The following is a 48,955-nucleotide window of genomic DNA, read 5'->3' as shown; positions in this document are numbered from 1 at the left end:
GCTCTAGCCGCAGGGCCGCCGCGCGATCTCGTCCGCGAGCGCATCGATCCGCGCCATCAGCCGCGCGTGGCGCGTCCCGATCCGCCGCAAGGCCCCGCTTCAGAAGGGCTCGAAGCAGTCGTAGTTGCGCTGGCGGCGGATCTTGTCGCCCTCGAACTCGAAGAACGCCGCGAAGCGGGCGCGCATCTCATCGCCCGGCTTCAGCGACCGCAGTGCGACGCCCAGCACGCCGCGCCAGACGATCTCCACCGCCACGACGTCGTCGGCCTCGATCAGCGAGACGATCTCGTAGCTCTCCGATTTCATGACGTTGCGGCCGCGCGTCGCCGCCGCCTTCAGCTCGGTGATCTCACGACGGGCGCCGGCCGGGCTGAGCAGGTTGGGGAATTCCTCCTGCACCATGTCGGGCGCATAGAAGGCGGCGACGTCCTTCCGCTGCTCGATGGCCTTCAGGTAGTTGCGGACGATCTGGGCGCGGCTCACCCGTCGGGCTCCGCACTAGAGGGCGAAGGCCTGGTCGGTGGCCCGCACGAGGGCGTCGACGATGCCGGGCTCCGTGGAGGCGTGACCCGCGTCCCAGACCACCTCGAAACGCGATTCGGGCCAGGCCTTCCGCAGCCGCCAGGCGGCGTCCATCGGAGTCACCACGTCGAAGCGGCCCTGCACGATCCAGCCGGGAATGCCGCGAATCCGATGAGCGTTGTCGAGCACCCAGTTCGCCGGGAAGAAGCCGCGGTTGACGAAGAAGTGGCACTCGATGCGCGCGAACGCGATCGCGAAGTCGATCTCGTTGAACTTCGAGGGCCGGGCTTCCGGGCCGCGGATCGAGATGGTGTCGCCCTCCCACTGGCTCCAGGCGGCCGCCGCCTCGGCCTGCACCCGCCGGTCGGGATGGGTGAGCCGCTTGTGATAGGCGGCCATCATGTCGCCGCGCTCGGCCTCCGGGATCGGCGCGCAGAACCGCTCCCAGGCGTCGGGGAAGAGCATCGAGGCGCCGTCCTGGTAGAACCAGCTGAGCTCCTTCTCGGTCAGCAGGAAGACGCCGCGCAGCACCAGGCTGTCCACCCGCTCGGGATGGGTGATGGCGTAGGCGAGCGCCAGGGTCGAGCCCCACGAACCGCCGAACACGCACCACTTCTCGACGCCAAGGTGCACCCGCAGGCGCTCGATGTCCTCGATCAGCGTCCAGGTGGTGTTGTCCTGCAGGGAGGCGTTGGGTCGGCTCTTGCCGCAGCCCCGCTGATCGAACAGCGTCATGCGCCACTTCAGCGGATCGAAGAAGCGCCGCATCGTGGGGTTGATCGCCCCGCCCGGGCCGCCGTGCAGGATCACGCAGGGCTTGCCGTCGGGCCGGCCGCACTCCTCGTAGTAGATCTCGTGCGCCCCGCTGCTCGGAAGCCAGCCGGAGACGAAGGGCTCGTTGTCGGCGAACAGGCCGCGCCGGTGCGTCGTGGCGGAGACGGCGGGCGCGGGGGTGTTGCGTTCCATTTGGGCCAATCTACTTCGGGAACCGCCGGTCCAGCCAGTCCAGGATCAGCCTGTTCACCTCGGCCGGCTTCTCCTGCTGCGTCCAGTGACCGCTGCCCTGGATCATGTGCATCTCCAGGTCGCCGATCAGCATCGGCATCGGCTCGGCCATGGCCGGCGTCAGCACGGCGTCGTTCTCGGCGGTGATCATCAGGCAGGGGAGGTCGTCGATCCTTTGCGCAAGCCCCTCCGAGCACTCCCAGTTCCGCGTGAAGTTGCGGTACCAATTGATCCCGCCGGTGAAGCCGGTCCGCCGGAACGTGTCGACAAACACCGCGAGCTCGTCCTCCGAGAGGAACGCGTCGGGCTCGTAGGTCCCGTCCCACTGGCCGAGCAGATCCTTGAACGCGAATGTCGGGCCGCCCTCCGGGGGCGCCGCGGCGGCCTGCAGCACGCGCGGCCTGCGCATGAAGAAGCGCATCGTCCGGCCCACGTCGGCGCCCAGCGTCCGGTCCGCATCCCCGGGCGTCTGGAACCACACGATGTACATGTCGGGACCGAAGCGGTTGCGCATGATCGCGATCGGGTCGGCCGGGCTGCGCGGCAGGAATGGCGTGTTGAGGCCGATCACGCCGGCGGTGCGGTCGCGGTGCATGAGCGGCATCTGCCAGACCACGATCCCGCCCCAGTCGTGGCCGCAGAAGATCGCGGTCTCCGCGCCCAGGTGGTCGAGCAGACTCGCCAGATCGCCCGTCAGATGCGCCATGTCGTAGTCCGTCACCGGCTCGGGTCGCGACGAGCCGCCATAGCCGCGCTGGTCGGGGGCGATCACCCATCGGCCCGCATCGGCCAGCGCCCTGATCTGATGCCGCCACGAGAAGGCGAGCTCCGGGAAGCCATGGCAGAGGACGACGGGGACGCCCTGTCTCGGTCCCGCCTCGTAGTAGGCCAGCTCGATCCCGTTCACCTTCGCCCGCTGGACGGGCGGCATCTCGGTCGTAGGCATAGGCAAGCTCCGGCGCCTGGCCACAGAGCTTTGCCGGAAAACCGTCGCCGCCGAAACGCCGAAACCGCTATGAAGGCCCGATGAGCGCGACGCCGCAGACGAGCCGCACGCCCTGGGGCCTCGTGGTCCTGCTGGGCTCGATGACCGCGCTCGGTCCGCTTTCGATCGACATGTACCTGCCGAGCCTGCCGGCGATCGCGGCGGACCTGAAGGCCAGCTCGGGCCAGACCCAGGGCACGGTCGCGGCGTTCCTGGCGGGCATGGCCATGGGCCAGTTCCTCTACGGCCCGGCGTCGGACCGGCTGGGCCGCAAGCCGCCGATCCTGGTCGGCATCGGCGTGTTCATCGTCACATCGGCGCTTTGCGCGCTCGCCGCCTCGCCCGGCCTCTTGATCGGCGGCCGGTTCCTGCAGGCGCTGGGCGCCTGTTCCGGCGCGGTCGTCGCCCGCGCGGTGGTCCGCGACCGCTTCGACCATGTCGAGACCGCGCGGATGCTCTCGCTGCTGATGCTGATCATGGGCCTGGCCCCGATCCTCGCGCCGCTGTTGGGGGGCGCCCTGCTGGGTCTCGGCGGGTGGCGGCTGAACTTCTGGTTCATGGCGGCCTACGGCGTGCTGCTGGGGGTGGGCGTGATCTGGCGCATGCGGGAGAGCCGCTCCGACGAGACCGCGGCCCATGCCCGCTCGGAGCACCCCTTGCGGACCTATGTCGCCCTGCTGCGCGATCCGCGGCTGGTGGGCTACGCCCTGGCCGGCGCCCTGAACGGCGCCACCCTCTTCACGTACATCTCGAGCTCCCCGGAGCTGCTCATCCAGACCTACCGGATCTCGCCCCAGTCGTTCGGGTGGGTGTTCGGCTTCAACGCGGCGGGCATCATCGTCGCCAATCAGGTGAACCGCTGGCTGCTGCGCCGCGCCACGCCGGACGAGGTGCTGGCGCGGGCGAGCCTGATCACCCTCGGGGTCGCGGCGCTGCTGGCGATGGCGGCCATCACCGGTCTCGGTGAGCGGTTCAGCGTGCTGCCGCTGCTGTTCTGCGTGCTGGCGAGCTACGGCTTCCTGCAGGGCAACACCATGGCCGGCGCGCTCAACATCGATCCCCGCCGCGCGGGCGCCATCTCGGCGCTGTTGGGCGGCCTTTCCTTCGCCACCGGCGCGCTGTCGTCCAGCCTGGCCGGGGCGCTGCACGACGGCACGCCAGCGCCCATGGCGCTGATCATGCTCGTGGCGCTCGCCGGCTCGGCGCTCGCGCTGCACACTCTGGCGCTCAAGCAGCCGCGTCCGGCTCGGGTCTAGCGCGGCGCGAGCCCCCACGCGGCCCAGGCGAGGACAGCCCAGCCGGCCAGAAAGCTCAGGCCGCCGATTGGCGTGATCGCGCCCAACCAGCGCGGCGCGCCGAAGGCCAAGGCGTAGAGGGAGCCCGAGAACACGACGACGCCGGCCAGGAAGAACGGCGCCGCAAGGCCTGCCCGGGTCGCGCCCATCTGGACCAGCGCCGCGGCGGCGAACACCGCCAGGACGTGGACGAAGCCATAGATCGAACCGGTCCTGAGCAGCTCCTGCGAGCGCGCGTCGCTGATGCCGTGCGCGGCGAACGCGCCCGCCGCGACGCTGGCGAAGCCGCCGAGCGCCGCCAGCACCAGCCATAGGCGCATCAGCCCCAGACCTTCGGCCGCCGGTCCTTCCACGGCGCTTCCTTCTCGAGCTGCGCGGCCAGCCGGAACAGGGTCGCCTCGTCGGCGTACTTGGCCGTGAACATCAGCCCGATCGGCAGACCGCTGGCGTCCTGCTCCAGCGGCAGGGACATCGAGGGCTGGCCCGAGAAGTTGAACGGCGGCGTGAACGGGAAGGTGCGCCCCTGCCGCCGGTTCACTTCCCGGGGCTCCAGCCTCACCGGATCGATGAAGCCGATCTGCGGGACCGGCGCGCCCAGCACAGGCGACAGGTAGACGTCGATGTCCTCGAAGGCGGCCAGCGTCCTGCGGTTCAGCATGCGCGTCTCCTGCAGCGAGCGCATGACGTCCGCGCCGGTCTGCCGGCGACCCGCCTTGAGGCTCGCCCAGGTGAGCGGCTCGAGCTCATCGTCCTCCGGTTCGCGGCCCACCGTCTCGATCAGCCGCGCCATGCCCGCCGCGAAGTTGGCCGCGGCGGCCGGTCCGCGCGAGGCGTAGAGGCCGCGGTAGTCGATCCCCAGGCCGCGCTCGATCACCTCGTGGCCCAGACCCTTGAGCAGCGCCGCCGTGCGTTCCAGCGCCGCCTGGATCTCCGGCTCGATCGGCCGCCCCGAAGGCGTCTCGCACGACCAGGCGATGCGCAGCCTGCCCGGCGAGGCCCGCACCTCCTCGATGTAGGGGCGCGCCTTGGGCGGTGGCGGATAGGGCGAGCCCGGCTCCGGATAGCCCGTGGCGTCGAGCATGGCGGCGGAGTCGCGCACCGTGCGCGTGACCACGTGGTCGACCACGTTGCCGAGCGCATAGTCGTAACCGTCCGGCATGTTCGGGTTGCGGTCGCGGGTGACCTTCAGCCCCACCAGCCCGCAGCACGCGGCCGGGATGCGGATCGAGCCCAGGCCGTCCGAGGCGTGCGCCAGCGGCACGATGCCGGCCGCAACCGCCGACGCCGACCCTCCCGACGAGCCGCCGGCGATGTGGTCGGGGTTCCAAGGATTGCGGCAAGGACCCAGGAGGGCGCTCTCCGTCGTGCCGGTGATGCCGTACTCCGGGGTGTTGCTCTTGCCGATCGGGACCACGCCGGCCGCGCGGTAGCGGCGGGTCAGGCCGCCGTCGTCGGTGTCGACCACGTCGCGGGCGAACTTCGAGCCCGAGGTCCGCGGCCAGCCGGCGACCGGCATGCCGAGATCCTTGATCAGGAACGGCACGCCGCGGAACGGTCCGTCCGGCAGCTCGCCCCTGGCCCAACGCCGCGCGTCCTCGTAGCCCTTGTAGACGATGGCGTTGAGCGTCGGGTTCAGCCGCTCGGCGCGCTCGATCGCCGCCTCGACCAGCTCGGCGGGGGTGACCTGCTTCTCGGCGACCAGCTCGGCCAGTCCGAGGCCGTCGTACTCGGCGTAATCGTCCATCAGTGGGCTCCGGCCAGGAAGGCGAGCTTCTCCACCGGCCCCAGGCTGGCCGCCTCGCGCTTCAGCACGCCGAACGCGCCCTCGGCGGCGTCGAGGGCGGCGTCGATGTCCGCCTCGGTCATGGCGGCGCAGAAGAACATGTTGTGCCAGGGGTGCACATAGACGCCGCGATCGAGCATCGCCGAGGAGAAGCAGAACCCCTTGCGCAGGTCCGGATCGTCTTCGAACAGGAACAGCGGCATGGTCACGGGACCGGTCTGGCGCAGAGCGAAGCCCGCCGCCTTGGCGCGTTCCGCGAGGCCGTCGCGCAGCCGTTCGCCCAGCGCCGTGATCCGCTCCAGATAGTCGGTCTCGCGCACCAGCCGCAGCGTCTCCAGCCCCGCGGCCATCGGCGCGGCCTGATACCAGAAGGAGCCGGTGACGAAGATCGCGCTGGCGGCCTTGCGGGCCTTGTCCGAGCCCAGGAGCGCCGAGATGGGGTGGCCGTTGGCGATGCACTTGCCCCAGGTCGAGAGGTCCGGCTGCACGCCGATCCGGCTCCAGGAGCAGTCGCGGGCCAGCCGCAGGCCCGCGCGCACGTCGTCGACCACCAGGAGCGCCCCGGTGCGGTCGCATATCTCCCGCGCCTTCCTGGCGTAGGCCAGATCGGGCTCGGCCTGGTCGATGAAGGCGTCGTGCTTGAAGGGCGCTGCGAAGATGCAGGCGAGGTCCTCACCGGCCTGCGCGGCCGCGGACTCCAGCGAGCCCACGTCGTTGTAGTCGCAGAACAGCTGGTGCGCGCGATCGGTCTCGATGACCCCGGCCGGCCTCGGCGTGCACCAGGCCGCCGCGCCGTGGTAGGCGCCCTTGGCCCGGATGACGGTCTTCCTGCGCGTGTGCGCCCGGGCCACCGTCAGCGCCATGGAGGTCGCGTCGGTGCCGTTCTTGCAGAACATCGCCCAGTCGGCGTGGCTGACCATCGCGACCATCGCCTCGGCCATCTCGACCATCAGCGCGGTCGGGCCGGTCAGGGTGTCGCCGAGGCCCAGCTGGCGGACGTAGGCCGCGTCCACCTGCGGGTTGGCGTAGCCGAACAGGTTCGGCCCGTAGGCGCACATGAAGTCGAGATAGCGCGCACCGTCGACGTCCCAGATGTGCGCGCCTTCGCCCTTCTCGAAGAACTGCGGATAGTCTTCGGGCAGCAGAGCGGTCGCCTGGTGGCCGTACATCCCGCCGGGGATCACCGCATCGGCGCGGTCTCTGAGCTGCCGGTCGCGGCTGTTGGCTCGGGTCATGGGCCGTCTCCTGATCGCTGTGGGACATTAGCCCGATGCGCCGCACTGTATAGGGAGCGTCGCCGCGACGGTGGCTCGAACCCGGCGCATCGCGTTATGGCAAGGCAGCCCGCGCAAGGAGTCCTCTCTTGAGCACCACGGCGAGATCGACGGGGGCGGACGTGCTGAGCAAGGTGCCGGCGGTCACCCTTGGCTTCTGGGTGATCAAGATCCTCGCCACCACGCTCGGCGAGACGGGCGGCGACACCGTCACCATGACGCTGAACTGGGGCTACCTCGCCGGGACGGCCCTGTTCCTCACGCTGCTCGTCGGCTTGGTCGTGCTGCAAATCTCGGCCCGCAGGTTCCATCCGGCGCTCTACTGGGCGACGATCGTCGCCTCGACGACCGCCGGCACGACCATGGCGGACTTCGCCGACCGCTCGCTCGGCATCGGTTACGCCGGGGGCGCCTCGGTGTTGCTGGCCGCGGTCCTGGCGGCCCTCGGGCTCTGGTACTGGGCCGAGGGCACGGTCTCCGTGAACACGGTCAACACCCCGCGCGTGGAGGCCTTCTACTGGGCCACGATCACCCTTTCCCAGACCCTCGGCACCGCCCTCGGCGACTGGATGGCCGACGACACCGGCCTGGGCTTCCTGGGCGGCGCCCTGGTGTTCGGCGCCGCGCTGGTGGTGGTGGCGCTCGCCTACTTCTTCACGTCGATCTCGCGCGTGGCGCTGTTCTGGGCCGCGTTCATCCTGACCCGGCCGCTCGGCGCGACGGTCGGCGACTTCCTCGACAAGCCGCATGCCGAAGGCGGCCTGGCGCTCAGCCGCCCGATCGCCTCGCTGGTCATCGCGGTGCTCATCGTCGTCCTCATCCTCGTCATACCGCAACGCCCCGGCGTCCACCCCGCGACCTCCCAGGCCGAAGCCGCTGGCGGCGGCGACTAGAAGGCCGCCGGGCGGCCGCTTCGCCTCGGAATCCTGCTAAGCCGCCGCCATGAGGCTGCCGCTGCGCCTGGGCCTGTTCTACGGCGCGATCTTCATCGGGACCGGCGCGAGCTCGCCCTATCTGCCCGTGTGGTTCGCCCATCACGGGCTCTCCGGCGCGCGCATCGGGCTGATCCTTTCCCTGCCGATGATCGCCCGAGCCTTCACCGCGCCGCTGCTGGCGGTCTGGGCCGACAGCTTCCGGCTGCGGCGCACCGCGCTGGTGGTGATGGCGGCGGGTGTGACGGCCCTCTATGCGCTGATGGCGCTGCCGCTCGGGTTTGCGGGCTGGGCGGTGGTGTGGTTCGCCGCCTCCTCGATGTATTCGACACTGAGCCCGCTCGCCGACGTGATCACGTTGAAGCGCGCCGCGCAGGACGGCTTCAACTTCGGCGCCACGCGCGCGATTGGGTCGGCCGCCTTCATCGTCGGCAACCTCGCCGTGGGCTGGCTGATCACCAAGGGTTCGCCGGAGATCGTGCTGGTCTGGATGGTGGCCGCCGTGGCCCTCACTGCGCTATGCGCCCGCCTGCTGCTCCCGGCGGATCCTGTCCATGACGAGGGCCACGTCGCCGGCCTCCCCGAGCGCATGGCGGGAGTGGGCGAGCTGTTGCGCGATCCCGCCTTCTTGACGGCGACCCTGTCGGCCGGCCTGATCCAGTCGGCGCACGCCTTCTACTACGGCTTCTCGACGCTCGCCTGGAAGCAGCAGGGCATTCCGGAGAGCCTGACCGGCGTCCTGTGGGCTACCGGCGTGGTGGTCGAGATCGTCTTCATGTGGCGGCTGGAGCCGTGGCGCCGCCGCCTGGGCCCGCGCAGGCTGCTGGTGCTTGGCGCCGCCGCGGCCATCGTGCGCTGGACGGCCTACGCCTTCGCGCCGCCGCTGTGGCTGGTGTTCCCGCTGCAGGGGCTGCATGCGCTGTCCTATGCGGCGACGTTCCTGGCGTCGCTGGAGCTTGCCCAGCGGCTTTCCTCGCCGCGCAACGCCTCGGCCGCCCAGGCGGTCAACTCCGCGCTCTCCGGCGGCCTGATCTCGGGGCTGGCCACCATCGCCTCGGGCTGGCTGTTCGACCGCTACGGCGCCGAGGGCTATCTGCTGATGTCGGCCATGTCGGTCGCGGGCCTCATCGGCGCGCTGCGCCTCTACGGGATCCCGCGGCTGGATTGAGTTCGGTCCGCCTGCGGGGCTAGCGTGGCCAGAACCAGGGAGCGCTCCCATGACCTTGCGCCTGTTCGGCTGCGTCTGCGGCCAGTTCCACACCCCGCCCGCTGGCCTCGGGCTTTCGGGCGACGAGCCGATCGACGTGCCGGTGCCGTTCTACGTGCTGGAGCATCCCGATGGCGTGGCGCTCTTCGACACCGGTCTGCCGCTCGGGATGATGGACGAGAACGACGCCTATCGCGGCTTGCTGCGGGCGCAGGGCGCGGACGTGAAGCTCACGCCTGAGGAGACCCTCACCGCCCATCTCGAACGCCTCGACATCGACCCGGCGCGGGTGCGCTGGGTGGTCGCCTCGCACCTGCACTTCGATCACGCCGGCGGCCTGGCCCAGCTGCCGAACGCGACCCTCGTCGTGCAGAAGCGCGAATGGGAAGCGGGCATGGATGACGAGGTCGCCGGCCGTTACTTCCTGCCTCGGGCCTACTTCGACCTCGGCCATCAGCTCAAGCTCGTCGACGGCGAGCACGACCTGTTCGGCGACGGCTCGGCGGTTCTGGTCCCCAGTCACGGCCACACGCCCGGCCACCAGTCGCTCCGCGTCCGCAACGCGCAGGGCGACCACATCCTGGTGGGCGACGCCTGCTACGCCTGCGAGGTCGTCGAGACGCGCCGCTTCCCCGAATTCTCCGACCACGCCGCGATGAACCGCTCGCTCGACGCCCTGCTGGCGATGCGTGAGCCCGCGACCGTCATGGTGTTCGGCCACGATCCCGCCCAGTGGGGCGACCACGCGGTGCTGCCGTCGGCGCGAACCTGACCTGACGCCAGGACACACTTGCCGCGCCGCCCCGCCTGGCCGCTAGATGCGGCCGGAGGATCGGCATGCGCGCGCTGAACGTCTCGGAGCCCTGGGGCCTGGACCAGATCAAGATCGTCGAGCTGCCGGATCCGAAGCCCGGTCCGGGCGAGGTGCTGATCCGCATGCGGGCCGTCTCGCTCAACTACCGCGACCTGCTGATGGTCGGCGGGATCTACGGCCGCGGGCCGGCGACCTCCGGGCCGATCATCCCGTTCTCCGACGGCTGCGGCGTGGTGGAGGCGGTGGGGGACGGCGTGACGCGGTTCAAGGTCGGCGACCGCGCGGCCACCCTGTTCTTCCAGGGCTGGATCGCCGGGCCGCCCACGCAGGAGAAGCTCTCCACCGCGCTCGGCTATCCGATCCCGGGCGCCGGGCGCGAGCTCGGGGTCTTCTCCGAGCAGGGGCTGTCGAAGGTCCCGGAATTCCTCACCGACGACCAGGTCGCCTGCCTACCGTGCGCGGCGCTCACCGCCTGGCGCGGCCTGTTCGAGGATGCCCGGCTGAAGCCCGGCGACACGGTGGTGCTGCAGGGGACCGGCGGCGTCTCGATCTTCGGCCTGCAGTTCGCCCATGCCGCCGGTTGCCGCACGCTGATCACCTCGTCGTCCGACGAGAAGCTGGCGCGCGCCAAGGCGCTCGGCGCCGATCATCTGGTGAACTACCGCGCCGAGCCCGAGTGGGCGAAGGCCGTCCGAGGCGCGACAGGCGGGGTGGGCGCGGACCTGATCCTGGAGGTCGGCGGCGGCGGCACCATCGAGCAGTCCATGCGCGCCATAAGGATCGGCGGCCACATCGCGATCATCGGCGTGGTCGCGGGGCAGGGGAACCCATTCAACCCGGCCGCCCTGATCGGCAATTCGGCCAAGCTGCAGGGGCTGTCGGTGGGCTCGCGCGAGGCCTTCGAGGCCATGTGCAAGGCCATCGAGCAGCACCGCATCGGCCCGGTCGTCGACAAGGTGTTTCCCTGGACCGACGCCAAGGCCGCCTTCGAGGCGATGCGCGGCGGCGAGCACTTCGGCAAGATCGTACTCGAGTTCTGAATTCAACCGACCTCTGAAGGAGGCGTCGATGAGCACCGACAGGCTCAATTCCAAGGGCATCAACCACCTGGCGCTGGTCTGCCGGGACATGGCCGAGACGGTGAAGTTCTACACCGAGACCCTCGACATGCCGCTGGTGAAGACGGTGGCCCTCCCGGGCGGCGGCCAGCACTTCTTCTTCGACTGCGGCGGCAACACGCTGCTCGCCTTCTTCTGGTGGGCCGATGCGCCCCCGGCCGCGCCGGGGATCGCCTCGGTGGCCGACTTCCCCGCCAAGCCGATGTCGGCCGTGGGCTCCATGAACCACGTGGCTTTCCACATGGACGAGGATGAGCTGGAAGGCTCGATCGCCAAGCTCAAATCCCGCGGGGTGCACGTCTCCGCGCCGGTGGTGGTGAACCACGACGACAGCCCCGCGGGCGTCGCCCGCGAGATGCACGAGGGCGTGTGGATCCGCTCGGTCTACTTCCGCGACCCCAACGGCATCATGCTGGAGTTCGCCGCCACCCTGCGCGGCTTCCGGCCCGAGGACGTGGCCCACGCGCCGGCCCGGGCCGAGCAGCCCCTTGGGGAGCCCGTCGCCTGATGCCCCGGCTTCGCCAGGTCTCGCGCAAGGACGCCGACAGCGAGGTCGTGAAGCGCACCTATGACCTGCTGTTCGAGGAGCGTGATCCGGTCAGCCAGCCCGGCACCTCGACCGGCACGCGCGGAGACTGGTGGACGGTGTTCGCCCTGGTCCCGGATTGCCTCGACCACTGCAACCGCGGCTTCGCCTTCTACCGCTCCGACAAGCGCAAGATCGATCCGGTGCTGCGCGAGTTGGCCCAGACCCGCGCCGGCTGGGCCAAGGCCAGCCAGTTCGTCTTCTCGCAGCATTGCAAGTCGCTGCGCGGCCTGGGCGTGCCCGAGGCGAAGATCGCCGCCGTGCCGCACTGGCAGGTCGCGAGCTGCTTCGATGAGTGCGAGCGGGCCGTGCTGGCCTATGCCGACTGCCTGGTCCTGCAGGCCGGCCGCACGCCCGAGGCGGTGTTCGACAAGCTGAAGAGCTTTCTCTCCGACGAGGAGATCCTCGAGCTCACCTACATCACCTGCCTCTACGACATGCATGCGGTGATGACCAAGGCGCTGCGGCTTGAATGGGACGACCGCGACGATCCGATCTCCGAGGTGGACTCGCCCGAAGGCTTCAGCGCCCGCGACTTCCTGGACGTCGGACGGCGGTAAGGAATCCGCGGAACGCCCGCACAGGCGCGAAAAATGGCCCGGCGGCCGGAATGCGGGCCGCCGGGCTCTACTCGAGGGCTTCGCGGCTGCGCCTGCGCCAGCACGCCGCTCCGACCGCGTCGCGGACGACGGGTTCCGATCCGACGTCAGCTTCGCCGGTCGCCTGCGCCGTCCAGCCAGTGGACGATCGCCTCGGCGGCCGCGTCCGGCGCGAGCCGCGTCGTGTCGATGCGGATCTCCGCGTGCTCCGGCGGCTCGTAGGGCGAATCCACGCCGGTGAAGTTCTTCAGCTCGCCCGCGCGCGCCTTGGCGTAGAGGCCCTTGACGTCGCGGCGCTCGGCCTCCTCGAGCGGCGTGTCGACGAACACCTCGACGAACTCGCCCGGCTCGAGCAGCTCGCGCGCCATCCGCCGCTCGGCGCGGAACGGCGAAATGAACGAGACCAGCACGATCAGGCCCGCATCGACCATCAGCCGGGCGACCTCGGCGATCCGGCGGATGTTCTCGACCCGGTCCTCCTCGGTGAAGCCGAGGTCCTTGTTCAGCCCGTGGCGGACGTTGTCGCCATCCAGCAGATAGGTGTGCCGCCCCTCGGCGTGCAGCTTCTTCTCCACCAGATTGGCGATGGTCGACTTGCCGGCCCCGGAGAGGCCGGTGAACCAGATCACCTGTCCGGCCTGGCCTTTCTGGGCGGCGCGCGCGCGCTTGTCGACGTCCAGCGCCTGCCAGTGGATGTTCTGGCTGCGGCGCAGCGCGAAGTGCAGCAGGCCTGCGCCCACCGTGCGGTTGGAGATCCGGTCGATCAGGATGAAGCCGCCGAGGTCCTTGTTCTCCGCGTACGGGTCGAAGGCGATCGCGGCGTCGGTGGAGAGGTTCACCACCCCGATCTCGTTGAGCTCCAGCCGCTTGGCGGCGAGATGCTCCAGCGTGTTCACGTTGACCTTGTACTTGGGCTCGGTGACCTGGGCCGAGACGGTGCGCGTCCCGAGCTTCATCAGGTAGGGGCGGCCGGGCAGCATGTGCTCGTCATCGAACCAGACGAGCGTCGCCTCGAACTGGTCGGCCACTGCCGGCGGCGACTTGGCCTCGGCGATCACGTCGCCGCGCGAGACGTCGATCTCGTCCTGCAGCGTCAGGGTCACGGCCTGTCCCGCGGCCGCCTGCGGCAGGTCGCCCGCCAGGGTCACGATCCGCTCGACGATGCTCTCACGGCCGGAGGGCAGGACCTTCACCTTGTCGCCCGGCCGGATCGCACCGGAGGCGACGAGACCGGAGAAGCCGCGGAAGTCGAGGTTCGGCCGGTTCACCCACTGCACCGGCATGCGGAACGGCTTGGCCTGCAACTCGTCCTCGACCGGCAGATCCTCCAGCCAGCGCATCAGCGGCTGGCCATCGTACCAGGCCATGTTCGCCGAAGGCTCGGTGATGTTGTCGCCCTTCAGCGCCGACATCGGGATCGCCGTGAAGCCCTTGATCCCGATGCGGGCGGCGAAGTCGTGGTAGTCGGCGACGATCTGGTCGAACACCTGCTGGCTCCAGCCGACCAGGTCCATCTTGTTGATCGCCAGCGCCACGTGCCGGATGCCGAGCAGGCTCACCAGGTAAGAGTGCCGCTTGGTCTGGGTCAGCACGCCCTTGCGGGCATCGATCAGGATGACGGCGGCGTCGGCGGTCGAGGCGCCGGTCACCATGTTGCGCGTGTACTGCTCGTGGCCCGGCGTGTCGGCGACGATGAACTTGCGCTTGTCGGTGGAGAAGAACCGATAGGCGACATCGATGGTGATGCCCTGCTCGCGCTCGGCGGCGAGCCCGTCGACCAGCAGCGCGAAGTCGATCTCGCCCCCCTGGGTGCCGAGCCGCTTCGAATCCGCCTCCAGCGCCGCCAGCTGATCCTCGAAGATCATCTTCGAATCGTAGAGCAGCCGTCCGATCAGCGTCGACTTGCCGTCGTCCACGGAGCCGCAGGTCAGGAACCTGAGCAGGCTCTTGACCTCGTGCGCCTTCAGATAGGCCTCGATGTCCTCGGCGATCAGCGCGGATTGGTGGGCCATGATCTAGACGCGCTCGTTCCCGGAACCCAAGCGGGCTTTCCGCGCGCAAATGGCTGATTCAGCCTGGATCCCCGCCTTCGCGGGGATGAGCGGGGGGAGGGGCCGCATCAAAAGTATCCCTCCTGCTTCTTCTTCTCCATGGAGGCGGCCTGGTCGTGGTCGATGACGCGGCCCTGGCGCTCGGAGGTGGTGGTGAGGAGCATCTCCTGGATGATCTCGGGCAGGGTCGCCGCCGTGCTCTCGATCGCGCCGGTCAGCGGATAGCAGCCGAGGGTTCGGAAGCGCACCGACCGCATCATCGGCGTCTCGCCCGGCTTGAGCGGCATGCGCTCGTCGTCGACCATGATCAGCGTGCCGTCGCGCTCGACCACGGGCCTCGGCGCCGCGAAGTAGAGCGGCACGATCGGCACGTTCTCCAGGTAGATGTACTGCCAGATGTCGAGCTCCGTCCAATTGGAGAGCGGGAACACGCGGATCGATTCGCCGGGATTCTTGCGGGCGTTGTAGAGCCGCCAGAGCTCCGGCCGCTGGTTCTTCGGGTCCCACCGGTGCTGGGCTGAGCGGAACGAGAAGATCCGCTCCTTGGCGCGGCTCTTCTCCTCGTCACGCCGCGCGCCGCCGAACGCCGCATCGAAGCCGTACTTGTCGAGCGCCTGCTTCAGCCCCTCGGTCTTCCAGATGTCGGTGTGCAGCGCGCTTCCGTGGTCGAACGGATTGATCCCCCGGGCGACTGCGTCCGGGTTGCGATGCACCAGGAGCTCGAAGCCGAGCTCGCGGGCCATGCGCTCGCGCATCTCGTACATGGCCCTGAACTTCCAGGTCGTGTCGACGTGCAGCAGCGGAAACGGCGGCTTGGAGGGGTGGAAGGCCTTGGCCGCCAGGTGCAGCATCACGGCCGAATCCTTGCCGATCGAGTAGAGCATCACCGGCCGCTCGCACTCGGCGACGACCTCGCGCAGGATGTGGATGCTCTCGGCCTCGAGGCGCTGCAGGTGGGTGAGCATGGCGGGCGAGGCGGCGCCTTGGTGATGGACGGACTTGGGCGCGACGCGGGCGTCCATGATATGCGGACCTTATATCAATTATGATCAATGCCGCCCGCCGGATGAGCGGCGAGCGGTCGGCCCCGCTCGTGACTTAGAGAAGCCGGCCCGCCGCGGCAACCCGCGGTCCTTGCAGGAAATCTCGCAGGCCGTTGAGCCCCGGCGCCCTTGGCGGCTTGGCGCGCGCCTCGGCCCGTGCAAGATGACGCGCACGGAAACGTACGGACCTTACGAACCCGAACACGGGTCGAGGGTCCCGACCAGGGGAAAGGGATCCATCCATGACCGCCGCCGCCATGTCAGGCGCCAGGACCGGCTCCGGCTACCGCTACGTCGTCGTCTGGATGCTGGTGCTGGTCTACACGCTGAACTTCCTGGACCGGCAGATCGTGGCGATCCTCGGCAAGTACATCTCCGCCGACCTGCACCTGACGAAGACCGAGTTCGGGCTGATGGGCGGCACGGCCTTCGCGCTCTTCTATACGGTCTGCGGCATCCCGGTGGCCTGGCTCGCCGACCGCTGGAACCGCATCTGGATCATGTCCGGCGCCTGCGCGCTCTGGAGCCTGTTCACCGCGCTGTGCGGCGCGACGGGCAACTTCGTCCAGATCGGGCTCTGCCGGATGGGCGTGGGAATCGGCGAAGCCGGCGGATCGCCGCCGTCCTATTCGCTGATCTCCGACTATTTTCCCCCCAAGGAACGGGCGACCGGGCTGGCGATCTATTCGCTCGGCGTGCCGCTGGGCTCGATGATCGGCGCCTTCGCCGGCGGCCGCATCGCCGAGGCCTATAGCTGGCGCATGGCCTTCTACGCGGTGGGCCTGCCCGGCCTGTTGCTCGCGATCCTGATGCTGATCGTCGTGCGCGAGCCCCGGCGCGGCGGCCTGGACGCGTTTGCGGACGGCGCGAGCGAGCACGCGCCGACACCCTCGATGCCGACCGCGATCGCCCGGTTTTTCACCAATCGCACCCTGCTCCTCACCGCGATCTGCAGCGCGCTCTCGGCCTTCGTGGGCTACGCCGGACTGATCTGGAACCCGCAGTTCCTCGAGTTCGTGAAGGGCATGAGCGGCAAGGATGTCGCCAACTACTACAGCATCACGCTCGGGGTCACCGGGGTCATCGGCACCTTCGGCGCGGGCTGGCTCGCCGACAAGCTGGCCGAGCGGGACAAGCGCTGGTTCGCCTGGCTGCCGGCGATCGCCCTGGCGATCTCGGCGCCCTTCTGGATCGGCCTCTTGTGGGCGCCCACCTGGCAGCTCACCCTGATGTTCATGGCCGGGCCCATGCTGCTCAACAGCATCTATCTCGCCCCGGTGCTGGCGATCGTGCAGAACGCCGCCGCGCCGGCCGAGCGGACGATGGCGGGCGCGATCCTGCTGTTCGTGCTGAACCTCGTCGGTCTCGGCGTCGGGCCGGTCTACGTCGGGCGCATCGCCGATGCGGTCCAGGCCCAGCAGGGGCATAATGCGCTCGCCGTGGGCTACGCCGCGCTGATCCCGATCGTCCTGGTGACCGTCGTCGCCTACCTGGCGCTCGCCATGTCCATCGCCCGCGACAAGCGGCTCGCCGCGGCCTGAACCGCGAAGGAGGACGCCTCATGGAGATCGGCGACTGGACCGCGACGCCGGACCTGAACGAGATCTATCGCGAGGTCCGCGCCGCCGGGCTGGAGAGCAACCTCGCCGAGCTCGAGGCTTTCGGCTTCACGACGATCCCCAACGCGCTGTCGGCCGAGCAGGTGAGCGCCATGCGCGACCGGATCCTGGAGATATCGGAGTCGAGGCTGGGCAAATCGCTTGATCTGGAGACCGAGGCCGACCACGCCGAAGTCGCCTTCATCCCTTACCTGCTGTTCAAGGACCCGATCTTCAAGCAGGCGGTGGTCAATCCCAAGACCCTGCCGCTGATCACCTATCTGCTCGGCAGGCATTGCATCCTGTCCTCGCTCGGCTGCCACCTGAAGGGGCCCGGCGGGCGCGGGTTGCTGCTGCACTCCGACACCGGCAACGGCGCGCCCGATCCGTTCACGCCCTATTCCGTGGTCGCCAACTGCAACTATGCGCTGACCGACTACACGGAGGCGGCCGGCTCGCTCGCCATGGTGCCCGGCAGCCATCGCCACTTTCGCCAGCCGACCCGATGGGAGAGCGGCCTCGACGGCAACCAGCGCTACGAGCACGTGATTCCGATCGAGGTTCCGGCGGGCACGGCGATCGTCTGGCATGGGAACACCTGGCACGGATCGTTCCCCCGGAAGGTCCCCGGCCTGCGCGTGAACCTTTCCAGCTACTACTGCCGCGAGTTCATCCAGCCGCAGGAGGACTATCGCCGCAATGTGCCGGAGGGATTCCTGGACGGCGAGACGGACGCGCGGCTGGCCCGCCTGCTCGGGGCCGACCTCATCCACGGCTGGACGGACGAGGGCCCGCTGAAGCTCTACGCCCGCCGCCGCGAGGACGCCGCCGAGCGCCGCCCCCGCACCTGGCAGAGCTGAGCCGCTACTTCGCGGGTCCCGCGCCCGGCGCGGCCGAAGCCGGTTGCTGCGCTGCCGGCGGCGCGGGCCTGCGCCGCGGCATCAGCTTCGAGGCGGCCTCCAGCTCGGCCTTCTCCAGCGCGCCGTCGTGGTTCGTGTCGATCAGCGCGAAGTATTTCTTCAGCGCCTGCGCCGGGCTCTTGGGGCCGCCCTTCAGCTCCGCCAGCTCGAGCTTGCCGTCCATGTTGTCGTCCAGCACGCCGATCATCAGGTTGCCCTGCAGCATCTTCTCGTACTCGGGCGTCTGGTGCGCCACCGTCTCGTCCACCCAGCGGTAATGCAGGTAGGTGGCCATCATCTCCTCGGTGGTCTGCTCGCCCCAGTAGACCAGCTTCTTCGGGTCCGGATTGCGCGGGTTCCGCTGGGAGTTGTCGTAGGTCCAGCGGGCGACGATCTTCGACCCGGCCGGCACCTTGAGAGGCTCCCTGAGGAAGTACTCGTACTGCCAGTTGAAGTCGTAGCGCGGCAGCGCCAGCAGCATCTGCTCCTTGCCGTTCGGATAGATGATCGACACCTGGGTCGAGTTGCCGCGAACGTGCGCATGCGGCGTGATGCCGTAGAGGATCGCGTCCTTCGGGAATTCGATGTAGCTGGTTTCCTTGTGGAATTCCTCGCCGGGCGGGATCTCGATCGAAAAGTCGAAGATGCCGAAGGTCCTCAGCACGTACTTCGGTTCGTGGCCCTTGGGATAGAAGTAGATCCCCATCTGGGTCTTCTCTTCGGTCTCGCGGCCGTAGGGCGTGTAGTGGTTCTGGAAGGCGACGCCGCCGGAGGCCGGCACCCACACCCCGGTGTCCTTCGGCTCGATGTTCGAGCCGCGTCCCGGGCCGTAGCCGCCGAGCGATGCGCCCCACTGCGACTCTGCGGCCGTGTCGCCCTTGAAGTTCTCTGAGACCACGCCGGTCAGGATGTGGTGCACGACGGCCCGGTCGGAGATGCGGAACGTCGTGGCCTTCATCCAGCGGCCTTCCGGCATGGCGTTGGCGACGACCGGATGCTGGTAATCCATCACCCCCGTCGCGGGTATCTTCACCGGCGGCACGTTCAGCACCACGTCCGGCTTGCCGAGCGGCCACTCCGCGGCGTGGAACTGGACCTTCGCCAGCGGGTCCTCGCCGGCGCCGCGCGGCGCGCCCGCGTCGATCCAGTGCACCAGCGTCTTCATCTGCTGCGGCGTCAGCCGGTCGTCGTCCTGGAACGATCCGACGGTTTCGTCCGCCAGGTAGGGCGGCATCCGGTGCGTGCGGATCACCTCGCGGATCATCGGCGCGAAGCCCTTGATCTGGGCGTAGTTGTTGAGCGCCATCGGCCCGATGCCGCCCGGCTGGTGGCAGGTGGCGCACTTGGCCTGGATGATCGGCGCGATGGTCTTGGCGTAGGAGATCCTGGCGAATTCCGCCTCGTGCGCCCGCTCGGGGAAGGCGATCCGCCCGCCCCGCGACGGCGGCCCGGCGAGGGCGACCCTCTCGCCCGCCTTGAGCGCCTCGATCGCCTTCTGCGCCAGCGGTTCGCCGTTCGGCCCTGCGAGCGCGCCGCGGTAGGCGACCGTCCAGGTGCGCGGATCGACGACGATCACCTCGGCCGCGCGGTCAAGGCCGAGCGCCTCGCCGGTCAGCTGCTCGTAGTCGAAGAGGATCGGCATATCGAGGCCGGCCGCCTTGGCGTCCGCCGCCACCTGGGCGCGCTTGTCGCCGAGGTGGCTGTCGATCGCCAGCACGTCGACGCCGGGGCCCTTCAGCGCCGACAGCGCCTTGCCGTCGGCATGGATCTGGGCGTCCGCCGGCGCATACGCCACCAGCACGACCGCCATGTCGTCGGCCATCCGGTAGAGCTCGCGGCCGAGCAGGTTCTGGTCGGCGAGCAGGAAGTTGTCCACCTGCCGGCCGACGCCGCTCTGCGCCCCTTCCGCCCACGCCGGACGGTCCGCTTGAAGGCCGAGGAACGCCGCCGCCATCGCCGCCGCGCTCGCCGCCGTCAGCGCCTGCCGCTTCGAAATCGCCATCGCTATTGCCCCTCGTCCGCCGTGATCTCACGACGCAGGCATTCTACCGGATTCCTTTACGTCAACGTCAACCCGTTCGCATGCCTGTGTTCTGCGAGGCCGCGAACGCCAATGCGAAGCTCCGTCCGACCGTACCGCGAGCGGGGCCGCGCCCTCCGGGCTGCATCGCGCGGCGCGCCGCGCGGGCGATGGGGTGGCGCCCCAGCGCGAGCGCGATCACGGGCGCGCCGAGCAGGCTCGGCAGGAGCCAATAGGCGAGATGCGGCAGGTCCCGCCACACCGGCAGGTTCGGGCCGTTGTCGACGTAGAAGGCCGTCAGCATGGCGATGTAGGAAACGCCCATGCCGAGGATGTGCGGCGCGGGCCAGCCTGGCCGGAGCCTGCGGCGCGCGATCCGTCCGACCAGGGCCGCCGCGAAGGCGATCAGCGCCAGGAGGAACAGCCGCCAATCCTCCCGCCATCGCACGGCTGCGAGCCCGCTGGCCGTCACGAACAGCCCGGCGAGCGACCAGAAATAGACCGTGCCGGCGCGCGGATGCCGTCCCGGCCGCTTGGCGCTCAGCATGGCGAGCGCGCCCGCCGCGACCGCAACGACGCCGAACGCCACATGCATGCCGACGACCGCAAGGAACAGGGGCGAGCTCGAAGGAACGGGAATGCCTGCGATGACGACCGTGGTCACCAACCTTTTCTGGGCCGTCGCCCTCGTTTCTTCTACTCTCGAAACATGGAAACGAACACCGCTGTCGCCGCCCTCTCGGCGCTTGCCCACGAAGGCCGGCTCGAGATTTTCCGCCTCTTGGTCAAGGCCGGCGATCCGGGCCTGGCCGCGGGCGAGATCGCCCGCGCCACCGGGACATTGCCGAACACGCTCTCGTCTAACCTCGCCATCCTGGCCGGCGCGGGCCTGGCGACCTCCCGGCGCGAGGGCCGCTCGATCATCTACCGGGCCGCCTACGAGCGGATGCGAGACCTCCTGGCCTTCCTCGTGGAGGACTGCTGCCAAGGGGCGCCGGCCATCTGCGCGTCGATCGCGGCCATCGCCTCGCCGCAGCGCGCGGCCGAAGGGCGGCGCTGCTGATGGACGACGACGTCCTGCTTCGCCGGTCCCCGCTCCGCCCTGGTCCCGCAGGCCAGGCGCCACACGACGCCAGCCTCGAGCCGCCGCGCGAGCCCTTCGGCATGAGCCGCCGGCTCGCGGCGGAGGCGCTCGGGACGGGCCTGCTGCTGGCCATCGTCATCGGCTCCGGGGTCATGGGCGAGCGGCTGGCGGGCGGCAATGCGGCGCTCGCCCTGCTCGGCAACACCCTGGCGACCGGCGCGGGCCTCGTCGTCCTGATCACCATCTTCGGACCGGTCTCGGGCGCGCATTTCAATCCGGCGGTGAGCCTGGTCTTCGCGCTGCGTCGCGAGCTGTCGGCAGGTGATGCGGCCGCCTATGTCGCGGTGCAGCTCGCCGGCGGGATCGCGGGCGTGCTCCTAGCGCACGCCATGTTCGACCTGCCGATCCTGCAGGTCTCGGCGAAGCTTCGCGAAGGTCCGGCCCAAGCCTTCTCCGAAGCCGTGGCGACGTTCGGCCTGATCGCGACGATCCTCGGAAGCTTGCGCTTCCGTCCGCAGTTCACGCCCGCCGCCGTCGGCCTCTACATCACCGCCGCCTACTGGTTCACCGCCTCGACCTCCTTCGCCAATCCGGCGGTGACGGTCGCGCGCAGCCTCTCGAACACCTTCGCCGGCATCGCGCCCCGTTCGGCGCCGGCCTTCATCGCCGCCCAGCTCGCCGGAGCGGTTGTCGCCATGCTGCTGTTCGGTTGGCTGCTGTCCGGCGCCAAGCCCAGGAAAGGGAAGCCCCATGTCGTCTGATGCGCCAGCCGCGCCCGTGGCCCCGCCGGCCGAACTCACGACGCCCGATGTCTGGCGCGGCCCCGACCTCGCCGGCTCCGCCGCGTGGCGCTACGCGCTCTCGCCCGCCGAGGTGGACGAGCTGCTCCGCGCCCGCGAGGCCCCCGCGGGCAAGGACATGTCCGCCTGGACGCGCGCCGACTTTCCGCTGCCGACGCTTGGGCCGAAAATCGAAGGCTGGCTCGACGAGCTCGACCGCGGCCGCGGCTTCGTCCTGATCCGCGGGTTTCCCGTGGAGGCGCACGACGAGCGGACCTGCACCGAGATCTATTGGGGCGTCGGCCTGCACATGGGTCGCGCCGTCCCGCAGAACACCGATGGCGACCTCGTCGGCCACATCCGCGACGTCGGGGCCGATCCCAACGCCTATGGCGTTCGGCTCTACAAGACCCGCGCCGAGCAGGACTTCCACACCGACGGCGCCGACATCATCGGTCTCTTCTGCCTGCACGCGGCGAAGAGCGGCGGGGTGAGCCGCATCGTCTCCTCGCCCGCGATCTTCAACCGCATGGTCGCCGAGCGGCCGGACCTTGTCCCGGTGCTGTTCCAATCGTTCCCGTTCGACACCCAGGGTCAGCAGAAGCCCGGCGCGAAGCCGTGGTTCGACCTGCCGCTCTGCCGGATGAGCGAGGGGCGGATGCGGATGTTCTTCATCCCCTGGTACATCCGCGAGAGCCAGCAGCACCCCGAATGCCCGAGGCTCGCGCCGGCCCAGCTCGAAGCCGTGGAGTTCATCGAGCGCACGGCGAACGATCCGGGCCTCTACCTCGATATGGACTTCCAGCCCGGCGACATGCAGTTCCTGAAGAACGCCGCGATCCTGCACAAGCGTACGGCTTACGAGGACTGGCCGGAGCCCGAGCGCAAGTGCCACCTCCTGAGGCTGTGGCTGGTGCAGGAAAGCTTCTCGGCGGGCGAGGAGATGCTGCGGAAGGGCATTCGCCAGGAGGCCTAGGCGGCCCGCCTGTTCGGTGTCCGAAAACCGCGACTCTGGCGCTATATATGTCCGAAAGCCGCCAGACGCGGCGCGCGGGCAGGAGCATTTGACCGGTCATGGACATGGACTTCGAAGCCTGCCGCCAGGCCTTCATCACCCGCGACGCCCGCTTCGACGGCCGCATCTTCTGCGGCGTCAAGACGACGGGCATCTACTGCCGCCCGGTCTGCCCGGCGCGGCCGCCGAAGGCCGAGAACATGACCTTCTACCCCAGCGCGGCGGCGGCTCAGGAGGCCGGCTACCGGCCCTGCCTGCGCTGCCGGCCGGAATCCTCGCCCGACCTCGGCGCCTGGCGCGGCACCTCCAACACCGTCTCGCGCGCGCTCGCCCTGATCGAGGCGGGCGCGCTCGACGACGGCGACGTGGACGGCCTCGCCGGCCGACTCGGCGTCGGCGAGCGCCAGCTCCGTCGCCTGTTCCGCCAGCATCTCGGGGCAGCCCCGATCGCCGTCGCGCAGACCCGGCGCGTGCTGCTTGCCAAGCAGCTCATCCAGGAGACGCGGCTGCCGATGGCCGAGGTCGCGCTCGCGGCCGGCTTCGGCAGCGTGCGGCGCTTCAACGAGACCTTCCAGCAGCTGTTTGGCCGCCCGCCGGGGAAGCTGCGCCGCCTGGCCGGCGAAACTCCGGCCGAAAGCACGGGCGTCACCGTCAGGCTGCCCTATCGCGCGCCCTACGACTGGGATGCGGTCGTGGGCTTCCTGACCGCGCGTGCGATCCCCGGCGTCGAGACCGTCTCGCCCCGCCGCTACGCCCGCACGCTCAACGTCGACGGTGCAACCGGCGTCGTCGTCGTGACCCGGGGCGGCGGCGATTTCCTCGTGGCCGAGATCCGCTTCCCGAAGCTGAAGGCCCTGCCGGCCGTCATCGCGCGCATCCGCCGCGTCTTCGACCTGACGGCCGATCCCGCGCTGATCGAGGCGCACCTGTCGCAAGACCCCGCGCTCGCCCCGCTGATCGCGGCGCGGCCGGGCCTGCGCGCGCCGGGCGCCTGGGACGGCTTCGAGATGGCCGTGCGCGCCATCCTCGGCCAGCAGATCACCGTCACCGCCGCCCGCGGCCTCGCGGCCAAGCTCGTCGAGACCTATGGCGAGCCGATCGAGGATCCGTTCGCGGCCAAGCTCGGCCTCTCCCGCGTCTTTCCGACGCCGGACCGGCTCATGGGCCAGGACATCGCCGCCCTCGGCATGCCCCGCGCCCGCGGCGCGGCGCTCGAGGCGCTCGCCCGAACCGTGGCCGCCGATCCGGCGATCTTCACGCCGCGCGCCGACCTGGAGAGCGCGATCGCCGTGCTTTCGGCCCTGCCGGGCGTCGGCGAATGGACCGCGCAGTACATCGCGCTTCGCGAGCTCCGCGAGCCCGACGCCTTCCCGCACGCCGACATCGGCCTGCTGCGGGCCATGGCCGCTCCTGACGGCAGCCGCCCGACGCCCGAAGCTCTCCTCGCGCGCAGCCAGGGCTGGCGGCCGTGGCGGGCCTATGCCGCGCAGCACCTCTGGGCCGCCGACGCCGCCCAGCCCGATCAGAAGAGGACCAAGACCGATGACCGCCGCGCCGCCTGAGATCCTCACCCTGGATCGCATCGCAACGCCGATCGGGGAGGCGCTCGTCGTCACCGACGAGGCGGGGACCTTGCGCGCCTTCAACTGGCGCGACTACGAGGCCGCCATGTCGGCCTGGCTCGGCCGCCATTATCCGAAGGCCGAGCGCCGGGAAGGGCAGGGGCCGGCCGCCGTCCGCGCCGCCGTGGCCCGCTATTTCGAGGGCGATCCGCAAGCGCTGGAGGGCCTCGCCTGGCTGGCGTCCGGCACCCCTTTCCAGCTGAGGGTCTGGACGGCGCTCTGCACCATTCCGGCGGGCCAGACCCTGAGCTACGCCGGTCTCGCCGAGCGTATCGGGCGGCCCACCGCCATGCGCGCGGTCGGCCTGGCCAACGGCGCAAATCCGATCAGCGTGGTCGTGCCCTGTCACCGGGTGATCGGCGCCGATGGCTCGCTCACCGGCTACGGCGGCGGGCTGCCGCGCAAGACCTGGCTGCTCACCCACGAGGGCGCGCATTTCAAGGCCCGCCTCGCCGCCTGAGCTTACCGCCCGTTTCCGAGACAGACGCGAAACGAAGCGGCCGCCAGATCGCCCCACGGCGATGGTAGCTCCCACGTCTCTCGCAAGCGCAAGGGCGCGTCTGCACGATGGTAGCCGATGCCGTCGCCGACTTCGTGACCATCCATCCGCTGTTCAGCATGGCGCCGGTGGCCGCGCTCTGCGGCCTCGCCTGGCTCGTGATCCGCCGCCGCGGCTAGCTTCGTTCTTTCAGGATGTCAGGAGGGATAGGGCGCCGCGACGCTCCTCGGCTTCCAGCTCGGCCATGGCGCGCACCAGCTCGAGCACCTTGCGGCGCAGCCCGGCGCGCCGGATCTTCGGGAACACGCTGGCCAGTTCCATTCCCTCCGGCGTCAGCAGGAAATCCTGGGTGTTGGAGCCGAGGAAACCCTGGGCGGCGCCCGTCGCGTCGTCCTCCAGCCCCTCATAGAAGAACCCGACCGTCGTCTGCAGGGCGCGGGCGATCTCGTACAGCTTGGAGGCCGAGACCCGGTTCGTGCCGCGCTCGTATTTCTGCACCTGCTGGAAGGTCAGCCCCAGGGCTTCGGCCAGCTTCTCCTGGCTGACGCCAAGCGCCTTGCGGCGCATGCGGATGTGCAGGCCCACGTGGCGGTCCACTGGATGCGGACCTGCGGCGGCCTGCGGCGCGGCAATGTCGTGGTCAATGGTCCCGGTCATGTGGCGCGCGGCTCCCAGCGAGTTGGCTCGGTCTCCTGCGCGCCTGGCGGGGGCCCTGCGTGCGGATGCCGAACACCGATCTCGAAGGGATAAAGCCAAGCCGCGACGCGATTGAAGGCGAAGCTTACTCAATTTGGGGTTTAGGCCCGCCAGTGCGGCGGTCGGACGCACCCGCTCGCGAAATTATCAAAAGAGGCGGCCCTGACCGTGGGAACCGGACCGTCCGGACCGGGTTTCGGCCAGGAACCGGGATGAGTCCCATGACCGCTCTTGTCCACGCCGCCCAGTACCTTCGCTACGCCCGCGAATCGGTGGCGCGATCCCGCGGCCCCGTCCGCGGGGAGGACCGCGGCGAATCGCTTCGTATGGCGATGACCTGGCTACGGCTGAGCGAAGCCGCCCTCGATCAGGCCAGCCTCGATGCGGACGCCCCGCGGGCGCGGGCGCGACACGCCGGCCGGTCCGCCCGCCTCCCCCGGGCGGGAGTCTAGCCTCGCGAGCTCAGCGCTGGCGCTGCGCGGCGCGCTCGCCGTCGATGTCCTGCCGCAGGATGTTGAGGTCCTCGCTGATCTTGAAGACGGTGACGTAGAACTCGCAGAACGAGCGCCACAGCAGCACCAGGATCGCGGTCACCAGCAGGCCGCCGACCAGCACCGGGATCGCCAGCAGCACGCCCCAGGGCAGCGGATCGCGGATCGCGACGCCCACGGCCGCGCCAAGGCTGCCGAACGCAACCAGCAGGATCACCCCCAGGCCCGACCAATAGACCAGGTGGATGACCGCATTGGTCATCAGGCGCTCGAACGTGAGCAGGTCCCACAGAAGGGACCACCCCGAGCCCTCCGGTCGCGTCAAAGCTCTGCGCATTCCACTCCCAAGGTCTGCGGGCCCTCGGGCCCTCGCCGCACCGCTACCAGCCGCGAGCCCGCCCCGCAACGGCGCAGAGCCGGCGCTTCCGGCCCCATCAGATGACCCCCACGGTCTTCAGCCGCGCCCGCGGATGCACCTCGTTCTGGCTCATCACGGGCGTCTGGCCGCGGAAGCGTTCGATGATCGAGCGCACGTAGGGCCGGATCGCGGGGCTGGTCAGCAGCACCGGCGTCTCCCCGGAGAGGGCCGCCCGCTCGAAGGTCTCGCGCACGCCGCGGATGAAGTCCTGCAGACGCGAGGGGGCGAGCGCCAGCTGCTTCTCCTCGCCGTCGCCGACCAGCGCCTCGCCGAAGGCGGCTTCCCAGTCCGGGCCGAGGGTGACGATCGGCAGCGCGCCGTCCTCGCCGCGGTAGGCGAAGCAGAGCTGGCGCGAGAGCCGTGCGCGGACCTGCTCGACCAGAGTCTGGATCGAATGCGTGTGCGGCGCCGCCTCGCCGATCCCCTCCAGGATCGCCGGCAGGTCGCGGATCGACACGCGCTCCCGCAGCAGCGCCTGCAGCACGCGCTGCACGGTGGTCACCGAGACCACGCTCGGGATCAGATCCTCCACCAGCTTCTTCTGCTCGGCCGGCAGCTCCCTCAGCAGCTTCTGCACCTCGGCGTAGGAGAGCAGGTCCGGCATGTTCTCCTTGAGGATCTCGGTCAGGTGGGTGGTCAGCACCGTGGCCGGGTCGACGATGGTGTAGCCGCGGAAGGTCGCTTCCTCGCGCAGGCTCTCGTCGATCCAGGTGGCCGGCAGACCGAACGCCGGCTCGCGGATGTGCTCGCCGGGCAGCTCGACCTGTCCGCCGCGCGGATCCATGGTCATGAGGTGGCCCAGCCGCACCTCCCCGGCGCCCGCCTCCATCTCCTTGATGCGGATGCAATAGCCCTGCGAGGTCAGGCGCATGTTGTCGAGGATGCGCACCGAGGGCATCACGAAACCGAAGTCGGCGGCCAGCGTGCGGCGCAGCGCCCGGATCTGGTCGGTCAGCCGCCGGCCTTCGAGGTCGTTGATCAGGCCGAGCAGCCCATAGCCCAGCTCGATCTTGATCTCGTCGATGGCCAGCGTCTGGGCGATGGGCTCCTCCTGCGCCTCCGCCGCCGGCTGGATCTCGATCGCTGGCTCCGCGACCTTGTGCGAGCGGCGCCACGCCAGTACGCCCGCGCCCATCGAGATCACCCCGAACGGCAGGATCGGCATGCCCGGGACCAAGGCCATGACGCCGGCCGCCGCCGAGACCACGCCCAGGCTCACCGGGTTCATGGCGAGCTGGGCGACGAGAGCCTTGTCGGCCGAACCCTCCACGCCCGACTTCGAGACCAGTAGGCCGGCGGCGATGGAGATGATCAGCGCCGGGATCTGCGAGACCAGGCCGTCGCCGATGGTCATGATCGTGTAGGTGGAGAACGCCTGGCTGATCGGCACCTTGTGCTGCACGACGCCGATCAGGATGCCGCCGATCACATTGATGGCGACGATCACCAGGCCCGCGACGGCGTCGCCGCGCACGAACTTCGAGGCGCCGTCCATCGCGCCGAAGAAGGTGGATTCCAGCTCCAGGTCCTTGCGCCGGCGCTTGGCGTCCTCCTGGTCGATCAGGCCCGACGACAGGTCGGCGTCGATGGCCATCTGCTTGCCCGGCATGGAATCCAGGGTGAACCGGGCCGCCACCTCGGCGATCCGCCCCGAGCCCTTGGTGATGACCACGAAGTTCACCACCACGAGGATCGCGAAGACGATGATCCCGATCACGAAGTTGCCGCTCATCATCAGCGCGCCGAAGGCCGCGATGATGTGGCCTGCGCCATGCACGCCCTCGTGCCCATGGCCAAGGATCAGCCGGGTCGAGGCGATGTTCAGGCCCAGCCGATAGAGCGTGGTGAACAGCAGCACCGAGGGGAAGGCGGTGAACTCCAGCGGCCGCTTGATCAGGAGCGAGGTCATCAGGATCAGCACCGCGCTGGTGATCGAGACCGCTAGCAGGACGTCCAGCATGAACGCCGGGATCGGCAGGATCAGCAGGACGACGATGCCGACGACGCCCAGCGCGAGCGCGACTTCGCCACGCGCCACCCAGCCCCACACCTCACGCGGCGTGGGGCGTTCGGCGAGGATCGCGGAGAGGCCGGCGTCAGCCATGGGTCGGGATCAACCTAGGCCGCGTTCGCGCCCTGCTGGGGCGGCGGGACGGCGACCCCGGTGTCGGCATACTCCTTCAGCTTGTTCCGGAGGGTGCGGATCGAGATGCCGAGGATGTTGGCCGCGTGCGTGCGGTTGCCGAGGCAGTGGCTGAGCGTATCCAGGATCAGCTGCTGCTCCATCTCGGCGACCGTCTGTCCGACGTAGCCCCGCGTCGCGGTCTCGGCGGCGATCGAGGCGGCCTGGGCGGTGCGCGCATAGGCGTCGACCGCCGCCAGCGGCTGGCCGTCCGGCAGCCGGATCGCCGCCTCGTCGATCTCGGGCCCGGATGACAGCAGCACCGCGCGATGCATCGCGTTCTCCAGCTCCCGCACGTTGCCCGGCCAGCGGTGCGCGGCCAGCCGGCGGCGCGCTTCGGGCGAGAGCGGCCGCTCGGGAACGCCGTTGGCGGCGGCGTACTTGCGGATGAAGAACTCGGCCATCGGCGCGACGTCGCCCGGCCGCTCGCGCAGCGGCGGCAGCCGCAGGTTCACGACGTTCAGCCGGTAGAGCAGATCCTCGCGGAACGCGCCCTCACGCGCCGCCTGGGCGAGGTCGCGATTGGAGGTGGCGAGGATGCGGATGTCGACTTTCACCGGCTTGGCGCCGCCGACCCGGTCGATTTCGCGCTCCTGCAGGGCGCGCAGCAGCTTGGCTTGCAGGCGCCCGTCCATCTCGGAGATCTCGTCCAGCAGCAGCGTCCCGCCGTTCGCCTCCTCGAACTTGCCGATCCGCCGCGCCACCGCGCCGGTGAACGCGCCCCGCTCGTGGCCGAACAGCTCGCTCTCCAGCAGGTTCTCGGGGATCGCGGCGCAGTTGACCGAGATGAACGGCCTGGCCGCGCGGCGCGACTTCTGGTGCACGTAGCGGGCGACCACCTCCTTGCCGACCCCGCTCTCGCCGGTGATCAGGATCGAGGCGTCGGAAGCCGCCACCTGGTCGGCCAGAGCCATCACCGACTGCATGGCCGGGTCGCGGACCACCATCGGTCGGTTGTCGTCGGAGACGGCGGCCAGCACGGCGGCGATCAGCTCGGCCTCCGGCGGCAGCGGGATGAACTCCTTGGCGCCTGCCCGGATCGCGTCAGCCGCGCGCCGCGGATCGGCGCCGACCCCGCAGGCCACCACCGGCACCCGGATCCGCTCGGCCTCGTTCGCCGCGATCAGGGCGGCGATGTCGAGCTGGTAGTCGATCATCAAGAGATCGGCGCCCTGACCCGCGCGCAGCGCGTGGGTGGCCGCATGGATGGTCTCGACGTGGCTCACCTTGGCGCCCGCCGCCATGGCCATCTTCACGGCCGAGGCGAGCTGTCCGTTCAGTGATCCGATGACCAGAAGCCGCATCGGAGGTCTCCTTTGCTGTCGCCGGCGCGCCTCAGGCCGCCGCGTCGCCGTCCTTGATGATTTCCGTCATGGTCACGCCCAGCCGCTCGTCGACGATGACGACCTCGCCGCGCGCCACCAGGCGGTTGTTCACATAGATGTCGATGGCCTCGCCGACCTTGCGGTCGAGCTCCAGCACCGAGCCTTGCGAAAGCTGCAGCAACTGGGCGACCGAGACGCTGGCGCGCCCGAGCACCGCCGAGATGCTGACCGGGACGTCGAACACCGGCGCGAGGTCGCCGGCGGTCTTCTCCTCCGCGATCGAGTCGGGCAGGGCGCCCTCGCCGGGGGCGAACTCGTCGAGCTTCATGTCGCTCTCGGGGGCGTCTTGGCCTTCGGTCTCGCTCTCGGACATGGGATTCAGCTTTCCGGCTCGGATTGAGCGCCAGGGATCAGGGGTTCGGCGTGCAGGCCCTCGGCGGCGAGCGCCGCCGTCAGCACGTCGGTCACGCGGGCGGCGGCGGCTTGCGGGTCGAACGCGGCCTGCCCATCGCCGAAGTCGAGGGTGAAGGCGTGCGCGCCCAGGCCGGCCTCGGCGCGGACCTGGATGACGCCCGCATAGGCGGCGGTCTGGGGACTCTCCTCCAGGATGCGCCGCAGGCCGTCCGCCAGCTCCGGCTCGACGGAGACGGTCAGCCGCGGCGCCGCCTCGATCTCCTGCGCCAGCGCGGCGAGCGCCGCCTGCAGCGGAGCCTCGGGGAAGCGCTCGAGCGCGGCGCCGGCGATGCCCTTGGCGCAGGCGAGCGCGAGCGCCGCGGCGCCCTGCCGATGGTTGTGGGCGACTTCCGCCAGCTTGGGCAGGGCGAGGGCGCAGGCGGCGGCGATCTCCGCCAGCGCCTGCTGCTGCTGGGCCGCCACCGAGGCGAGCGCCGTGGCCTCGCCCTCCGCGCCGGCCCGGCGGCGGATCTCCTCGACCTCCTCGGCGGTGTAGCTGCGCTTGGTCCGCGGCGGCGCGTAGGCGACCTCGCCGGCCGCGTCGAAGACCGTGTCGAAGCTGAATTTGCGGGGCGCTTCGGACATCAGTAGACGAGCTCGTCGTCGCCGCCGGCGCCGGCCAGCATGATCTCGCCCTTGTTGGCGAGGTCCTTGGCCACCTGCACCATGGCCATCTGCGCCTGGTCGACGTCGCGCAGCCTGACAGGCCCCATGCTCTCCATGTCCTCGCGCATGATCTTCGACGCGCGCTCGGACATGTTTGAGAAGAACAGCTCCCGCAGACTGTCGGAGGCGCCCTTCAGCGCCAGCGCCAGCTGGTCCTTCTCGATCGCCCGCAGCAGGGTCTGGATGCCGCCGGGATCGAGCTTCGAGAGGTCCTCGAAGACGAACATCAGCGCCCGGATCCGCTCGGCCGCCTCGCGGTTGCGCTCCTCCAGCGCAGTGATGAAGCGGGCCTCCGTCTGACGGTCGAAGGCGTTGAATATCTCCGCCATCATCTCATGGCTGTCGCGCTTGGAGGTGCGGGCGAGGTTCGACATGAACTCGGTGCGCAGGGTCTGCTCGATCTTGTCGAGGATCTCCCGCTGCACGGGCTCCATGCGCAGCATCCGCATGACGCATTCCAGCGCGAAGTCCTCGGGCAGCGAGGCCAGCACGCGGGCGGCGTGCTCGGACTTGATCTTCGAGAGCACCACCGCGACCGTCTGCGGGTATTCGTTCTTCAGGTAGTTGGCGAGCACGGCCTCGTTCACGTTGCCCAGCTTGTCCCACATGGTGCGACCCGCCGGTCCGCGGATCTCCTCCATCAGGGTGTTGACTTTGTCCTCCGGCATCATCGCCGCGAGCAGCTTCTGGGTCTGCTCGAACGAACCCATGATCGCGCCCGCGCCGGAAATCCCGGAGACGAACTCGACCATCAGGTCCTCGACCGCCTGGGCCGAGACGGTGCCCAGGCTCGCCATCGCCTGCGAGACCTCCTTGATCTCCTCCTCGTCGAGCTGACCCCAGACCTGGGCGTGCTCCTCGCCCAGCGCGAGCAGGATCACGGCGGCCTTCTCGGGGCCGCTCAGCCGTCCGGGATCGGCGATGGCTTTGGCCTTGGCCATCTCACGGGCTCTCGTGCAGCCAGTTGCGCAGGATGGAGACCGATTCCTCCGGATGCTTCTCGACGAACTCGGAGACGCGCTTGACCGAGGAGGCCTTCACCTGGCCCTCGATCCGGGCGATGTCGATCTTGTGCTCGAGCTCGCCGGGGCCGGGCAGGGAGAGCTGGGTCCCCCTGTCCGCAGCGACCTGCATCGGCTGCCCCGACGGCGTCGTCTGCAACTGCGTGACGCCGGGTCCGTCCAGCATCGCCATCGGCTGGCCGCCGCCGGCCACCCCCTTGAGCAGCGGACGGACGATGAACAACATCATCAGCACCGCCACCACCGCCAGCACGCCGAGCTCGGCCACGCGCATGATGTCGTTCTTGTCGAAGCCCATCAGCGGATTGGCCGCGCTCACCCCCTCGGCGCTGGCGTCGCTGGGAAACCGCACGTTGACGACCGTCACCTGGTCGCCGCGCTGGGCGTTGTAGCCCACCGCCGTGCGGACCAGCTGCTCGATCTGCTGCATCTCCTGGGCCGAGCGCGGCGTATACGGACCCGGCTTGCCGTCCTTGCCGGGCGCCGTCGTCCCGTCCACCGCCACCGCCACCGAAAGGCGCTTCACCTGCCCCGGCTCCTGCACCTCCGTGCGGGTGGTCTCGGAGATCTCGTAATTGGTGGTGGATTCGTTGCGGCCGGAATTCGAGGCGTTGGTGCTCGAGGCGGCGCCGGCGCCCGGGCCGGGGATGTTCGCCGCCGCCGAAACCGCGCCGTTGGAATCCGGCTGCGTCTCGCTCGACTTCTCGTCGGTGGTCGATTCCGAGCGGACCACCTGACCGTCCGGATCGAAGGTCTTCTGCTGGGTCGTGACCTGGTTGAGGTCGAGGTCGGCGGTGACGTTGACCCGCGCCTTGCCGGCGCCCACGACGCCCTCGACCAGGCTCTTCACCTGCTTGGAAATCCGCTGCTCCACCTCGGTCTTGCGGCCGTCCGCCTCGGCGGCCATGCCCGTGTCGCCGCCGGAGAGCGTCTTGGCGTGCTGGTCGACCACCGTGACTCGGTCGGGCTTCAGGTTGGGCACCGCGCCCGCCACCAGGTTCTGGATCGCGCGCACGTTGTCGGCGGTGGGCTCGCGGCCTCCGACCCCGATGGTCACCGCCGCGGACGGCTGCTCCGCCTCCTCCTCGAACAGCTGGCGCTTGGGCAGCACCAGGTGCACGCGGGCCGAGGTGATGCCGTCGAGGCTGCGGATCGTGCGGGCGAGCTCACCCTCCAGCGCCCGCTGCCGGTTGAGCTGCTGCAGGAAGTCCGTCTGGCCGAGCGCGCTGCCCTGGTCGAAGATCTCGTAGCCCACCGACCCCGAGGTGGGCAGGCCCTTGCTCGAAAGCATCAGCCGCGTGGAGGCCACCTGGTCGCGCGGCACCAGGATCGTCGAGCCGTCCCCCTTCGCCTCGTATTTGACGCCGGCCTGGTCGAGGGCCTGGGTGATCGAGCCCGCTTCCTTCAGGTCCAGGTTGGAATAGAGCAGGGCCTTGGGCTGGCCCAGGTTCATGGTCATCGCCACCAGCACCGCGGCCACGCCGGCGCCGATCCCCAGCATGGCGGCGAGGCGTCCGAGGCCGAATCTCTGCAGCGCCGCCAGAAACTGATTCAAGCCGGGCGTTCCCCTTCGCAAGGCGGGAGCGCCCCTGGAACCCGCCCCCTGCTAGGCAGGATTTACCCAGTGCTTGGTAAACGGGGGGTTTAAGGCCGAGCTTCAGCCGCTCCACGGGCTGAGCGCGCCATGCAGGCCCAGCATCACCGAGAACACCAGGTTGATCGCGACCGTCACGGTGAAGAAGGCCTTGCGCAGGTAGCTCCAGGAATCCACCCGCCGGCCGCCGCTCCAGATTGCCGGAAGGGCGATGAGCGTCGGAAGCGTCAGCGCCGCGGCGACCAGCGCGCAGGTCGAAGCCAGGATCAGCAGCGCGCCCGGCCAGCTGTACATCACCCACGCGAGGTCGGAGAGCGCCTTGCCGATCCACAGGCCGAACAGCAGGAAGGCGGCGAGCCACAGGCCCGCCTGGATGTTCTGCACGAGGCTGGCGCGGGCCTGGATGGCGCTTTCGCGCACCTCGCGGCGGTTGCGCAGCACCAGCCCGGCAAGGGTGGCGAGCGCGGCCGCGGCGGCCAGCGCGGCGACCAGCAGCAGCCGGCTCGGGGAGTTCCACGGCGAGGTTCGCTCGAACAGCACGCTACCGGAGCTCGGCAGCAGCGCCGTCGCCCGGCCCTCCCGCATCACGAAGGCGATGCGGCTGTCGTCCTGCGAGGCGATGAAGCGCCCGGCTTCGGACGGGCCCTCCGGGACCCAGGCGCTCGCGCCGCCGGCGTCGGCGAGCAGCAGCCGCCCGTCGGGGCTCACGCTGACGTTCAGCCCGGCGCGCGCGCCGGTGACGAAACCTTCCAGGCCGGAATATGCGCGACGCGTGCTGAGATAGTAGCCGGCGAACGCCTGCGCCTGCTGCGCGAGCGCCGCCGAGCCGGGCCTGGGCGGCGGCGGAGGCGGCGCATAGAACTGCCGGATGACCGCCGGGGCGAAGCTCCCGGCGAGCCGCCCGCCGCCGTCCGTGTTGGTGGAAATGAACAGGCCCAGCTTCAGATCGGGCGCGACCACCATGTTCGAGAAGAACGACAGCGTGCCGCCGTCATGGCCGTAGCCTCGGTAGCCGCCGGGCAGGGCGTAGATCGCAAAGCCGTGCGCCCAGCCGTTGATCCCGGGCGGCGTGACGCGCAGCGGCGTGCGGAACGCCTGGGCCGCCGCCGGGCCGTAGATCGTCGCGCCCTCGAGCGAGCCGTTTCCGAGCAGCAGCAGCATGTAGCGGCCCATGTCGGCCGCGGTGGACGAGGCCGCGCCGGCCGGGGCGATCTGCTCGATGTATTCATAACCGCGCCGCTCGAAGCCCGAGCCCGTCCAGCGGTAGGGGTTGGCGACGTCGGCCGCGAGCCCCGCCGGCATCGGCGACGGCAGGCCCGGCTTCAGCGGATGCGGCTCGCGGAAGGTGGTGTGGCCGAGCTTGGCCGGGCCGAGGATCTCGTCCTCGATCAGCGTCTCGTACGGCTTGCCGGCCACGAACGAGACAGCCTCGCCGGCCAGCGCCGCGCCATAGTTCGAATAGCTCGAGACCGCGCCGGGCGGCCGCACGCGCTTGGGCCGGTCCTGACGCAGGTACGTGGCCAGCGGCCGGACGAAGTCGAAGCGGTCCTCGAACAGATGGCCGAGCGCGCGGTCCTCGAACCCCGGCGAGTGATCCATCAGGTTGGCCAGCCGGATCGGCTGGTCGAAGCCCTGGTCGGGGATCCGCAGGCTTTGCGGCAGATAGAGGTTCACCGGCTGGTCGAGGCGCATGCGCCCGGTCTCGACCGCTTTCATCAGCGCGATCCAGGTGAAGGTCTTGGAGATCGATCCGATGCGGAACAGGCTGCGGTCCGGATCCACCGGCCGCCCGCGCTCCAGGTCGGCGTAGCCGTAGCCGCGCTTGAACACCAGCTGCCCGTCCTGCACGACGCTGACCGTGACGCCGGCGATGTGGTCGCGGGCCATGGCGGCGCGCACGAAGCCATCGGCGAAGGCGGCGAGCTCGGCGGGCGGGATCGGCTGGCCCGCCGACAACCGGGCGCCCGGCTGGACGGGCGCGGTCGGCGCGGACGTGACCGGTCCCGCCGCGGCGGGCGCCGGCTTCGGGGCGGCCTGCGGGGCGGTCGCGGCGGTCGGCGTCGCAGGCTGCGGGGAGGCCTCGGGCCTGGCGGGCGTGCGCTCGGCGGGCGGCGCGGCGCTGGCGGCCGAGGGCTCGTCCTGCGCCCCGACCGACGGCGCCAGGCCGATGGCGAAGGCGAGTCCCAGGAGGACGGCGGCGACCCTGTGCTGCTTCACGACAATCCCCGAGGCGCCCCGCGTCGGAAGAGATCCGCAGCGCCTTGTAGGCCCGCGGCCCGAGTCCCTCAAACAGCGTTATCGAGGCGGCGGGGGCGGGGTCGCAAAGGCGAGCAGCGGCAGGATCGGCCGCACGCCGCCGCCGACGAACAGCTGCGGCTCCGACGGCGGCTTCATGCCGGTCTGGCGCTCCTTCTGGGCCACGCACGCCTGCACCATCCGGCCGAGCGCCGGGAAGTCGTGGGTCTGCGGCATGGACGCCAGGAAGCAGGTGTCGAAGTAAGGGTACTTGTCGGACTCGCCGCAGCCGAACGACGTGCGGTCCGGCCGGGCGGCGGTCAGAACCATGCGGTTGGCGCGGGCCAGCGTCGGCACGTAGACGCCGGAGAAGCAGGCGGAGATCACCACCACCGTCGGCCGCGCGCCGCAGGTCCGGTCGAGGATGGCGTCGAGCACGCCGGGGGCGAGGATCCGATCGTCGACGATCGCGCCGGACGGCGCCCCGTGCGAGCTCAGGTAGAACAGGCAGCCCGCCTGCGTCTTCGAGGCCAGCTCCGTCAGGTCGGTGTAGATCGTCGTGAGGTCGGTCTTGTCCGGGTGGGTGTCCCTGTAGCGCTCGGGGCGCACCGAGAACTGGCGGATGTTGGCCGGCGAGAACCCCGCCGCCACCAGCGCCTTGGAGACGTCGCGCCGGGCGTTGTCGAACGCCTCCGAGGGGCCGCCGGAGTGCGCGTGCCAGTCGCCGGCGATCACCACCGCCGCCCAGTCGTCGAACGGCGAGGCGGCCGCCGGCCCGGCGGCCAGAAGCCAAAGCCCCGTCAGCGCCGCGATCAGCCCCGCGAGCCGCGGCACTACTTGCCCTTGTAGTTGGCGAACGGCGTCGGGATCGCCGTGCCGGTGGCCTTGGCGAGCAGCCGGCCCTCGGCGTCGAAGAGCTCGCCTTCGGTGAACGCCACGCGGCTGCCCCAGCGGATCACCCGGCCGACGCCCTTGAGCTTCCCCGGCATCCCTGGACGCAGGAAGGTGGTTTTCATCTCCGCGGTGGGGGCGACGTGGGTCATGCCCGAGGCCACCATGCAGGCGACGCTCATGCACTCGTCCAGCATCGCGCAGAGATAGCCGCCCTGGATCTGCTTCATCGGGTTGAGCAGCAGCTCGGGCCGGGCGTCGAACTCCACCTCCACCGACTTCTCGGCCTGGCTCACCGCCACCATCTTGAAGCCGAGGGTCTGCGAGCCGGTGGGCTGGTTCTTGGTTCGCAGGAAGCGCTGCAGGATGGCCTCGTCGGTGAGGGCCTCGGGTTCGGCGCTCGCAGCGTCGGTCATTATTTCTTCCGGAACTGGTCGAGGGAGACGATCTTCGAGCCGTCCTTGGCCGGTGCGGGCTCGTCGGCGGCTTCGGCAGGGGCGGCGGCCGGCAACCGCGCCTCGGCCGGGGCCGGCGGCGGCGGCTCGAACTGCAGCAGCCACTGCACCGAGGGATCGTAGAAGCGGGTCACCGCCGCGTAGGGGACGGACAGCCGCTTCGGCTGCCCTCCGAACTGCAGGGTGACCGAGAAGAACGTCTCGCCCGGCGCCAGGTCCCAGTATTGGTGCTGCAGGACGATGGTCATCTCGTCCGGATACTTGGCCAGCAGGTCCGGCGGGCCGGAGACGCCCGCCGCGTCGGTCTTGAAGGTGATGTAGAAGTGGTGCGCGCCCGGCAGGCCCTCGGAGGCGGCGCGCTTCAGCGCGGCCTTGACCACGCCGCGCAGGGCCTCCTGGGCCATGGCCTCGTAGTGCATCAGGTCCTGGGCCGGCGGCTCCTGAGCCACGGGGAATCTCCAGCGGAACGGGTGTTTGAAAACGTAGCGTCTGGGCTGGCGCGCGCAAGGCGGATTGCGGCGCTGTGACGAAAGAGGGCGGCCCTCGCGGACCGCCCTCCCGCATTAGGTGGAGGGGTTCTGTTGCCAGGCCCCCTCCGAGCCCCGCCTCACGCGGCTAAGCGTAAGGGCTTTAGGTCGAAGTCCAACGCGCGCTTACGCGGCGAGCCGGACCTCAGAAGCGAAGTTATCGTTCGCATCTATCAAATGACCCGAAACGGTGGGTCAGGCCGGGGGAAAGCAACGCCTTTACACGTCTGTCGATCCTGATCGGCCCCATGCTCGCCCGGCGATACCCGGAGGAAGATTTGGTGGAGCCGCCGGGAATCGCACCCGGGTCCAGTCCGCTTATTGCGCGCGCGTTTATCACCATAGTCGGGCAAACCCGACGCTCGGGAATATAGGGCTCAAGGATTAGGATTTGAAGAAGGGCGCGGCCGGCGCAGGCGGCGGATCGCCGGGAGCGCGAGCGCGGGCGCCAGCGTGAGGAGCCCGATGCCGAACCCCCGCGACTGGGCGTAGGCGGCTGCGGCGTAGAACGGCCAGCGCCGCTCGGAGGTGCGGGCGAGATAGATGCCCGTCGCAGGCGCGAACAGCGCCATGTCGTAGTTCATCGCGTAGGGGCTGATCAGCAGCGCCCCGCCGACCAGCGCGATCAGCCGCTCGGCGATCTCCGCGCCGCGGCGAAAGGCGAGCCAGACCCAGAGCGCCGCCGCCGGCGCAAGCGAGAAGGCCCAGGCGCCGGGCAGGCCGTGCTGGACGAGCGCCGCATAGGGCGTGACCGCGTTGCGCAGCAGGGCCGGATTGGCGAACACCACCGCCTGGAAACGGGGCAGGGCGGCGATCCATTCCCGCCAGGGCGCGGGGCCCCAGAGCGCGGCCGAGGCTCCGCACAGGAGGAGCCCGCTCGCGGCGGTCGCCGCGAGGCTCCGCCAGCGGGCCTCGGCGAGGAGGGCGAACGGCAGCAGCAGGAGAAACTGCGGCTTGATCGCCGCCGCCGCCCCGAACAGCAGCCCGGCGAGGATCGGTCGCGCCTGGGTCAGGCGAAGCCCGCTCAGGATCAGCGCGCCCAGCAGGAAGCTCACCTGGCCGCACAGCGCGCAGAAGGTCACCCAAGGCAGCAGCACGAACCACCACGGCGCCCCCGCCTTGAGCCCTGAAACGAGGAACGCCGCGCCGGTCAGGACCAGCCAGAGCGCATAGCTCGGCCAGTAGGGGATGATCGCGAACGGCGCGAAGACGATCAGCGCCGAGGGCGGATAGACGAACGGCCGCGGGTGGTCATGGCCCAGCGGCCAGCCCTGCAGGCCCGAGACGTAGGCGAAGTCATAGAGCCGTCCGGGCGCGTGCAGCGCCGCCCGACCGCCGGCCCAGAGCGGCGCGAAATCGATCCCCGCCGGCTGCACCGAGAGCACCTCGCGCACGAAGGCGAGGCTCATCAGCACGAAGACGGCCAGCACGAGGCCGAGCGTGAGCTGGCCCAGACGGAGTCTCGAAGCGGTCGCGGCGGAATCGACCATGCCGGCCGAGGCTACACGCAAAACCCCGGCGATTGCGCCGCATGGCGGCTCACGAAGCGCCAACGGCGGGCGGTTTTCCGCCAACCGCCGCGTCGCGTTCGCGAGCGAGTTTGGGCTCACCGCATTGCGTCCGTACCCTCAGGGCGTCGGTTTTCATTGAGGGTTTCCATGAACGGCTTGATCTATGCGGCGCGCCCGCTGGCGTGGGATTTTTTCTCCACCATCGTCTTCGCGGCGCTGACCGCCCTGCACGTGGACGTCCGCCTGGCGGCCGCCCTCGCCTGGGGCGCAGGCCTCGCCCAGCTCGCGGTCATGAAGCTGCTGCGCCGGCCGATCCCGCACCTGCAGTGGGCCGGGCTTGGCCTCGCGCTGGTCTTCGGCCTCGCCAGCATGCTGACCAACGATCCGCGCTTCGTGATGGTGAAGCCGACGCTGATCTACCTGGCGATCGCCGCGGTCATGCTGAAGCGCGGCTGGATGCTGCGCTACCTGCCGCCGGTCGCGACCGGTCACGGCGACGGGATCATGATCGCCTGGGGCTATGCCTGGTCCGGTCTGATGGCCGCGACCGGCGCGGCCAATCTGATCGTGGCCGTGTGGTTCACGAAGCAGTGGCCGCTGTTCCTGGCGACGTTTCCGCTCGCCTCCAAGCTTCTGTTCGTGGCGCTCACCTACTGGACCGTGCGCCGCCGCGTGCGGGGCCGGATCCTGGCCGAGCGCGCCGCACAGGCCGCGCCCGCGCCGCAGGCGGCCTGAGGCCGGCTACTCCGGCTTCGGCGCGATCTCGGCGCCGGGCGGCTGCAGCCGGCCCTGCGGATCGGCCTTCAGCGAGCCGCCCGAGGCGATCAGCTCGTGGTAGGCCGAGCGTTCGGCGCCGAAGTCGATCTTGCCGCGGAACAGGATGTCGAACCGCGGGTCGTGGCCCAGCCCCGCCCGCAGCACCGGCTCCAGGATGTCGGCGACCTGCCCGATGGCGGCGTCGTCGCAGGCGCGGTGCAGGGCCCGCGACTGGCCGCGGACCAGCAGCGTCAGGTCGTAGGAGACCCCGTTCACGCACAGCCCTTGCGCCGCGTTGTGCTCCTCCGTGCGCACCAGGCGCGGCGAGCTCCACGCCGGATTGTCGCGCAGGGCGAGGAAGCGTTCGGCCGAGCCGGGCGGCAGCTCGGCGTCGAAGCCGATCCGCCGCGCAATGTCGGCCTCGCAGCACGCGAGGCCCGCGCGCACCTGGACGAAGGCCTTGCCGTCGCGCCGCACGATCACCCGCACGACGCTCTGGCGAACGCTGGTCGAGGGCCGCACCCAGGCCTCGACGATCATCTCGCCCGGATAGAGCACCTCCCACTGCAGCGGCATCAGGCCCCACAGTCGGTAGGTCGACGGATCGATGCCGTTGCTGACCGGCGCGAGCGTCGAGCCGCGGGGGATCCGCCGCCCGGCCAGCGGATCGGCGGCTTCGGGCCGCTTGAGGCCCGGCTCATCCCACCAGGACTTCGGATCAGGCGCCGGGAACGGCCAGATCTCGGCCTCCGAGGGGGGCAGCCCGGGTGGCGCGACCGCGACCGGCGGCTCGCCGGCCGGCGCTCTCGGCCTGATCGGGATGCGCAGCAGCTGCGCCTGAGCCGCGCCGGCCCAGGCGAGGGCGATCAGGGGGGTCAGGACGATCGGGCGCACGCCTTTCAAAGCGGGTCGCCTTCCCGACGGTTCCGGCCGCCTCAGAGCGTCTCGACGCCGCGCTGGATGGAGAGCACGCCGGTCCGCGACACCTCCACGAGGCCCAGCGGGCGCATCAGCTCGACGAAGCGGTCGATCTTCGACGGGGCGCCGGTCACCTCGAAGACGAAGCTCTCGTGGGTGGTGTCGATCACCTTCGCGCGGAAGATGTCGGAGACGCGGAGCGCCTCGACCCGGTCGGGGCCCGAGCCGCGCACCTTCACCAGCGCCAGCTCGCGCTCCAGCCCGTTCGGGTCGCGCGTCACGTCCTGCACGTGGCGCATGGAGACCATCTTCTTCAGCTGCGCCTCGATCTGGGCCAGCACCTGCGGCGTGCCGCGGGTGACGATGGTGATCCGGCTGGTGTGGGCGTTGCGGTCGGTCTCGGCGACCGTCAGGCTCTCGATGTTGTAGCCGCGTGCGGCGAACAGCCCGACCACCCGGTGCAGCACGTCCGGCTCGTTGTCCACCAGGCAGGCGAAGGTGGCGAGCGTCTCCGGCTCCTCGGCGTGGGCGAGGTCGTAGACGGAGGCGGGCTGGGGGTCGGTCATGGGGCAAATCCCGAGGGAGAGCCGATGAGGTGTCACACCCGGTCGTGACCGGCAAGTTCCAGCGGCTCCCACAGCGGCCGCTGGAGATGTCGCAGGCGCTCGTCGCAGCCGTGGACGCTGCTGACACCAGGGTGTCGGCGGCAGGCGGGTAGCCTCGTCCTCTGAGCGAACGAGAGGACCAGGGCATGGGCCATCAGCGGAATCGCGCGGGCGGGCTCGCGGCAGGCGTTGCGGCCGGGCCACAATCGTGGCCGTCCGGCCAGTTCTCCCGGGCGGGCTCTTGCCTGGCGGCCCCGGTTCATGGGACATGGCCGGCCCCACGCGAAGGAGAGTTCACCGAATGGCGTTGCGCGACGACACCCCAAGCCGGGCCCGCATCTGCGGGACCGCTTGCGCGCGCCGCCTCGTCGGGTCTGACGCGCGCTCGAACCAAGACGACTGACCACGCGGCCGCTCCGGAACAGGGCGCGTCCGCGCCCACCGGAGCCCAATCGATGTTCTTCCCCGTCGCCGGCGGGGTCCCCGCCGTGGCGAAGGCGGAGGCCACCTCCCTCCTCAAGCTGATCGCCGGCGAGTTCGCCACGCGCGTGGCGGCGTTGTGGCCGGCGCCGCATGCGCCGTTCCTGACCGCGCGCGCGGCGCGCCGGCACCTCGTCTGCCTGGCCTTGGCGTGGGGCCGCGACGCCGTCGCGGCCGCGATCCTGGAGGCGCGGCTGCCGCATGCGATCCGTCTGGCGGCGGGCCCGGCGCCGCCTCTGGGTCTGGCGCGCGCGGTGAGCCGCATGGGCGATGTCGCCTGGACCGCCGCGGACTACCGTGCGCTCGCCGGCCTGTTGCGCCACCGGCAGGCCGCCAAGGCGATCTGGCACGCCGAGGTCCTCGCGCCCGAGCTGGTGCGCGCCCTGGCCGCCCTGCCGGAGCCGATGGCCGGCGCGGTCCACCTGGCCTTGGGCCTCGACGCCCGCGGCGCGGCGGTGCTGTGCGAAGCCTACGGCGTGATCCGCTTCCGCTCCGGCCCGGCCGCTGCGGCGAGGGCGGCCGCCCGCTGGGCGCGCGCGGCGAACGTGCCGGCCCTGTTCGAGGCGGTGCGGGACGAGCTCTATCCGGAGCCGCCGGCGCCACCGCATCCGGGCACGGCGGTGCTCAGGCCGCTCGCCACCAAGGCCGACCTGCGCCGCGCGGCGAAGCGCTTCCGCAACTGCCTGGCCGAGCAGCTGCCCTACGCCTGTTCCGGCTGGTCGGCCTACTACGAGTGGCTGGGCGAGCCCGGCGCGGTCGTGGAGCTCGGCCGCGACCACATCTTCGGCTGGCGGCTCGAGCAGGCGAGGCTCGCCGGCAACCTTCCGGTGCCGGAGCCGCTGCAGGAGGCGATCGCCTCCGAGCTCGCGCTGATCGGCGTCCATGTGGGCCGTTCGGGGTGGGAGCTGGACCGCGCGATCGCCTCGCGCGGCGCGGACCCCTTCCCCTTGCGGCCCGCCGACTTTGCGGTCGCTGAGGTGTTCGGCGCCGGGTGAAGCCCGGCGCCGGACGCTGGCCGGGCGGCGCAGCTTGCGGCAGACTCGCCAGGCAGGAGAGGGTCCCACGATGCCGGCCTCCGCTGTCCTCGGGCTTCGGCCCCACACCTACTGGACCGCCGCCGCCGTGGTGGCGGGCTCGGCCGATGCGCCGGACGTCGTCTGGCGCGAGCGGCTGGCGTTCGCCGGGCCCGGCGAGAAGTTCCCGTTTCACCGCGCGGCCGAGGCCGAGCTCTCCGCCGCGCCCGCCGTCATCGAGGCGTCGCGCCGCGCCTGCGTCGCCAACCTGGCCCGCGGGATCGAGGGCCTGCTCAGCCGCATGCGCGCACGCGACGTCGAGGTGCGGCTGGCGGCGACGGCGGCCTCGACCGCGAAGCTGCCGCCCGCGCTCGCCGACATCCTCGCCAGCCATTCGCGGATCCACACAGCGGAGGGGGACTTCGCCCGCGACGCCGTCGCCGCCGGCTGCGCGGCGGCGGGCCTCGCCGTGCGGCGCGTGGTGGAACGCGAGCTGCCGGCGCTCACCGCCGACCGGCTGGGCGTCGGCCCGTTGGAGTTGGCGGCGCGGCTGAAGGCCATGGGTGCGACGCTCGGCCCGCCCTGGAGCGAGGACTACAAGCTCGCCGTCCAGGCCGCCTGGCTTGAGCTTCCTGAACTCGCGCTCGCCTGAGGCGGCGCTTGCCTTTGGCCCGAAAGCGCCCGACATCGGCCCGATGCCATCGCCGCACTTCACCCAGAGCCTGAGCAAGCGCCTCGGCGTCGAGACCGGCGAGGCCGTGCTCCGCTACGAGCTGCTGCAGGAGCAGGCGGCCGCGCTCGGCCGCCAGGGCGCGCGGCTGGAGGCGGCGCTGGCGGCGCTGAACGGCCATGCGGGCGGGGAGGGGCGCGCGGCGCTGGTCCGCGAGGCGGCGGATGCGGCCTGGTGCTTCTTCGTGCAGCGTGAGGTGATTGGCCTGCGCGACCGCGCCGGGGTCATCGCCCAGTACGCCATCCCGCGCGAGGTCCTGAACCGCATCGGCGCCCGCTGAGGACGGCCGTCCGCTCGGCCCGCCGCCCTAGACCAGCCGCTTGCCCGCGTCGTCGATGATCGATCCCAGGTCGCGCGCCTCCTCGGCCATGATCATCTCGTTGTGCGCCTTGCCCGACGGGATCATCGGGAAGCAGTTCTCCTCCTTGGTCACCCGGCAGTCGAAGATCACCGGCCGGTTGATGGCGATCATCTCGGCGATGGCGCCGTCCAGCTCGTCCGGGTGCTCGGCCCTGAGGCCCACTGCGCCATAGGCTTCGGCCAGCTTCACGAAGTCGGGCAGGCTCGCCGAATAGGAGTGCGAATAGCGCTCGCCGTGCAGCAGCTGCTGCCACTGGCGCACCATCCCCATCCATTCGTTGTTGAGGATGAAGATCTTGATCGGCAGCTCGTGCTGCACCGCCGTCGACATCTCCTGCATGGTCATCAGCACGCTGGCGTCGCCGGCGATGTCGATCACCAGGCTCCCCTGATGCGCCATCTGCACGCCGACCGCGGCCGGCAGGCCATACCCCATGGTGCCCAGGCCGCCCGAGGTCATCCAGCGGTTGGGCTCGTTGAAGTGGTAGAACTGGGCGGCCCACATCTGGTGCTGACCGACCTCGGTGGTGATGTAGACGTCCCGGTCCTTGGTGGCCTCGTAGAGCCGCTGGATGGCGTGCTGCGGCTTGATCAGCTTGGCGTCGGGGCGATAGCGGAACGATTCCCGCGCGCGCCAGGCGCCGATCTCGCGCCACCAGTCCGCAAGCGCCGCCTTGTCCGGCTTGTAGCCGCGCGCCGTCCACAGGGCGATCAGGTCCTCCAGCACGCTCGCCGCATCGCCCACCAGGCCCACGTCGGTGCGCACGTTCTTGCCGATCGAGGAGGCGTCGATGTCGATGTGGATCTTGCGCGACGTGGGCGCGAAAGCGTCCAGCCGCCCGGTCACCCGGTCGTCGAATCGCGCGCCCACCGCCACCATCACGTCGCAGTCGTGCATGGCGTTGTTGGCCTCGAACGAGCCGTGCATGCCGACCATGCCGAGCCACTGCGGGTCCGAGGCGGGAAAGGCGCCCAGGCCCATCAGCGTCGAGGTCACCGGCGCGCCGGTCAGCTTGGCGAACTCCCGCAACAGCTGCGCCGCGCGCGGGCCGGCGTTGATCACCCCGCCGCCCGTGTAGAGGATCGGTCGCCGCGCCTGCGCGATCATCGCCGCGGCCTCGGCGATGCGCAGCGGGTCGGCCTTGGTGCGCGGGTGGTAGTTGTGGACGTGCTTGACCTCGCGCGGGCCCTGATAGCGCGCCTTGGCGAACTGCACGTCCTTGGGGATGTCGATGACCACCGGCCCCGGCCGGCCGGAGGTCGCGATGTGGAACGCCTCATGGACCACCCGCGGCAGCTCCTCGGCCGACTTCACCAGGTAGTTGTGCTTGGTGCAGGGCCGGGTGATGCCGATGGTGTCGCATTCCTGGAAGGCGTCGGTGCCGATCAGGTGGGTCGCGACCTGGCCGGTGATGACCACCAGCGGGATGGAATCCATCAGGGCGTCGACGATGCCGGTGACCGCGTTGGTCGCGCCGGGGCCCGAGGTGACCACCACCACCCCCGGCCTGCCGGTCGAGCGGGCGTAGCCCTCGGCGGCATGGGTCGCGCCCTGCTCGTGGCGGACCAGCACGTGCTTCAGCCTGGGCTCGGCGAACAGCGCGTCGTAGATCGGCAGCACGGCCCCGCCCGGATAGCCGAACAGCACGTCGACGCCCTGGTCGATCAGCGCGCGCACCAGGATCTCGGCGCCGGAGATCACGTCGGGCTGGGCTTCGATGGTCTGGTGGGCGGTCATGGCGGAACTTTGGCCTGGAGGCATTAAAAAAGGCCCGCGGGGGGCCTGGTGCAAGCGACCGTTCGGCGTTTGAGCGCGAGGCGCTCAATCCGCTGGCGGTCGCCCTACGAGTACAAGAATTCCGCGCACGGGCATTCCTTCCAAACGATAGTTCAGCGCTTTCGCATGCCGCTAGGTACGCGTCAAGCTCGGCTCCAGGGCAAGAAACTGCCTCCATTGCGCCTCGGCGGTGTCGCCGGCCAGGCGCGGCCAATCGGCCATCTGGCCGCGCAGCCAGGTGAGCTGGCGCTTGGCGTAGCGGCGGGTCTCGCGTTTGGCCGCCGCCAGCGCCGCCTCGCGCGTCGCTTCGCCGCGGACGTGGGCGGCCAGCTCGCGCACGCCCACCGCCTTCATCGCCGGCAGCTCGGGATCGAGGTTGCGCGCGATCAGCGCCGCCACTTCGTCGAGCGCGCCTTGCGCCGCCATCGCCTCCAGCCGTGCGTCGCAGCGGGCGTAGAGCGTCTCGCGCGGCGGCTCCAGGGCGACCCCGCGCCAGGCCTCGGGAGCCAGGCTCGGCCGGCCGGTCTCCTGCCAGTCGGTAAGCGGGGTGCCGGTGGCGGCGAACACCTCCCAGGCGCGCACCAGCCGCTGGCGGTCGCCGGGCGCGATGCGCGCCGCGGCGGCCGGGTCGTAGGCGCCTAGCCGTCCGCGGAAGGCGCTTTCGCCCATCTGGTCGAACTCCAGCTCGGCCTCGCGCCGCGCCTGCGCCGGGACCGGCGGGATGTCGGCCAGGCCGCGCGTCAGGGCGCGGAAGTAGAGCCCCGCGCCGCCCACCAGGATCACCGGCCGATGCGCCTCGGCCAGCCGGGCCATGAGCTCGCCCGCCGCCCGCAGCCAGCGGCCGACCGACCAGGCGTCGGCGGCGTCGGCGATCCCGAACAGATGGTGCGGCGCTCGGCTCTCGTCCTGCGGGCTCGGACGGGCGGTCACGATCCGCAGGTCGCGGTAGAGCTGCATGGAATCGGCGTTGACGATCTCGGCGTCCGCGGCTTCGGCGAGCTGCAGGGCGAGCGCCGACTTGCCGCTTGCCGTGGGCCCGGCGATCAGCCAGATGCGGGGCTCCATGCAGCTTGCCCTCACCCTCGTGAGCCCGGCGCGGGGCGCCGCCCAGGGCGCGCTCGCCGGGCTGGCGCAAGCGCTCGCAGGCGCGCAGGCCCGCGTCAAGGAGCCTCGCCCGCTGGGACCTCTTGCGATCGACGTGGCGGTGGAGGCCGAGGGCGAGACCGCCGTGCGCGAGGCCGCGGAAGGCGCGCTCGCCGGCCGGCCGATCGACGTCTGCGTGCAGCCGTGGAACGGACGCAGGAAGCGGCTCCTGGTCGCCGACATGGACTCCACGATCATCAACGTGGAGTGCCTGGACGAGCTTGCGGATTTCGCGGGTCTGAAGCCGCACATCGCCGCCATCACCGAACGGGCCATGCGCGGCGAGCTGGAGTTCGAGACCGCGCTGAGGGAACGCGTGGCGCTGCTGCGCGGCCTGCCGGTGAGCGCCTTGCAGCGGACCTTCGACGAGCGTGTGCGGCTCAATCCCGGCGCCAGGACGCTGGTGCGCACCATGGCCGCGGGCGGCGCCCGCTGCGTGCTGGTCTCCGGCGGGTTCAGCTTCTTCACCGGACGGGTCGCGGCCGCGGCGGGCTTTCATGCCGAGCGCGCCAACGTGCTGATCGAGGAAAGCGGGACGCTCGCTGGCCTGGTCGCCGAGCCCATCCTCGGGCGCGAGGCCAAGCTGCAGACGCTGCTGCAGGAAGCGGAGGCGCTGGACCTCGCTCTATCTGAGATCCTGGCCGTGGGCGACGGGGCCAACGATCTGGCGATGATCGAGGTGGCGGGCCTGGGCGTCGCCTACCGCGCCAAGCCGATCGTCGCGGCCCAGGCCAACGCGCGGGTGGATCATGCGGACCTGACCGCGCTGCTCCATTTCCAAGGCTATCGGGACAGCGAGTTCGTCACCGACTGAATCCAGGCGTGAATTGGACGCCCGCGTCGATTCGGCTAAAGCGGCCCATGGCTCTGCCGCGCGACGTCAAGGCCGTCGTCTTCGACATGGACGGCCTGCTGGTCGACTCCGAGGTGGTCTATTGCGAGGCCCTGACGAGCCAGGCCGCGGCCATGGGCTATGATCTTCCGCTCGCGGTGATGAAGCGCATGATCGGCCACGCCTGGGCCGGCAGCGCCCAGGTGCTGCGCGATCACTTCGGTCCCGACTTCGACACCGACGCCCTGCGCGACGGCTCGGTCCGGCGGTTCTATGAGCTGGCGCAGGCGAAGATCGCGCTGAAGGCCGGCGTCCTGGAGATCCTCGACCATCTCGACGCCTGCCGGCTGCCGCGGGCGGTCTGCACCTCCTCGCGGCGGGTCGACGTGGAGCATCACCTGACCGCGCACGGGCTCCTGGACCGCTTCCACGCCGTGCTCGCCCAAGGCGACTATCCGCGGCCGAAGCCCAGTCCCGATCCCTACCTGAAGGCGGCCGAGGCGCTGGGCGTCGATCCCGCCCACTGCCTGGCCCTGGAGGACAGCCACAACGGCGTCCGCTCGGCGGCCGCGGCCGGCATGATGACCATCATGGTGCCGGACATGCTCGATCCCACCGAGGAGATGCGCTCGCTCTGCGTCCGGATCGCCGCCGACCTGCACGAGGTGCGCGGACTCTTGGAGCCGCGATATCACTCCGGGATGAGCGGTCGGCTTTAGCGCCGCCCAGAGCCGCCGGGCCCGCGCTGGAAGTACTTGAAGAAGTCGCTGTCGGGCGAGATCACCAGCGTCGTGTCGCCGTTGGCGAGCGCCGCGTCATAGGCCTGCATCGAGCGGTAGAAGGCCGCGAACGCCGGGTCGCGGCCATAGGCCTGGGCGAAGATGCGGGTGCGCGCGGCGTCGCCCAGGCCGCGGGTGGTCTCCGCCTCCTGGGTGGCGGTTGCGAGCGTGACGGTCACCGTCTTGTCCGCCGTCGCCATGATCTGCCGCTTCTGGGCTTCGCCCTGGCCGCGCGTCTGGGCGGCGATCTGCTCGCGCGAGGTGCGCATGCGCTTGAAGACGGAGGCTTCCACGTCGCTCGGCAGGTCCACGCGCTTGGTGCGCACGTCCACCACCTTGATGCCGAACCGCGCGGCGTCGGCGCGC

At 70.5% G+C, this 48,955-nt stretch carries 49 protein-coding genes and 1 other RNA gene; 21 read left to right on the top strand and 29 right to left on the bottom strand.

Annotation, left to right across the window (positions count from 1 at the left end):
• Positions 1–99: 99 nt before the first annotated feature.
• Genes Q0W60_RS07540 through Q0W60_RS07530 form a run of 3 tightly spaced genes read right to left on the bottom strand, consistent with a single transcriptional unit; the run spans position 100 to position 2,473 of the window.
• Positions 100–483: a nuclear transport factor 2 family protein gene (locus Q0W60_RS07540; RefSeq protein WP_297694157.1), complete on the bottom strand. Its 384-nt coding sequence runs from the start codon at positions 481–483 to the stop codon at positions 100–102.
• A gap of 15 nt (positions 484–498) precedes the next feature.
• The gene (gene pip, locus Q0W60_RS07535) at positions 499–1,488 is read right to left on the bottom strand and encodes a prolyl aminopeptidase (RefSeq protein WP_297694155.1); all 990 of its coding nucleotides are present in this window, start codon (positions 1,486–1,488) and stop codon (positions 499–501) included.
• A gap of 10 nt (positions 1,489–1,498) precedes the next feature.
• Entirely contained in the window at positions 1,499–2,473 is a 975-nt protein-coding gene (locus Q0W60_RS07530; RefSeq protein WP_297694153.1) for an alpha/beta hydrolase, read from the bottom strand.
• 80 nt (positions 2,474–2,553) lie between these two features.
• On the opposite strand from Q0W60_RS07530, the gene Q0W60_RS07525 reads away from it, so the two are divergent.
• The gene (locus Q0W60_RS07525) at positions 2,554–3,768 is read left to right on the top strand and encodes a multidrug effflux MFS transporter (RefSeq protein ID WP_297694151.1); all 1,215 of its coding nucleotides are present in this window, start codon (positions 2,554–2,556) and stop codon (positions 3,766–3,768) included.
• Here the strand turns inward: Q0W60_RS07525 and Q0W60_RS07520 are convergent.
• Genes Q0W60_RS07520 through Q0W60_RS07510 form a run of 3 tightly spaced genes read right to left on the bottom strand, consistent with a single transcriptional unit; the run spans position 3,765 to position 6,825 of the window.
• Positions 3,765–4,160, bottom strand: coding sequence for a DUF423 domain-containing protein (locus tag Q0W60_RS07520; RefSeq protein WP_366075276.1), 396 nt, complete (start codon positions 4,158–4,160; stop codon positions 3,765–3,767). The genes Q0W60_RS07525 and Q0W60_RS07520 overlap by 4 nt on opposite strands.
• The gene (locus Q0W60_RS07515) at positions 4,127–5,551 is read right to left on the bottom strand and encodes an amidase family protein (protein ID WP_297694149.1); all 1,425 of its coding nucleotides are present in this window, start codon (positions 5,549–5,551) and stop codon (positions 4,127–4,129) included. The genes Q0W60_RS07520 and Q0W60_RS07515 overlap by 34 nt, the downstream gene beginning before the upstream one ends.
• Positions 5,551–6,825, bottom strand: a complete 1,275-nt coding sequence (locus tag Q0W60_RS07510; protein WP_297694147.1) for an aminotransferase class III-fold pyridoxal phosphate-dependent enzyme — start codon at positions 6,823–6,825, stop codon at positions 5,551–5,553. Before Q0W60_RS07510 ends, Q0W60_RS07515 begins: the two co-directional genes overlap by 1 nt.
• A gap of 128 nt (positions 6,826–6,953) precedes the next feature.
• Between Q0W60_RS07510 and Q0W60_RS07505 the strand changes: the two genes are divergently transcribed.
• The 6 genes from Q0W60_RS07505 to Q0W60_RS07480 all read left to right on the top strand — a co-directional run bounded on the left by Q0W60_RS07505 (position 6,954) and on the right by Q0W60_RS07480 (position 12,081).
• Positions 6,954–7,757 (top strand): hypothetical protein, encoded by an 804-nt coding sequence (locus Q0W60_RS07505; protein ID WP_297694145.1) that lies wholly within the window; start codon positions 6,954–6,956, stop codon positions 7,755–7,757.
• A gap of 49 nt (positions 7,758–7,806) precedes the next feature.
• A complete protein-coding gene (locus Q0W60_RS07500) occupies positions 7,807–8,964 on the top strand; it encodes an MFS transporter (RefSeq protein ID WP_297694143.1) in 1,158 nt (385 codons plus the stop codon).
• A 49-nt stretch (positions 8,965–9,013) separates the two neighbouring features.
• Positions 9,014–9,775, top strand: coding sequence for an N-acyl homoserine lactonase family protein (locus Q0W60_RS07495; protein ID WP_297694141.1), 762 nt, complete (start codon positions 9,014–9,016; stop codon positions 9,773–9,775).
• Between the two features lie 65 nt (positions 9,776–9,840).
• Complete coding sequence (locus tag Q0W60_RS07490; RefSeq protein ID WP_297694138.1) at positions 9,841–10,857, top strand: NAD(P)-dependent alcohol dehydrogenase; 1,017 nt, start codon at positions 9,841–9,843, stop codon at positions 10,855–10,857.
• Between the two features lie 28 nt (positions 10,858–10,885).
• Positions 10,886–11,443 (top strand): VOC family protein, encoded by a 558-nt coding sequence (locus Q0W60_RS07485; protein WP_297694136.1) that lies wholly within the window; start codon positions 10,886–10,888, stop codon positions 11,441–11,443.
• Positions 11,443–12,081 carry a carboxymuconolactone decarboxylase family protein gene (locus Q0W60_RS07480; RefSeq protein ID WP_297694134.1) on the top strand — a complete coding sequence of 213 codons (639 nt, stop codon included), beginning with the start codon at positions 11,443–11,445 and terminating at the stop codon, positions 12,079–12,081. The genes Q0W60_RS07485 and Q0W60_RS07480 overlap by 1 nt, the downstream gene beginning before the upstream one ends.
• Before the next feature lie 146 nt (positions 12,082–12,227).
• Here the strand turns inward: Q0W60_RS07480 and cysN are convergent, their stop codons facing one another.
• Both cysN and cysD read right to left on the bottom strand, forming a co-directional pair.
• A complete protein-coding gene (gene cysN, locus Q0W60_RS07475) occupies positions 12,228–14,132 on the bottom strand; it encodes a sulfate adenylyltransferase subunit CysN (protein ID WP_297694132.1) in 1,905 nt (634 codons plus the stop codon).
• A gap of 107 nt (positions 14,133–14,239) precedes the next feature.
• Positions 14,240–15,193 carry a sulfate adenylyltransferase subunit CysD gene (cysD, locus tag Q0W60_RS07470; protein WP_297694130.1) on the bottom strand — a complete coding sequence of 318 codons (954 nt, stop codon included), beginning with the start codon at positions 15,191–15,193 and terminating at the stop codon, positions 14,240–14,242.
• A 263-nt stretch (positions 15,194–15,456) separates the two neighbouring features.
• On the opposite strand from cysD, the gene Q0W60_RS07465 reads away from it, so the two are divergent.
• Both Q0W60_RS07465 and Q0W60_RS07460 read left to right on the top strand, forming a co-directional pair.
• On the top strand, positions 15,457–16,755 hold the full coding sequence (locus Q0W60_RS07465; protein WP_297694128.1) for an MFS transporter: 1,299 nt from the start codon (positions 15,457–15,459) through the stop codon (positions 16,753–16,755).
• A 20-nt stretch (positions 16,756–16,775) separates the two neighbouring features.
• Positions 16,776–17,672: a phytanoyl-CoA dioxygenase family protein gene (locus Q0W60_RS07460; RefSeq protein WP_297694126.1), complete on the top strand. Its 897-nt coding sequence runs from the start codon at positions 16,776–16,778 to the stop codon at positions 17,670–17,672.
• A gap of 4 nt (positions 17,673–17,676) precedes the next feature.
• Here the strand turns inward: Q0W60_RS07460 and Q0W60_RS07455 are convergent, their stop codons facing one another.
• A complete protein-coding gene (locus tag Q0W60_RS07455; RefSeq protein WP_297694124.1) occupies positions 17,677–19,713 on the bottom strand; it encodes a hypothetical protein in 2,037 nt (678 codons plus the stop codon).
• Positions 19,714–19,780: 67 nt separating this feature from the next.
• The gene (locus Q0W60_RS07450) at positions 19,781–20,395 is read right to left on the bottom strand and encodes a hypothetical protein (RefSeq protein WP_297694122.1); all 615 of its coding nucleotides are present in this window, start codon (positions 20,393–20,395) and stop codon (positions 19,781–19,783) included.
• A gap of 45 nt (positions 20,396–20,440) precedes the next feature.
• On the opposite strand from Q0W60_RS07450, the gene Q0W60_RS07445 reads away from it, so the two are divergent.
• The 6 genes from Q0W60_RS07445 to Q0W60_RS07420 all read left to right on the top strand — a co-directional run bounded on the left by Q0W60_RS07445 (position 20,441) and on the right by Q0W60_RS07420 (position 24,909).
• On the top strand, positions 20,441–20,794 hold the full coding sequence (locus Q0W60_RS07445) for a metalloregulator ArsR/SmtB family transcription factor (RefSeq protein WP_297694120.1): 354 nt from the start codon (positions 20,441–20,443) through the stop codon (positions 20,792–20,794).
• A 101-nt stretch (positions 20,795–20,895) separates the two neighbouring features.
• Positions 20,896–21,576 (top strand): MIP/aquaporin family protein, encoded by a 681-nt coding sequence (locus Q0W60_RS07440; protein WP_297694161.1) that lies wholly within the window; start codon positions 20,896–20,898, stop codon positions 21,574–21,576.
• Positions 21,566–22,570, top strand: a complete 1,005-nt coding sequence (locus Q0W60_RS07435) for a TauD/TfdA family dioxygenase (protein WP_297694118.1) — start codon at positions 21,566–21,568, stop codon at positions 22,568–22,570. Before Q0W60_RS07440 ends, Q0W60_RS07435 begins: the two co-directional genes overlap by 11 nt.
• 98 nt (positions 22,571–22,668) lie before the next feature.
• Positions 22,669–24,171: an AlkA N-terminal domain-containing protein gene (locus tag Q0W60_RS07430; protein ID WP_297694116.1), complete on the top strand. Its 1,503-nt coding sequence runs from the start codon at positions 22,669–22,671 to the stop codon at positions 24,169–24,171.
• Positions 24,152–24,691: a methylated-DNA--[protein]-cysteine S-methyltransferase gene (locus Q0W60_RS07425; protein ID WP_297694114.1), complete on the top strand. Its 540-nt coding sequence runs from the start codon at positions 24,152–24,154 to the stop codon at positions 24,689–24,691. The genes Q0W60_RS07430 and Q0W60_RS07425 overlap by 20 nt, the downstream gene beginning before the upstream one ends.
• A gap of 107 nt (positions 24,692–24,798) precedes the next feature.
• Positions 24,799–24,909 carry an MYXO-CTERM sorting domain-containing protein gene (locus Q0W60_RS07420; RefSeq protein ID WP_297694112.1) on the top strand — a complete coding sequence of 37 codons (111 nt, stop codon included), beginning with the start codon at positions 24,799–24,801 and terminating at the stop codon, positions 24,907–24,909.
• A 10-nt stretch (positions 24,910–24,919) separates the two neighbouring features.
• On the opposite strand, the gene Q0W60_RS07415 is transcribed toward Q0W60_RS07420, so the two are convergent.
• The 14 genes from Q0W60_RS07415 to Q0W60_RS07350 all read right to left on the bottom strand — a co-directional run bounded on the left by Q0W60_RS07415 (position 24,920) and on the right by Q0W60_RS07350 (position 39,175).
• Positions 24,920–25,387, bottom strand: coding sequence for a helix-turn-helix domain-containing protein (locus Q0W60_RS07415; protein WP_297694110.1), 468 nt, complete (start codon positions 25,385–25,387; stop codon positions 24,920–24,922).
• A gap of 501 nt (positions 25,388–25,888) precedes the next feature.
• Positions 25,889–26,254: a DUF4282 domain-containing protein gene (locus Q0W60_RS07410; RefSeq protein ID WP_297694108.1), complete on the bottom strand. Its 366-nt coding sequence runs from the start codon at positions 26,252–26,254 to the stop codon at positions 25,889–25,891.
• Between the two features lie 97 nt (positions 26,255–26,351).
• Positions 26,352–28,439, bottom strand: a complete 2,088-nt coding sequence (flhA, locus tag Q0W60_RS07405) for a flagellar biosynthesis protein FlhA (RefSeq protein WP_297694106.1) — start codon at positions 28,437–28,439, stop codon at positions 26,352–26,354.
• 14 nt (positions 28,440–28,453) lie between these two features.
• Positions 28,454–29,821, bottom strand: a complete 1,368-nt coding sequence (locus Q0W60_RS07400) for a sigma-54 dependent transcriptional regulator (protein ID WP_297694104.1) — start codon at positions 29,819–29,821, stop codon at positions 28,454–28,456.
• A 31-nt stretch (positions 29,822–29,852) separates the two neighbouring features.
• Entirely contained in the window at positions 29,853–30,170 is a 318-nt protein-coding gene (gene fliN / locus Q0W60_RS07395) for a flagellar motor switch protein FliN (protein WP_297694159.1), read from the bottom strand.
• A 50-nt stretch (positions 30,171–30,220) separates the two neighbouring features.
• The gene (locus Q0W60_RS07390) at positions 30,221–30,880 is read right to left on the bottom strand and encodes a flagellar assembly protein FliH (protein WP_297694102.1); all 660 of its coding nucleotides are present in this window, start codon (positions 30,878–30,880) and stop codon (positions 30,221–30,223) included.
• Positions 30,880–31,902, bottom strand: a complete 1,023-nt coding sequence (gene fliG / locus Q0W60_RS07385) for a flagellar motor switch protein FliG (RefSeq protein WP_297694100.1) — start codon at positions 31,900–31,902, stop codon at positions 30,880–30,882. The genes Q0W60_RS07390 and fliG overlap by 1 nt, the downstream gene beginning before the upstream one ends.
• Before the next feature lies 1 nt (position 31,903).
• Positions 31,904–33,538 carry a flagellar basal-body MS-ring/collar protein FliF gene (gene fliF / locus Q0W60_RS07380; protein ID WP_297694098.1) on the bottom strand — a complete coding sequence of 545 codons (1,635 nt, stop codon included), beginning with the start codon at positions 33,536–33,538 and terminating at the stop codon, positions 31,904–31,906.
• Between the two features lie 102 nt (positions 33,539–33,640).
• On the bottom strand, positions 33,641–35,794 hold the full coding sequence (locus Q0W60_RS07375; protein WP_297694096.1) for a serine hydrolase domain-containing protein: 2,154 nt from the start codon (positions 35,792–35,794) through the stop codon (positions 33,641–33,643).
• Between the two features lie 78 nt (positions 35,795–35,872).
• A complete protein-coding gene (locus Q0W60_RS07370; RefSeq protein ID WP_297694094.1) occupies positions 35,873–36,646 on the bottom strand; it encodes a C13 family peptidase in 774 nt (257 codons plus the stop codon).
• The gene (locus Q0W60_RS07365) at positions 36,646–37,119 is read right to left on the bottom strand and encodes a PaaI family thioesterase (RefSeq protein WP_297694092.1); all 474 of its coding nucleotides are present in this window, start codon (positions 37,117–37,119) and stop codon (positions 36,646–36,648) included. Before Q0W60_RS07365 ends, Q0W60_RS07370 begins: the two co-directional genes overlap by 1 nt.
• On the bottom strand, positions 37,119–37,607 hold the full coding sequence (locus tag Q0W60_RS07360) for a ClpXP protease specificity-enhancing factor SspB (protein ID WP_297694090.1): 489 nt from the start codon (positions 37,605–37,607) through the stop codon (positions 37,119–37,121). Before Q0W60_RS07360 ends, Q0W60_RS07365 begins: the two co-directional genes overlap by 1 nt.
• Before the next feature lie 117 nt (positions 37,608–37,724).
• Positions 37,725–38,085: a transfer-messenger RNA gene (gene ssrA, locus Q0W60_RS07355) on the bottom strand.
• Positions 38,063–39,175, bottom strand: a complete 1,113-nt coding sequence (locus Q0W60_RS07350) for a glycosyltransferase 87 family protein (protein WP_297694088.1) — start codon at positions 39,173–39,175, stop codon at positions 38,063–38,065. The genes ssrA and Q0W60_RS07350 overlap by 23 nt, the downstream gene beginning before the upstream one ends.
• A gap of 168 nt (positions 39,176–39,343) precedes the next feature.
• On the opposite strand from Q0W60_RS07350, the gene Q0W60_RS07345 reads away from it, so the two are divergent.
• Positions 39,344–39,931: a septation protein IspZ gene (locus tag Q0W60_RS07345; RefSeq protein ID WP_297694087.1), complete on the top strand. Its 588-nt coding sequence runs from the start codon at positions 39,344–39,346 to the stop codon at positions 39,929–39,931.
• A 6-nt stretch (positions 39,932–39,937) separates the two neighbouring features.
• Here the strand turns inward: Q0W60_RS07345 and Q0W60_RS07340 are convergent, their stop codons facing one another.
• Together Q0W60_RS07340 and ilvN are read right to left on the bottom strand one after the other, a co-directional pair.
• The gene (locus Q0W60_RS07340; protein ID WP_297694085.1) at positions 39,938–40,846 is read right to left on the bottom strand and encodes a hypothetical protein; all 909 of its coding nucleotides are present in this window, start codon (positions 40,844–40,846) and stop codon (positions 39,938–39,940) included.
• A 41-nt stretch (positions 40,847–40,887) separates the two neighbouring features.
• The gene (gene ilvN / locus Q0W60_RS07335) at positions 40,888–41,436 is read right to left on the bottom strand and encodes an acetolactate synthase small subunit (RefSeq protein WP_297694083.1); all 549 of its coding nucleotides are present in this window, start codon (positions 41,434–41,436) and stop codon (positions 40,888–40,890) included.
• Positions 41,437–41,930: 494 nt separating this feature from the next.
• Between ilvN and Q0W60_RS07330 the strand changes: the two genes are divergently transcribed.
• From Q0W60_RS07330 to Q0W60_RS07320, 3 genes are all read left to right on the top strand, one after another.
• Positions 41,931–42,950, top strand: coding sequence for a hypothetical protein (locus Q0W60_RS07330; protein ID WP_297694081.1), 1,020 nt, complete (start codon positions 41,931–41,933; stop codon positions 42,948–42,950).
• 70 nt (positions 42,951–43,020) lie between these two features.
• On the top strand, positions 43,021–43,620 hold the full coding sequence (locus tag Q0W60_RS07325; protein ID WP_297694079.1) for a hypothetical protein: 600 nt from the start codon (positions 43,021–43,023) through the stop codon (positions 43,618–43,620).
• A gap of 43 nt (positions 43,621–43,663) precedes the next feature.
• Positions 43,664–43,978: a DUF6665 family protein gene (locus Q0W60_RS07320; RefSeq protein ID WP_297694077.1), complete on the top strand. Its 315-nt coding sequence runs from the start codon at positions 43,664–43,666 to the stop codon at positions 43,976–43,978.
• Positions 43,979–44,005: 27 nt separating this feature from the next.
• On the opposite strand, the gene Q0W60_RS07315 is transcribed toward Q0W60_RS07320, so the two are convergent.
• Complete coding sequence (locus tag Q0W60_RS07315) at positions 44,006–45,796, bottom strand: acetolactate synthase 3 large subunit (RefSeq protein WP_297694075.1); 1,791 nt, start codon at positions 45,794–45,796, stop codon at positions 44,006–44,008.
• A gap of 171 nt (positions 45,797–45,967) precedes the next feature.
• A complete protein-coding gene (gene miaA, locus Q0W60_RS07310; protein ID WP_297694073.1) occupies positions 45,968–46,900 on the bottom strand; it encodes a tRNA (adenosine(37)-N6)-dimethylallyltransferase MiaA in 933 nt (310 codons plus the stop codon).
• On the opposite strand from miaA, the gene serB reads away from it, so the two are divergent.
• Positions 46,899–47,792 carry a phosphoserine phosphatase SerB gene (gene serB, locus Q0W60_RS07305; protein ID WP_297694072.1) on the top strand — a complete coding sequence of 298 codons (894 nt, stop codon included), beginning with the start codon at positions 46,899–46,901 and terminating at the stop codon, positions 47,790–47,792. The genes miaA and serB overlap by 2 nt on opposite strands.
• Positions 47,793–47,839: 47 nt before the next feature.
• Positions 47,840–48,529, top strand: a complete 690-nt coding sequence (locus Q0W60_RS07300; RefSeq protein ID WP_297694070.1) for an HAD family phosphatase — start codon at positions 47,840–47,842, stop codon at positions 48,527–48,529.
• On the opposite strand, the gene hflC is transcribed toward Q0W60_RS07300, so the two are convergent.
• Positions 48,526–48,955, bottom strand: a 430-nt coding sequence (gene hflC, locus Q0W60_RS07295) for a protease modulator HflC (RefSeq protein WP_297694068.1), incomplete at its 5' end; no start/stop codon positions are given. The two genes, Q0W60_RS07300 and hflC, sit on opposite strands and share 4 nt — an antisense overlap.

Origin of the sequence: Phenylobacterium sp., assembly GCF_025934275.1 — a bacterium.
In the GTDB taxonomy this organism is placed as follows: domain Bacteria; phylum Pseudomonadota; class Alphaproteobacteria; order Caulobacterales; family Caulobacteraceae; genus Phenylobacterium.
The sequence above is the reverse complement of the archived record's forward strand: the minus strand, read 5'-3'. Positions and strand labels throughout refer to the sequence as shown.

What these genes read in the sequence shown, in the direction of transcription:
- Q0W60_RS07515 (WP_297694149.1), bottom strand. Translation starts at nt 5,551, where the DNA reads ATGGACGATTACGCCGAGTACGACGGCCTCGGACTGGCCGAGCTGGTC.
- miaA (WP_297694073.1), bottom strand. Translation starts at nt 46,900, where the DNA reads ATGGAGCCCCGCATCTGGCTGATCGCCGGGCCCACGGCAAGCGGCAAG.
- Q0W60_RS07500 (WP_297694143.1), top strand. Translation starts at nt 7,807, where the DNA reads ATGAGGCTGCCGCTGCGCCTGGGCCTGTTCTACGGCGCGATCTTCATC.
- Q0W60_RS07425 (WP_297694114.1), top strand. Translation starts at nt 24,152, where the DNA reads ATGACCGCCGCGCCGCCTGAGATCCTCACCCTGGATCGCATCGCAACG.
- Q0W60_RS07485 (WP_297694136.1), top strand. Translation starts at nt 10,886, where the DNA reads ATGAGCACCGACAGGCTCAATTCCAAGGGCATCAACCACCTGGCGCTG.
- Q0W60_RS07300 (WP_297694070.1), top strand. Translation starts at nt 47,840, where the DNA reads ATGGCTCTGCCGCGCGACGTCAAGGCCGTCGTCTTCGACATGGACGGC.
- cysD (WP_297694130.1), bottom strand. Translation starts at nt 15,193, where the DNA reads ATGGACGCCCGCGTCGCGCCCAAGTCCGTCCATCACCAAGGCGCCGCC.
- Q0W60_RS07490 (WP_297694138.1), top strand. Translation starts at nt 9,841, where the DNA reads ATGCGCGCGCTGAACGTCTCGGAGCCCTGGGGCCTGGACCAGATCAAG.
- Q0W60_RS07415 (WP_297694110.1), bottom strand. Translation starts at nt 25,387, where the DNA reads ATGACCGGGACCATTGACCACGACATTGCCGCGCCGCAGGCCGCCGCA.
- pip (WP_297694155.1), bottom strand. Translation starts at nt 1,488, where the DNA reads ATGGAACGCAACACCCCCGCGCCCGCCGTCTCCGCCACGACGCACCGG.
- Q0W60_RS07430 (WP_297694116.1), top strand. Translation starts at nt 22,669, where the DNA reads ATGGACATGGACTTCGAAGCCTGCCGCCAGGCCTTCATCACCCGCGAC.
- Q0W60_RS07315 (WP_297694075.1), bottom strand. Translation starts at nt 45,796, where the DNA reads ATGACCGCCCACCAGACCATCGAAGCCCAGCCCGACGTGATCTCCGGC.
- Q0W60_RS07465 (WP_297694128.1), top strand. Translation starts at nt 15,457, where the DNA reads ATGACCGCCGCCGCCATGTCAGGCGCCAGGACCGGCTCCGGCTACCGC.
- Q0W60_RS07480 (WP_297694134.1), top strand. Translation starts at nt 11,443, where the DNA reads ATGCCCCGGCTTCGCCAGGTCTCGCGCAAGGACGCCGACAGCGAGGTC.
- Q0W60_RS07495 (WP_297694141.1), top strand. Translation starts at nt 9,014, where the DNA reads ATGACCTTGCGCCTGTTCGGCTGCGTCTGCGGCCAGTTCCACACCCCG.
- Q0W60_RS07440 (WP_297694161.1), top strand. Translation starts at nt 20,896, where the DNA reads ATGAGCCGCCGGCTCGCGGCGGAGGCGCTCGGGACGGGCCTGCTGCTG.
- Q0W60_RS07410 (WP_297694108.1), bottom strand. Translation starts at nt 26,254, where the DNA reads ATGCGCAGAGCTTTGACGCGACCGGAGGGCTCGGGGTGGTCCCTTCTG.
- Q0W60_RS07345 (WP_297694087.1), top strand. Translation starts at nt 39,344, where the DNA reads ATGAACGGCTTGATCTATGCGGCGCGCCCGCTGGCGTGGGATTTTTTC.
- flhA (WP_297694106.1), bottom strand. Translation starts at nt 28,439, where the DNA reads ATGGCTGACGCCGGCCTCTCCGCGATCCTCGCCGAACGCCCCACGCCG.
- Q0W60_RS07390 (WP_297694102.1), bottom strand. Translation starts at nt 30,880, where the DNA reads ATGTCCGAAGCGCCCCGCAAATTCAGCTTCGACACGGTCTTCGACGCG.
- fliN (WP_297694159.1), bottom strand. Translation starts at nt 30,170, where the DNA reads ATGAAGCTCGACGAGTTCGCCCCCGGCGAGGGCGCCCTGCCCGACTCG.
- Q0W60_RS07320 (WP_297694077.1), top strand. Translation starts at nt 43,664, where the DNA reads ATGCCATCGCCGCACTTCACCCAGAGCCTGAGCAAGCGCCTCGGCGTC.
- Q0W60_RS07445 (WP_297694120.1), top strand. Translation starts at nt 20,441, where the DNA reads ATGGAAACGAACACCGCTGTCGCCGCCCTCTCGGCGCTTGCCCACGAA.
- Q0W60_RS07510 (WP_297694147.1), bottom strand. Translation starts at nt 6,825, where the DNA reads ATGACCCGAGCCAACAGCCGCGACCGGCAGCTCAGAGACCGCGCCGAT.
- serB (WP_297694072.1), top strand. Translation starts at nt 46,899, where the DNA reads ATGCAGCTTGCCCTCACCCTCGTGAGCCCGGCGCGGGGCGCCGCCCAG.
- Q0W60_RS07460 (WP_297694126.1), top strand. Translation starts at nt 16,776, where the DNA reads ATGGAGATCGGCGACTGGACCGCGACGCCGGACCTGAACGAGATCTAT.
- cysN (WP_297694132.1), bottom strand. Translation starts at nt 14,132, where the DNA reads ATGGCCCACCAATCCGCGCTGATCGCCGAGGACATCGAGGCCTATCTG.
- Q0W60_RS07350 (WP_297694088.1), bottom strand. Translation starts at nt 39,175, where the DNA reads ATGGTCGATTCCGCCGCGACCGCTTCGAGACTCCGTCTGGGCCAGCTC.
- fliG (WP_297694100.1), bottom strand. Translation starts at nt 31,902, where the DNA reads ATGGCCAAGGCCAAAGCCATCGCCGATCCCGGACGGCTGAGCGGCCCC.
- Q0W60_RS07530 (WP_297694153.1), bottom strand. Translation starts at nt 2,473, where the DNA reads ATGCCTACGACCGAGATGCCGCCCGTCCAGCGGGCGAAGGTGAACGGG.
- Q0W60_RS07455 (WP_297694124.1), bottom strand. Translation starts at nt 19,713, where the DNA reads ATGGCGATTTCGAAGCGGCAGGCGCTGACGGCGGCGAGCGCGGCGGCG.
- Q0W60_RS07435 (WP_297694118.1), top strand. Translation starts at nt 21,566, where the DNA reads ATGTCGTCTGATGCGCCAGCCGCGCCCGTGGCCCCGCCGGCCGAACTC.
- Q0W60_RS07325 (WP_297694079.1), top strand. Translation starts at nt 43,021, where the DNA reads ATGCCGGCCTCCGCTGTCCTCGGGCTTCGGCCCCACACCTACTGGACC.
- Q0W60_RS07420 (WP_297694112.1), top strand. Translation starts at nt 24,799, where the DNA reads ATGGTAGCCGATGCCGTCGCCGACTTCGTGACCATCCATCCGCTGTTC.
- Q0W60_RS07525 (WP_297694151.1), top strand. Translation starts at nt 2,554, where the DNA reads ATGAGCGCGACGCCGCAGACGAGCCGCACGCCCTGGGGCCTCGTGGTC.
- Q0W60_RS07400 (WP_297694104.1), bottom strand. Translation starts at nt 29,821, where the DNA reads ATGCGGCTTCTGGTCATCGGATCACTGAACGGACAGCTCGCCTCGGCC.
- Q0W60_RS07330 (WP_297694081.1), top strand. Translation starts at nt 41,931, where the DNA reads ATGTTCTTCCCCGTCGCCGGCGGGGTCCCCGCCGTGGCGAAGGCGGAG.
- Q0W60_RS07365 (WP_297694092.1), bottom strand. Translation starts at nt 37,119, where the DNA reads ATGACCGACGCTGCGAGCGCCGAACCCGAGGCCCTCACCGACGAGGCC.
- ilvN (WP_297694083.1), bottom strand. Translation starts at nt 41,436, where the DNA reads ATGACCGACCCCCAGCCCGCCTCCGTCTACGACCTCGCCCACGCCGAG.